Origin of the sequence: Mycobacterium sp. URHD0025, from assembly GCF_000426065.1 — a bacterium.
GTDB lineage: Bacteria > Actinomycetota > Actinomycetes > Mycobacteriales > Mycobacteriaceae > Mycobacterium.
In genome coordinates this window covers 703018-756939 of sequence record NZ_KE384491.1, presented here as the reverse complement: position 1 = coordinate 756939, position 53922 = coordinate 703018, and the positions used below count along the sequence as shown (strand labels likewise).

The 53922-nt window shown below is 65.9% G+C and carries 55 protein-coding genes; 21 read left to right on the top strand and 34 right to left on the bottom strand.

Features of this window, described 5'->3' with window-relative positions; all coding sequences use genetic code 11:
• The 6 genes from H977_RS34300 to fadD5 form a co-directional block, all read right to left on the bottom strand.
• Positions 1-1456, bottom strand: a 1456-nt coding sequence (locus H977_RS34300; RefSeq protein WP_036478010.1) for a virulence factor Mce family protein, incomplete at its 3' end; no start/stop codon positions are given.
• A complete protein-coding gene (locus H977_RS0132045) occupies positions 1453-2484 on the bottom strand; it encodes an MCE family protein (RefSeq protein ID WP_029111703.1) in 1032 nt (343 codons plus the stop codon). The genes H977_RS0132045 and H977_RS34300, both read right to left, overlap by 4 nt.
• An 82-nt stretch (positions 2485-2566) precedes the next feature.
• Positions 2567-3796, bottom strand: coding sequence for an MCE family protein (locus tag H977_RS0132040; protein ID WP_029111702.1), 1230 nt, complete (start codon positions 3794-3796; stop codon positions 2567-2569).
• Between the two features lie 4 nt (positions 3797-3800).
• A complete protein-coding gene (locus tag H977_RS0132035) occupies positions 3801-4670 on the bottom strand; it encodes an MlaE family ABC transporter permease (RefSeq protein ID WP_029111701.1) in 870 nt (289 codons plus the stop codon).
• A gap of 1 nt (position 4671) precedes the next feature.
• Positions 4672-5415, bottom strand: coding sequence for an MlaE family ABC transporter permease (locus H977_RS0132030; protein WP_196808370.1), 744 nt, complete (start codon positions 5413-5415; stop codon positions 4672-4674).
• 298 nt (positions 5416-5713) lie between these two features.
• Complete coding sequence (gene fadD5 / locus H977_RS0132025; RefSeq protein ID WP_029111699.1) at positions 5714-7321, bottom strand: fatty-acid--CoA ligase FadD5; 1608 nt, start codon at positions 7319-7321, stop codon at positions 5714-5716.
• A gap of 126 nt (positions 7322-7447) precedes the next feature.
• Here fadD5 and H977_RS0132020 point away from each other — a divergent pair, with 126 nt between their 5' ends.
• Positions 7448-8140, top strand: coding sequence for a GntR family transcriptional regulator (locus H977_RS0132020; RefSeq protein ID WP_029111698.1), 693 nt, complete (start codon positions 7448-7450; stop codon positions 8138-8140).
• Positions 8141-8155: 15 nt separating this feature from the next.
• On the opposite strand, the gene H977_RS0132015 is transcribed toward H977_RS0132020, so the two are convergent.
• Together H977_RS0132015 and H977_RS0132010 are read right to left on the bottom strand one after the other, a co-directional pair.
• On the bottom strand, positions 8156-8596 hold the full coding sequence (locus H977_RS0132015; protein ID WP_029111697.1) for an SRPBCC family protein: 441 nt from the start codon (positions 8594-8596) through the stop codon (positions 8156-8158).
• A complete protein-coding gene (locus H977_RS0132010; RefSeq protein WP_029111727.1) occupies positions 8565-9029 on the bottom strand; it encodes an acyl-CoA thioesterase in 465 nt (154 codons plus the stop codon). Before H977_RS0132010 ends, H977_RS0132015 begins: the two co-directional genes overlap by 32 nt.
• Before the next feature lie 26 nt (positions 9030-9055).
• Here H977_RS0132010 and H977_RS0132005 point away from each other — a divergent pair, with 26 nt between their 5' ends.
• Entirely contained in the window at positions 9056-10147 is a 1092-nt protein-coding gene (locus H977_RS0132005; protein ID WP_036477848.1) for an alcohol dehydrogenase catalytic domain-containing protein, read from the top strand.
• Here H977_RS0132005 and H977_RS0132000 read toward each other — a convergent pair.
• Both H977_RS0132000 and H977_RS0131995 read right to left on the bottom strand, forming a co-directional pair.
• The gene (locus H977_RS0132000; RefSeq protein WP_029111695.1) at positions 10144-11862 is read right to left on the bottom strand and encodes an acyl-CoA dehydrogenase; all 1719 of its coding nucleotides are present in this window, start codon (positions 11860-11862) and stop codon (positions 10144-10146) included. The two genes, H977_RS0132005 and H977_RS0132000, sit on opposite strands and share 4 nt — an antisense overlap.
• Positions 11863-11871: 9 nt before the next feature.
• Positions 11872-12753, bottom strand: a complete 882-nt coding sequence (locus H977_RS0131995; RefSeq protein WP_029111694.1) for a sigma-70 family RNA polymerase sigma factor — start codon at positions 12751-12753, stop codon at positions 11872-11874.
• An 80-nt stretch (positions 12754-12833) separates the two neighbouring features.
• Between H977_RS0131995 and H977_RS0131990 the strand changes: the two genes are divergently transcribed.
• Complete coding sequence (locus tag H977_RS0131990) at positions 12834-13214, top strand: DoxX family protein (RefSeq protein WP_029111693.1); 381 nt, start codon at positions 12834-12836, stop codon at positions 13212-13214.
• Here the strand turns inward: H977_RS0131990 and H977_RS0131985 are convergent.
• Together H977_RS0131985 and H977_RS0131980 are read right to left on the bottom strand one after the other, a co-directional pair.
• Positions 13207-13980, bottom strand: coding sequence for an SDR family oxidoreductase (locus H977_RS0131985; RefSeq protein WP_029111692.1), 774 nt, complete (start codon positions 13978-13980; stop codon positions 13207-13209). The genes H977_RS0131990 and H977_RS0131985 overlap by 8 nt on opposite strands.
• A 15-nt stretch (positions 13981-13995) precedes the next feature.
• Positions 13996-14673 carry a TetR/AcrR family transcriptional regulator gene (locus H977_RS0131980; RefSeq protein ID WP_029111691.1) on the bottom strand — a complete coding sequence of 226 codons (678 nt, stop codon included), beginning with the start codon at positions 14671-14673 and terminating at the stop codon, positions 13996-13998.
• A gap of 126 nt (positions 14674-14799) precedes the next feature.
• On the opposite strand from H977_RS0131980, the gene H977_RS35525 reads away from it, so the two are divergent.
• The gene (locus H977_RS35525; protein ID WP_003883225.1) at positions 14800-14910 is read left to right on the top strand and encodes a hypothetical protein; all 111 of its coding nucleotides are present in this window, start codon (positions 14800-14802) and stop codon (positions 14908-14910) included.
• On the opposite strand, the gene H977_RS0131970 is transcribed toward H977_RS35525, so the two are convergent.
• On the bottom strand, positions 14911-15438 hold the full coding sequence (locus H977_RS0131970; RefSeq protein ID WP_029111690.1) for a CGNR zinc finger domain-containing protein: 528 nt from the start codon (positions 15436-15438) through the stop codon (positions 14911-14913).
• Positions 15439-15523: 85 nt separating this feature from the next.
• Between H977_RS0131970 and H977_RS0131965 the strand changes: the two genes are divergently transcribed.
• On the top strand, positions 15524-16384 hold the full coding sequence (locus H977_RS0131965) for an alpha/beta fold hydrolase (RefSeq protein WP_029111689.1): 861 nt from the start codon (positions 15524-15526) through the stop codon (positions 16382-16384).
• Positions 16385-16463: 79 nt separating this feature from the next.
• On the opposite strand, the gene H977_RS0131960 is transcribed toward H977_RS0131965, so the two are convergent.
• The 5 genes from H977_RS0131960 to H977_RS0131940 form a co-directional block, all read right to left on the bottom strand.
• Positions 16464-17252: an ABC transporter ATP-binding protein gene (locus H977_RS0131960; RefSeq protein ID WP_029111688.1), complete on the bottom strand. Its 789-nt coding sequence runs from the start codon at positions 17250-17252 to the stop codon at positions 16464-16466.
• On the bottom strand, positions 17233-18264 hold the full coding sequence (locus tag H977_RS0131955; protein WP_029111687.1) for a taurine ABC transporter substrate-binding protein: 1032 nt from the start codon (positions 18262-18264) through the stop codon (positions 17233-17235). The genes H977_RS0131960 and H977_RS0131955 overlap by 20 nt, the downstream gene beginning before the upstream one ends.
• A 5-nt stretch (positions 18265-18269) precedes the next feature.
• On the bottom strand, positions 18270-19133 hold the full coding sequence (locus tag H977_RS0131950) for an ABC transporter permease (RefSeq protein ID WP_029111686.1): 864 nt from the start codon (positions 19131-19133) through the stop codon (positions 18270-18272).
• Positions 19134-19280: 147 nt separating this feature from the next.
• Complete coding sequence (locus H977_RS0131945) at positions 19281-19895, bottom strand: DUF3159 domain-containing protein (RefSeq protein WP_029111685.1); 615 nt, start codon at positions 19893-19895, stop codon at positions 19281-19283.
• Between the two features lie 55 nt (positions 19896-19950).
• The gene (locus H977_RS0131940; protein ID WP_029111684.1) at positions 19951-21264 is read right to left on the bottom strand and encodes a cytochrome P450; all 1314 of its coding nucleotides are present in this window, start codon (positions 21262-21264) and stop codon (positions 19951-19953) included.
• A 123-nt stretch (positions 21265-21387) separates the two neighbouring features.
• On the opposite strand from H977_RS0131940, the gene H977_RS0131935 reads away from it, so the two are divergent.
• Together H977_RS0131935 and H977_RS0131930 are read left to right on the top strand one after the other, a co-directional pair.
• On the top strand, positions 21388-22050 hold the full coding sequence (locus H977_RS0131935) for a TetR/AcrR family transcriptional regulator (RefSeq protein ID WP_029111683.1): 663 nt from the start codon (positions 21388-21390) through the stop codon (positions 22048-22050).
• Positions 22047-23066: a magnesium transporter CorA family protein gene (locus H977_RS0131930; RefSeq protein WP_029111682.1), complete on the top strand. Its 1020-nt coding sequence runs from the start codon at positions 22047-22049 to the stop codon at positions 23064-23066. The genes H977_RS0131935 and H977_RS0131930 overlap by 4 nt, the downstream gene beginning before the upstream one ends.
• A gap of 45 nt (positions 23067-23111) precedes the next feature.
• Here the strand turns inward: H977_RS0131930 and H977_RS0131925 are convergent, their stop codons facing one another.
• The 8 genes from H977_RS0131925 to H977_RS0131890 all read right to left on the bottom strand — a co-directional run bounded on the left by H977_RS0131925 (position 23112) and on the right by H977_RS0131890 (position 31531).
• Positions 23112-24134 carry a phosphotransferase family protein gene (locus tag H977_RS0131925; protein ID WP_029111681.1) on the bottom strand — a complete coding sequence of 341 codons (1023 nt, stop codon included), beginning with the start codon at positions 24132-24134 and terminating at the stop codon, positions 23112-23114.
• Positions 24131-24892, bottom strand: a complete 762-nt coding sequence (locus H977_RS0131920; RefSeq protein WP_029111680.1) for an SDR family oxidoreductase — start codon at positions 24890-24892, stop codon at positions 24131-24133. The genes H977_RS0131925 and H977_RS0131920 overlap by 4 nt, the downstream gene beginning before the upstream one ends.
• Positions 24889-26109 carry an acyl-CoA dehydrogenase family protein gene (locus H977_RS0131915; protein WP_029111679.1) on the bottom strand — a complete coding sequence of 407 codons (1221 nt, stop codon included), beginning with the start codon at positions 26107-26109 and terminating at the stop codon, positions 24889-24891. Before H977_RS0131915 ends, H977_RS0131920 begins: the two co-directional genes overlap by 4 nt.
• A 67-nt stretch (positions 26110-26176) precedes the next feature.
• Positions 26177-26887, bottom strand: coding sequence for a hypothetical protein (locus H977_RS0131910; protein ID WP_029111678.1), 711 nt, complete (start codon positions 26885-26887; stop codon positions 26177-26179).
• Between the two features lie 21 nt (positions 26888-26908).
• Positions 26909-28195: an NAD(P)/FAD-dependent oxidoreductase gene (locus H977_RS0131905; RefSeq protein WP_029111677.1), complete on the bottom strand. Its 1287-nt coding sequence runs from the start codon at positions 28193-28195 to the stop codon at positions 26909-26911.
• A complete protein-coding gene (locus H977_RS34295; RefSeq protein ID WP_036477842.1) occupies positions 28179-29495 on the bottom strand; it encodes a saccharopine dehydrogenase family protein in 1317 nt (438 codons plus the stop codon). Before H977_RS34295 ends, H977_RS0131905 begins: the two co-directional genes overlap by 17 nt.
• A gap of 2 nt (positions 29496-29497) precedes the next feature.
• Complete coding sequence (locus H977_RS34290) at positions 29498-30790, bottom strand: saccharopine dehydrogenase family protein (protein WP_051289266.1); 1293 nt, start codon at positions 30788-30790, stop codon at positions 29498-29500.
• A 102-nt stretch (positions 30791-30892) separates the two neighbouring features.
• Positions 30893-31531 carry a TetR/AcrR family transcriptional regulator gene (locus H977_RS0131890; protein WP_029111676.1) on the bottom strand — a complete coding sequence of 213 codons (639 nt, stop codon included), beginning with the start codon at positions 31529-31531 and terminating at the stop codon, positions 30893-30895.
• A gap of 93 nt (positions 31532-31624) precedes the next feature.
• Between H977_RS0131890 and H977_RS0131885 the strand changes: the two genes are divergently transcribed.
• The gene (locus H977_RS0131885) at positions 31625-33112 is read left to right on the top strand and encodes a flavin-containing monooxygenase (RefSeq protein WP_029111675.1); all 1488 of its coding nucleotides are present in this window, start codon (positions 31625-31627) and stop codon (positions 33110-33112) included.
• A gap of 16 nt (positions 33113-33128) precedes the next feature.
• Complete coding sequence (locus H977_RS0131880) at positions 33129-34043, top strand: alpha/beta hydrolase (RefSeq protein ID WP_029111674.1); 915 nt, start codon at positions 33129-33131, stop codon at positions 34041-34043.
• A 39-nt stretch (positions 34044-34082) separates the two neighbouring features.
• On the opposite strand, the gene H977_RS0131875 is transcribed toward H977_RS0131880, so the two are convergent.
• From H977_RS0131875 to H977_RS0131865, 3 genes are all read right to left on the bottom strand, one after another.
• Positions 34083-35618, bottom strand: coding sequence for a class I adenylate-forming enzyme family protein (locus tag H977_RS0131875; RefSeq protein WP_029111673.1), 1536 nt, complete (start codon positions 35616-35618; stop codon positions 34083-34085).
• 10 nt (positions 35619-35628) lie between these two features.
• The gene (locus H977_RS0131870; RefSeq protein ID WP_029111672.1) at positions 35629-36735 is read right to left on the bottom strand and encodes an NDMA-dependent alcohol dehydrogenase; all 1107 of its coding nucleotides are present in this window, start codon (positions 36733-36735) and stop codon (positions 35629-35631) included.
• Positions 36736-36871: 136 nt separating this feature from the next.
• Complete coding sequence (locus tag H977_RS0131865) at positions 36872-37522, bottom strand: TetR/AcrR family transcriptional regulator (protein ID WP_029111671.1); 651 nt, start codon at positions 37520-37522, stop codon at positions 36872-36874.
• Positions 37523-37651: 129 nt separating this feature from the next.
• Between H977_RS0131865 and H977_RS0131860 the strand changes: the two genes are divergently transcribed.
• From H977_RS0131860 to H977_RS0131840, 5 genes are all read left to right on the top strand, one after another.
• Positions 37652-38965 (top strand): flavin monoamine oxidase family protein, encoded by a 1314-nt coding sequence (locus H977_RS0131860; protein WP_029111670.1) that lies wholly within the window; start codon positions 37652-37654, stop codon positions 38963-38965.
• A 224-nt stretch (positions 38966-39189) separates the two neighbouring features.
• Positions 39190-40716, top strand: a complete 1527-nt coding sequence (locus tag H977_RS0131855) for a Re/Si-specific NAD(P)(+) transhydrogenase subunit alpha (protein ID WP_029111669.1) — start codon at positions 39190-39192, stop codon at positions 40714-40716.
• A 4-nt stretch (positions 40717-40720) separates the two neighbouring features.
• Positions 40721-42160: a Re/Si-specific NAD(P)(+) transhydrogenase subunit beta gene (gene pntB / locus H977_RS0131850; protein ID WP_029111668.1), complete on the top strand. Its 1440-nt coding sequence runs from the start codon at positions 40721-40723 to the stop codon at positions 42158-42160.
• Positions 42161-42282: 122 nt separating this feature from the next.
• The gene (locus H977_RS0131845) at positions 42283-42666 is read left to right on the top strand and encodes a RidA family protein (protein ID WP_029111667.1); all 384 of its coding nucleotides are present in this window, start codon (positions 42283-42285) and stop codon (positions 42664-42666) included.
• Between the two features lie 94 nt (positions 42667-42760).
• The gene (locus H977_RS0131840; protein ID WP_029111666.1) at positions 42761-43900 is read left to right on the top strand and encodes an acyl-CoA dehydrogenase family protein; all 1140 of its coding nucleotides are present in this window, start codon (positions 42761-42763) and stop codon (positions 43898-43900) included.
• On the opposite strand, the gene H977_RS0131835 is transcribed toward H977_RS0131840, so the two are convergent.
• Positions 43875-44789 (bottom strand): alpha/beta fold hydrolase, encoded by a 915-nt coding sequence (locus H977_RS0131835; RefSeq protein WP_029111665.1) that lies wholly within the window; start codon positions 44787-44789, stop codon positions 43875-43877. The genes H977_RS0131840 and H977_RS0131835 overlap by 26 nt on opposite strands.
• Before the next feature lie 92 nt (positions 44790-44881).
• Here H977_RS0131835 and H977_RS0131830 point away from each other — a divergent pair, with 92 nt between their 5' ends.
• Positions 44882-46504 carry an LCP family protein gene (locus H977_RS0131830; protein ID WP_036477840.1) on the top strand — a complete coding sequence of 541 codons (1623 nt, stop codon included), beginning with the start codon at positions 44882-44884 and terminating at the stop codon, positions 46502-46504.
• Positions 46505-46510: 6 nt separating this feature from the next.
• On the opposite strand, the gene H977_RS0131825 is transcribed toward H977_RS0131830, so the two are convergent.
• Positions 46511-47677 (bottom strand): sensor histidine kinase, encoded by a 1167-nt coding sequence (locus H977_RS0131825; protein WP_029111663.1) that lies wholly within the window; start codon positions 47675-47677, stop codon positions 46511-46513.
• Between the two features lie 2 nt (positions 47678-47679).
• Entirely contained in the window at positions 47680-48330 is a 651-nt protein-coding gene (locus H977_RS0131820) for a response regulator (protein ID WP_029111662.1), read from the bottom strand.
• 43 nt (positions 48331-48373) lie between these two features.
• Here H977_RS0131820 and H977_RS0131815 point away from each other — a divergent pair, with 43 nt between their 5' ends.
• Entirely contained in the window at positions 48374-49255 is an 882-nt protein-coding gene (locus tag H977_RS0131815) for a LysR family transcriptional regulator (protein WP_029111661.1), read from the top strand.
• Positions 49256-49301: 46 nt separating this feature from the next.
• On the top strand, positions 49302-50567 hold the full coding sequence (locus H977_RS0131810; RefSeq protein WP_231396108.1) for an MFS transporter: 1266 nt from the start codon (positions 49302-49304) through the stop codon (positions 50565-50567).
• On the opposite strand, the gene H977_RS0131805 is transcribed toward H977_RS0131810, so the two are convergent.
• Positions 50513-50974 (bottom strand): nuclear transport factor 2 family protein, encoded by a 462-nt coding sequence (locus H977_RS0131805; RefSeq protein WP_029111659.1) that lies wholly within the window; start codon positions 50972-50974, stop codon positions 50513-50515. The genes H977_RS0131810 and H977_RS0131805 overlap by 55 nt on opposite strands.
• Positions 50975-51017: 43 nt before the next feature.
• On the opposite strand from H977_RS0131805, the gene H977_RS0131800 reads away from it, so the two are divergent.
• Positions 51018-52280, top strand: a complete 1263-nt coding sequence (locus H977_RS0131800) for an acyl-CoA dehydrogenase family protein (protein ID WP_036477837.1) — start codon at positions 51018-51020, stop codon at positions 52278-52280.
• Positions 52277-53077 (top strand): tyrosine-protein phosphatase, encoded by an 801-nt coding sequence (locus H977_RS0131795; RefSeq protein WP_029111657.1) that lies wholly within the window; start codon positions 52277-52279, stop codon positions 53075-53077. Before H977_RS0131800 ends, H977_RS0131795 begins: the two co-directional genes overlap by 4 nt.
• 15 nt (positions 53078-53092) lie before the next feature.
• On the opposite strand, the gene H977_RS0131790 is transcribed toward H977_RS0131795, so the two are convergent.
• Positions 53093-53365 carry a hypothetical protein gene (locus tag H977_RS0131790; RefSeq protein ID WP_029111656.1) on the bottom strand — a complete coding sequence of 91 codons (273 nt, stop codon included), beginning with the start codon at positions 53363-53365 and terminating at the stop codon, positions 53093-53095.
• A 63-nt stretch (positions 53366-53428) separates the two neighbouring features.
• Here H977_RS0131790 and H977_RS36205 point away from each other — a divergent pair, with 63 nt between their 5' ends.
• Both H977_RS36205 and H977_RS36200 read left to right on the top strand, forming a co-directional pair.
• On the top strand, positions 53429-53557 hold the full coding sequence (locus tag H977_RS36205; RefSeq protein WP_353589769.1) for an Rv1535 domain-containing protein: 129 nt from the start codon (positions 53429-53431) through the stop codon (positions 53555-53557).
• 162 nt (positions 53558-53719) lie between these two features.
• A partial coding sequence (locus H977_RS36200) for a hypothetical protein (protein ID WP_353589767.1) occupies positions 53720-53922 on the top strand: 203 nt, incomplete at its 3' end.

Below are 53922 nucleotides of genomic sequence, written 5' to 3'. Positions count from 1 at the left end.
GAGGTGCGTAGCCGGGGATGTCGCCCGGCAGGGGTTGCGGAGCGATCGGAACCGTGCGGGCTCCGGGCGGGCCGGGGGCCAGCTCGACGGGGGCACCCGGCTGATCCGGCGGCAACTGGCCGGGGATTGCCGCGCTGGGCACGCCCGGCGAATGCGGAATGCCTTCAGGGTTCGGAGCCGAGGTCGCGACGTCCGGCGGGCCGTAGTTCGGGCCGTACGGGTTGTCACCGTACGGTCCCACGGTGGCTCCGGCGCACGGCAGCGGGTTGCCCGGCGACGGGATGCCGGCCGCGGTCGGCGTGTACGAGCACGGCGATCCGGGCGGGACGGCGGGTCCCGGATGCTCCGGGGTGCCTTCCAGCGGCGTCGGGGCCGGTGCGGGCGCACCGTTCTCGAAGCGCTTGCCGTTGGGATCCGGGAAACGGAACGCGGGCAGGCCGGCGTTACGCCAGAACTCCTCCGGATCGATCCCGCGCTTCTTGAACGCGGAGTCGACGAACGGCTGCAGGATCTGCGGCGGGATCAGGTTGACCAGCATCACCTTGAAGTACGGGCCGGACGCCAGCGCCTCGGCCAGTGAGGTGATGAACTTGCCCGCGACGGTGAGCGTGTCGGCCAGATCCTGCTTGCGCTCGACGAGCAGGTCGCTGACGGTACGCAGCTGCTCCAGCACATGGTTCAGGTTCGGGTTGTCATTGATCAGGCCCTCGACCTGATGCGACACCGACGACACCCGCTCCAGCAGCATGCTCACGGCCTGGCCCCGCTCGTTGACCGCGGCCAGCAGGGTCTGGGCATTCACCAGCAGCTGGTTGACCTGCGTGCTGCGGTCCCCGAGGATCGTGGCGACCTTGTTGGCGTTGGCCAGCAGCTTCTTGACGTCCTCATCGCGCTTGCCGATGGTCTCGGAGAACTTGGCCACGCCGTCCAGCGCGGCGCTCAGGTGCGGCGAGGTCTGATCGACCGTCTCCGACAACACATTGAGCGATTCCTTGACCGCATTCGTGTCCCAGCCCGACGCGTTGCGCGTGACGTCCAGGAACGCGTCGTAGATCTGGTACGGCGTCGTCGTCTGACCCAGCGGCAACATCCCGCGCGGGGACAGCGTCTGGCTGCCGCGTGGCTGGATCTCGATGTTCTTGCGACCCAGGATCGTGTCGGTACGGATCGCCGCACGGCTCTCGGTGCCGATCGTCTTGCCACCCAGGGTGTAGCCGATCTCGACCTTGTCGCCGTTGATGTCCATGCTCTTGACCGTGCCGACATCCATACCGGCGATGCGCACCTTGTCACCCACGTTCAGGCCACCGGTATCGGAGAACTGGCCGTAGTAGGTGGGGACCGCGAACAGCATCGGCACGCTCGTCAGCGTCGAGCCGACGCCGATGACCAGCGCCACCACCGCAACGCCCATGAGGCCTTTGCGGAAGCGATCGGAACCTTGCAGTGTCCTCATCTCGGCGTGCACCTACCCGACGGCTGTGAACTGAGTCTGACGGTCCGGACGGGGCCGCCCGGCTGCAACCCGTTGAGCTTCAACGAGAGGTCGCAGGCATAGAAGTTGAAGAAGTCACCGTAGATGCCACCGGCCCGGCCGATGATCTTCAACGCCTGGGGGAACTGCACGAGGATGTCGTTGAGCTGCTGCTTCTGGTCGATCAGCGGCTGCTGGATGACCTCGAGTTGACCGATGGTGTCCTTGAGCAGTGGACGGTTGTCGGACAGCAGATCCGCCAACGAACCGGCCGCATTGCTGATGTTGGCCACCGAGGCGCCGATCGGATCGGCACGGCCCTTCAGCCCGGTGATCAGCGTCTCGAAGTTCTTCAGGGTGTCGTTGAACTGCTGCTGATGCGCAACGGTGGTGTCCAGGACGATGTTCAGGTTCTTGACCACCTCGCCGATGGCCTGGTCCCGATCGGCGATGCTCTGGGTGAGCTGCGCGGTCTGATCCAGGATGTCGTTGATGGTGCCGCCCTGGCCCTGGAAGATCGTGATGATCGACTGGGAGATGGTGTTGACCTTCTCCGGGCTCAACGACTGGAACAGCGGGCGGAAGCCGCCGACGAGGGCGTCGAGGTCGAGCGCGGGCTCGGTGCGTTCCAGCGGAATGGTGCTGCCCGGCGCGATCTTCGTGTTGCTCTCACCGCGCTTGAGCTCGAGGTAGCGGTTACCGATGAGGTCCTGGTAACGGATGGCTGCCGTGGTCTGGTCGAACAACGGCAGCGCCTTCTCGACGTTGAACGTGACCTCCGCCTGCTGGCCGCCGTTGATCAACTTGACGCCGGAGACCTTGCCGACCTCCACACCGGAGGCACGGACGAACTGTCCCGTGCGCAGACCGCTGACGTTCTTGAAGATCGCCGAGTACTCGGCGGTCCGGTTGAACCGGATCTGACCGAAGACCACGAAGATGATCGCAGTGAAGGTGAGCAGCACCAGTGAGAAGATGCCGAGCTTGATAATCGTGCCCTTGATGCTCATGCGGCTCCCTCGCAGGCTCGGGTCCCGCATGCCATCTGATTAATTGCGCAAGCCTCACGCATCTGCTGTCTATTCGCTCCGCTCATGGGTTGATCGTGTTCTCCCCCACTTGGCGGCCCCACACATACTCGGCCACGAGCGGTTGACCCATCTCGAGGTGGTTGTACGGGGCGATCGATGCACCGGTATCCATCACCAGGTACGGCATGGGCCACAGGTCCCTGGTGATCGGCTGCCAGCAGCCGGGCCGACCCTCGGGCCCGCCCTTGGCGTTGATCCGGGGCAGGTTGTCGGGAAAGACGTACGGGTTGCCCACGCCGATCACCAACGAATGGGTCTGCAGCGAGTAGCCGTTACCACCAAGCGCGCCTGCGAGTTTCGGCCCGGCGTCGTGGTAATTGCGGATCGTGCAGTACAACGCCGGGCTGTACTTGTCGAGCAGCGCCGAGGTCGGCAACAGATCCTGCGCGCCGCGGACCAGGTACGGGCCGCCGCGCTCGAAGATGTCGCCGCCGGTGTTGCCGAAGCCGACCGCCGCGACCAAGGCCTGATCCAGATTGCCGCGCTGATCGTTGAGCGTGCGGGCGGTGGTGACCGCATTGGTCAGGCCGTCGAACAGGTCCGGGCCGGCATTGGCGTAGACCTCGCCCAGGTCGGCCAGTCCGGAGATGTCGCGGCGGATCTGGGGCATGCGCGGGTTGAGGTCCGCCAGGATGTCGTTGCCGTTGACGATCGACTGGCCGAACTTGTCGCCGAGGCCGTCGAGGGCCTGCGCGGTGGCCGTCAGCGTCTGGTTCAGCTTGATCGGGTCGATCTGTTCCGAGATCGCGGTGATGGTCTCGAACAGGGTGTTGAACTCCGTCGTGACGCCCTGGGCGCGGATCGGGGTCCCCGGGGTCAACCGGTTCGGAGACGGGTTGGACGGCGACAGGAACGAGATGTACTTGTTGCCGAACACCGTGGTGGCCCGCAACTCGGCGGTCACGTTCTCCGGGATCAGCTTCAGGTACTGGGGTTTGACGTCCAGCGTGAGCTTGGCTTCCGGGTTGTCGTCGACGGTGACGACGTCGACGGAAGCCAGGCGACCGATCGGCACACCGTTGAAGGTGACCTTCGAGCCCGGGTCCATCGACAGACCGGCCCGTCCGGACAACACGGTCAGCTGCGTCCTCTTCTCGAAGGATCCGCGGAACTGCATCCACGTCAGCGCGAGAACCATGGTGGTGACGAGCGCGAGCACCAGTCCGGCCAGCTTGTACGGCGGGATCTTGGGCTTGTTGAGAGGCGCGTGCGGGGATGAGGGCGTGGTCATGCCGCTACACCGTGAGGTTGAAGTTGGGGTCGGTGCCGTAGAGCGCCAACGATGCCAACAGGACCACCATCACGATTGCGATCAACGAGGTTCGCATCGACCTCCCTACTGCCTCACCCACACCGACAGCACCGCCACTGGCGTAATAGCCGAAGTAGCAGTGGTTCAACATGACCACGATCGACATGACGATGACCTGGAGGAAGGACCACATCACGTCGTCGACGCGCAGGAACGTATGGAAGTAGTGCTCATACGTACCCACCGACTGCGAGTAGAAGACTGTCGTGACGAACTGCGCAGACAGGAAGGACAGCAGGACCGCCCCGGCGTACAACGGGATGATGACGATCGACCCGGCGATGAGGCGCGTGGAGACCAGATACGAAATCGACCTGATCCCCATGACTTCCAGCGCGTCGATCTCTTCGCTGATGCGCATGGCGCCGAGTTCGGCGGTGGCGCCGGCACCGACCGTGGAGGCCAGGGCCTGCCCGGTGACGACCGGGGCAACGACGCGGATGTTTGCCAGGGCGGCGAAGAAGCCGGTGAAGGCCTCGACGCCGATATTGCCGAGGGACGCGAAGCCCTGGATGGCGATCAGGGAGCCTGCCGACAGCGTGACGAAACCGATGATGGCGACGGTGCCGCCGATGACGGCCATCGCGCCGGTACCCATGCCGATCTCGGCGACGAGTCGCAGAGCCTCACGACGGTAGTGCCGGAACGCGTGCGGGATGGAGCCGATGGCCTGGACGACGAACCACGCGACATGGCCCATGCTGTCGAGGAACCGGGCCGGAGTGCCCGCGATGTCTGAAGTGCGCGAGAACGCCCGGGGGAACCGGGACCGAAGGACTGTTGCGGTACTCATGTCAGTGCCCTGTTCCGAACCGCACACCGATGGTGGTGAGCACGACGTTGACTGCGAACAATGCCACCACGCACAACACCAGGGTCTCGTTCACCGCGGTGCCGACACCCTTGGAGCCACCGGCCACGGTCAGGCCGCGGTAGCAGCCGACGAGTCCGGCGATGAGGCCGAACAGCGTGGCCTTGATGACCGAGATCATCACCTCGGGGAATCCGGTCAGCAGGGTCAGCGTGGACACATAGGCACCGGCGGAGACGTTCTGGACATACACGCCGAAGAAGAAGCCGCCGACCAGACCGATGGTGATCACCGCGCCGTTGAGCATGAAGGCCACGAATGTCGAGGCGACCACGCGGGGAACGACGAGCCGCTCGATCGGGTCGATGCCGAGCACCTCCAACGCATCGATCTCTTCACGCACGGTGCGGGCTCCGAGGTCGGCGCAGATCGCGGTCGATCCGGCACCGGCAACCACGAGCACCGTCACCAGAGGGCCGAGCTGCGTGACCGCGCCGAGTGCGGCACCGGCGCCCGACACGTCAGCCGCACCGAACTCCGCCAACAGGATGTTGAGCGTGAAGATGATGAGGACGGTCAGTGGGATCGAGACCGCGAGTGTGGGCAGGAATGCCACCCGGATCAGGAACCAGCTCTGCAGCACGAACTCTTTCCACTGGAAAGGCCGTGTGAGAAAGGCCTTTCCGGTGAGCACAGTCATCTTGAAGAAGCCACCGACCATAGCCATCGGCTTCTCGAGTTGGCCACGTACGTAGCCGACGAGCCCGTCGGCCGGCGCCGTCACCGTTGCGCCCCCTGGACGTGTCGCACGCCCCCTCCTCGTCGCCTGTCAGCTTGTGTGATCCGTCTCTCCCTACTCACGAGTAGTAATTGAGACCACCGGACTGTACCCGATAAAAACCGGGGCGTGCACCGCATCGAGTGGATTGTGCCATCAACTGTTAGCGAGAGCGTGCAAAGACAGCAAACTTCGACCGCGACCTGCAGAAACCGTTGACGCTGAGTTACTTTCGCAACCGTCAACCCTATCGGGCGCTGATGGGCGAACCGAAGCGCTCCCTGAGTTCGGTCTTGAGCACCTTGCCCGCTGGGTTCCGGGGCAACGCATCGACGATTTCGAGCGCCTTCGGGTGTTTGTAGCGCGCCAGGCGTTCGGTGAGGAAGCCGTCGAGCTCGTCCAGGTTGAGAGACTGATCGCCGGCGCCACTGAGCGAAACGATGGCGACAGGAACCTCACCCCATTTGTCGTCATGCCTGCCGATCACCGCGACCTCGGTGATGGCGGGATGCGCGGCCAGCACGTTCTCCACTTCGGCGCAGTAGATGTTCTCGCCGCCGGAGATGATCATGTCCTTCTTGCGGTCGACAACCCAGATGTAGCCTTCCTCGTCCTGACGAACCAGATCGCCCGAGTGGAACCACCCGCCGGCGAAGGCCTCGGCCGTGGCCTTCGGGTTGTTCCAGTAGCCCGCCATCAAAGTCGGAGCGCGATAGACGATCTCGCCCACCTCGCCGACCGGTACGTCATTCATGTTCTCGTCCACGATCCGGGCCGAGACCGTGGGAATGACCTGCCCGACCGATCCGAGTTTGCGAATTGCGTCGTCCGCCAACAACATGCAGGTGACCGGCGACATCTCGGTCTGACCGAACGCTGCCAGGATCTGGCTGCCCGGGAACGTCTCGGCCATTGCCCGGAGCAAGGTGTCCGAGGCCGGCGCGGCGCCCCACGACAGTGCCCGCAGGCACAGATCGCGCGGATTGGCTTTCTGCTCAGCGCAAACCGCCTGCCACTGCGCGGGGACGAGGAAGATCGCGGTGACCTTCTCGGCCGCGAGCACGTCGAGCAGCGCGCCCGGGTCGAACGCGCCCAGCGGGTAGATCACCGTGGGCAGACCGAGCGTCAGCCCGGTGTTCACGTTCCCGGCGACGCCGGCGATGTGGAACAGCGGGACGCCGATGAAGCCGACGTCGTTGTTGATGTCGACTCCGGTGGTGAACAGGTTGGTCATGCCCTGCCCGACGAGGTTGGCGTGGGTCAGCACCGCCCCCTTGGGCCGGCCGGTGGTGCCCGAGGTGTACATGATCAGCGCCGGGGCGTCGTTCGGGATGTCAACCGGGGCCGCCGATTCGCCGTCTTCGGCGATCAGGCCCTCGTAGCCGAGGACCGTGTCGTCGACCGGGCCGTCGGTGCCGTCTCCGGCCACGATGACCGTCGACAGCGTGGCGTCGAGATCACGCACGGCCGTGGCGACGCCGGCCAGTACGGGCTCGGTGACGACGACGCGGGCCTCGCAGTCGCTGACCAGAAAGGCGATCTCCGGCGGGGTCATCCGGAAGTTCACCGGAACCGCGACGGCACCGAGTTTGTTGGCCGCGAGCGTCGCCTCGATGAACTCGGGACGGTTCAGCATCAGGATCAGGACGCGGTCTCCGAACCCGACGCCGCGCCGGCTCAGGGCGTCGGCCAACTTGGTCACCCGGTGGTCGAGCTCGCGCCACGTTGTGGTGCGGCCCAGGAACCGCAAGGCGGTCTTCTCGGGCTGCATCAGGGCATGCCGTGTGAGTTGGTTGGCCCAGTTCTGACGGCGGGCCAGGTACGGCTGCTCAGTGGGGAACGGCTCGGCAGTCAACGGATCTGTACTCCATCGGTATCGAGTTGCACGAATTTTATATTTGATCAAACATGGGGTTGCCCCGGTCACACTATGGCCTCGGCGCCTCGGCGACAAGCCCACCAGAAAGGCGACCGGATTCGCGTGAACGCACCTGCCAGAGCGGCCGTGCAACGTCGTCGCGGAGGACGGCGCGAGCAGCTTTCCGACGAGGTCGCCGCCCAGCTGCGGGCCGAGATCATGACCGGGGTGCTGCGCCCCGGGACGTTCATCCGGCTCGACGAGACCGCCGCGGCGCTCGGGGTCAGCATCACGCCCGTACGGGAGGCACTGCGCACACTGCGCGGCGAGGGCATGGTGCAGCTGGAACCGAACCGCGGACACGTCGTGGTGCCCCTGACCCGCGCCGACGTCGAAGACATCTTCTGGCTGCAGGCCACCATCGCGCGTGAGCTGGCCGCCACCGCCACCACCCTCATCACCTCGGCCCAGATCGACGAGCTCGAACAGCTCAACTCCGACCTCGCGACCGCCGTGGACGATCGCGATCCCCGGGCCATCTCGTCCGCCGAGTTCGCCTTCCACCGGGCCTTCAACCACGCCAGCGGCCGGATCAAACTGGCCTGGTTCCTGCTGCACGTCGCGCGGTACCTGCCCGCCCTGATCTATTCGACGGATCCGGAGTGGGGAACCGAGGCCGTGGAGAATCACCGGCTGCTGATCGACGCTCTGCGACGACGCGACACCGCGGCCGCGATCGAGCTGAACTCGAATCAGTTCACCGATGCCTCCCAGCGGCTCATCGCGCGGCTGAACCAGATCGGGATGTGGGACTGACGGCCTGACCGCGGCCTAAGCGGACAGCTGCTGGACCCTGGTGGTGAGCGCGTTGGCCAGGTGGTCCAGGGTGTCGCCGATGAGCTTCTTGACCATCATGGCCGGAATCGGCAGCTTGACCTCAACCTCCAGATCGACCTGAAGCAAGGTGTTGTTCGGTCCCAATGGGACGACCGAGAACCGCTGCTCCTGCTTGGTGAAGTGGTCACCTTGCTGCAGCACGGTGAAGATCTGGTTCTCCGCCGGGTAGTAGACCGCGTTGATGAAGACGCCGGACTGCCCCTGGATCTCGACGTCGAGACGCAGCTGGCTGGGGCGGCCGTCGTCGTAGCGGGCCAGGATCCAGCAACCCTTGATCTCGGGGTTCCACTGCGGATAGGCCTCGAAATCGGCGACGATCGCCAGGATCTTCTCGGAAGGGGCATCAACCTCGACGGTCTTGCTCACGAGTGGCATCCGGCGAGCATATCGACTGCAGCAGATCGCGGATCACGGCGGGAATCGGTACCGGACGGCGCGTGGTCCGGTCCACGTACACGTGCACCCAGTGGCCCACGGCCGCCACCGGACCGTCGGGCTCGAACAATCCGAGCCGGTAGGTGACGCTGCTGTTCCCCAGCCGGGCGACCGCCAGTCCGACGACCAACGGGTCGGGAAACTTCAACTCCGCGAAGTAACGGCAGCCCGACTCGGCGACCACGCCCAACCATGGCGCGTTGACGGGATCGACGTCACAGTTGGTGTTGATCCAGGCGTTGATCGCGGTGTCGAACAACTCGTAGTACACCGCGTTGTTGAGGTGGCCGAACATGTCGTTGTCGGTCCATCTGGTCAGCACCGGCCAGTGCAGCGGAAAATCCTCACGGTTCAACTGGGCTCCGTCGGTCATTCCTGGAGTCTGACAGGCTGATGGGTATGAAGATCCGCGGCGCCGTCCTCGAGCACATCGGACTCCCCCGCCCGTACGCCGAGTCACATCCGATCCGGGTGAGCGACCTCGAGCTCGCCGAACCCGGACCCGGCGAACTGCTGGTGCGCATCGAGGCCGCGGGGTTGTGCCACTCCGACCTCTCGGTGGTGGACGGCAATCGGGTGCGCCCCGTCCCGATGTTGTTGGGCCATGAAGCCGCCGGGATCGTCGAGGCCGGCGACACCGATCTGCCGGTGGGCCGGCGAGTGGTGATGACGTTCCTGCCGCGCTGCGGGCACTGCCCCGCCTGCGCCACCGACGGGCTCACCCCGTGCGGGCCGGGATCGACCGCCAACGGCGCAGGCACCTTGATGAACGGCGACATCCGGCTGACCCGTGACGGCCAACCGGTGTTCCACCACCTCGGCGTATCCGGTTTCGCCACCTACGCTGTCGTCGACCGCCGCTCGGTGGTGCCCGTCCCCGATGACGTCCCAGCAGTCGTCGCGTCCTTATTGGGGTGTGCGGTACTCACGGGCGGTGGGGCCGTGCTCAACGTCGGCACCCCGCGGCCGGGCCAAACCGTGGCGGTCGTCGGTCTGGGAGGCGTCGGCATGGCGGCTGCCATGACCGCGCTCGCGCATGACGACGTCCGGGTCGTCGGCGTGGACCAGCTGCCGGACAAACTCACGCGGGCCCGCGAGCTGGGCGTGCACGAGACCTACACCCCCGAGCAGGCCGCCGATCTCAAGGCCGACGTGGTGATCGAAGCCGCAGGCCACCCCGTCGCACTGGAAACCGCGATCGCGCTCACCGGCCCCGGCGGGCGCACCATCACCGTCGGCCTACCCCGGCCGGACGCACGAATCTCGGTGTCGCCCTTGGGTTTCGTCGCCGAAGGCCGATCGCTCATCGGAAGCTATCTGGGCTCGGCGGTCCCGGCACGCGACATCCCGCGATTCGTTGAGCTCTGGCGAGCCGGACGGCTACCCGTCGAGCAGCTGGTGTCCTCGACCATCACGCTCGATCAGATCAATACCGGCATGGATGAGCTGGCCGACGGACGGGCCGTCCGCCAGATCATCGAGTTCGGCTAGAACCAGCTGTCGCGCATCTCCAGCGTGGTCCGATCCAGGCTCTCCAGCAGATCCAATTGCGGTGCGGTCTTGGGTAATTCGTAACGGAAGAAGTACTGCGCGGCCTGCCGTTTGCCGTCATAGAAATCCCCGGCGCGGCCCTCGGCGGCCATCAACTGCTCCAGCCAGATCCACGCCACCACGATGTGGCCGAACGCCTCCAGATACACCGCGCTGTTGGCCATCGCGGTCTCGACGTCACCGGAGGCGAACATCGCGCCGGTCACCGCGACCATCCGCTGCCACGCGGCATCGAGTTGCGCGGCCAGCTCCGGCGCGACCGCCGCGGCAGCCGTTACGGTCGCCGCGACCCGCTCCCCCAGCGCCACCACGCTGGCTCCACCGTTCTGGGTCACCTTGCGGCCCAGAAGATCCAGGCTCTGGATGCCGTGGGTGCCCTCGTGGATCGGGTTGAGCCGGTTGTCGCGGTAGTGCTGCTCGACGTCGTACTCGCGGGTGTAGCCGTAGCCACCGTGGACCTGGATCGCCAGGCTGTTGGCCTCCACGCACCACTGCGACGGCCAGCTCTTGGCGACCGGGGTGAGAATGTCGAGGACGGCACTGTCACCGGTGGCGTCCCTGTCTATGAGGTTGGCGCAGTACAGCAGAAGGGCAAGCCCGCCTTCGACATAGGCCTTCTGCGCCAGCAACATTCGCTTGACATCGGCGTGCTCGATGATCGGCACCTGCGGGGTCGACGGATCCTTCACACCGAGAGGCCTGCCCTGCGGACGCTCGCGCGCGTACTCCAGTGACTTGAGATAGCCGGTGTAGCCGAGCGCCACGGCGCCCATCCCGACGCCCAGGCGGGCCTCGTTCATCATGTGGAACATGTAGACGATGCCGCGGTGCGGTTCGCCCACGAGATAGCCGGTGGCGCCGTCGAAGTTCAGCACCGTGTTGGTGATTCCGCGTTGCCCCATCTTGTGATTCAGTCCGGAGATTGCCACCCCGTTGCGGGTGCCGTCGGCCAGGAACTTGGGCACGATGAACAGCGAGATGCCCTTGGTGCCGGCCGGGCCACCGGGAATCTTGGCGAGCACGAGGTTGACGATGTTCTCGGTGAGGTCATGCTCGGCGCCCGAGATCCACATCTTGGAACCGAACAGCCGGTACGTGCCGTCGGGCTGCGGCTCGGCGCGGGTGGTGATGTCGGCCAGCGACGATCCGGCCTGGGTCTCCGACAACGCCATGGTGCCCGAGAACCGGCCGGCCAGCATCGGTTTGACGAAGGTCTCGATCTGCTCCGGAGTACCGAAGTGCGCCACCAGATTGGCGTTGGCGATCGTCAACATCACATAGCCCGACGTCGACACGTTGGCCGCGGCGATCCAGGCGAACGCGGCCTGCGCGACGGTGACCGGTAGCTGCGCGCCGCCGACCTCCGCGTCCATCCCCATCGCGATCAGATCGGCCGCCGCGAACGCGTCCCACGCTTCTTTGACGTCGGGGATCAGCGTGACGGTCTGCCCGTCGAACGTCGGCTCGTTCGCGTCGCTGAGTTTGTTGTGGGGCGCGAAGTAGCGGGTCGCGAGTTGTTCGCACAGATCCAGCACGCCGTCGAAGGTCTCGCGGGAGTGCTCGGTGAATCGGTCGAGTGCGGTGAGCTTTTCGACGTCCAACCACTCGTAGAGCAGGAAATCCAGGTCACGCCGCGAGAGGATCGTCGACTTCATGCGGCCAGGTTAATCGTCGGCGGGTGGCTCGGGCAGCGACATCCGCGCCAGCCGTCCTGGATCGACGATCGACACGATCCCGACCAGCCGGTCCCCCTCGACCACGCAGGCCATCACGCCGAGCGGACGGCCAGTCGGCCCCCACGCCAGAATTCCTGGCTCGCCGTTGACCGACACTCGCCGCGCCACGACACGGGTGCCCTGGCCGCGCCGGACCGCAGAGACGATGGCGTCCCGTCCGGCCCCGACGGTGACGCCGGCGGCCGTGTACCGCTGCCACGTGACGTCGGGATCCAGCACGCGCAACAGTGCCTCGAAGTCGCCGTCCCGCGCGGCGGCCAGGAAGGCGTCGACAACCTCACGCTGCTCCTGTTTGCGGCGGCGGCCGCCGGCGGGCGGCGGCACATCCTGCACCTTCCGGCGCGCCCGGCTGGCCATCATCTTGACGGCATCGCTCGACCTGTCGAGGATCTGCCCGATCTCGGCGAACGGCACGGCGAACATGTCGTGCAGGACGAAAGCGAGCCGTTCGTCCGGGCGCAGCGATCCCAGCACGACGAGCATCGCCAGCCCGACCGAGTCCGCGAGCACCGCGGCGTCCTCCGGTGTGTCGACGTCCTCGGTGACGACGAGTTCAGGTATGTCGACGGCGGACACTTCGGCGCGGCTGGTACGTGCTCGCAGCGTGTCGATACAGATGCGGCCCACCACCGTCGTCAGCCATCCGGCGACATTGTCGATGGTGTCCGCGTCCTGACGGGACAGCCGCACCCACGCTTCCTGGACGGCGTCCTCGGCGTCAGCCCGTGAACCGAGGACGCGGTGAGCCACGGCGAGCAGCCGCGGGCGCTGTTGCTCGAATGTCTCCGCCAGTGATGCGTCGGGCGTCATGCGTTACCTCTCCTCGTGCGGATCCGTCATAAGAGTGACGAGCCGGAACGGCTGGACGTAACCACGAAACGGAGCGCGCAATGAACATCACTCTCTGGATCATCACCATCATCGCCGGGGCGGCGTACGCGGCCGGCGGAACCACCATGCTGTTGGCGTCGCGGGAGAAGTACCGGTCGATGGGTAAGACCCAGCATTGGGTCGACGACTTCGGTGACGGTCACCTCAAGGCAATCGGGACCATCAAACTGGTCGGCGCAGTCGGCCTGGTGCTTCCCGTCGCGGTGGGCGTCGTACCGGTGCTGACACCGCTGGCCGCCTGCGGCCTGGCACTGTTCATGGCGGGCGCGGCCACGACCAGATTCCGTCGCAGCGAGTGGCTCTACATGGCCGGCGACGTCGTCTATCTCGGCGTGTTCGCCTTCTTGGCCTGGGGCTGGTTCACCCTGCCCGTCACCTGATGGTGCTCACGCCGCCGTCGACGGGGATGACGGCCCCGGTGATGTAGGCGCTGGCCCGGCTGGCCAGGAACACCGAGATGCCCGCGATGTCGTCGGGCTGCCCGATGCGACCGAGCGGCAGGGCCGATCCCACAGCATCGGATCCGGCGCGCAGCATCTCCTTGGTCATCCGGGATTCGAACAACCCCGGCGCGATGGCGTTGACCAGGATCCTCGGGGCCAGCTCGCCGGCCAGATGCTTGGTCAGCATGTGCACCGCGGCCTTGCTGGCGCTGTAGGAGAAGTTGTCGCGCCCCTTGCCGGGCGCGACGATGCCGTCGATGCTGCCGGTGTTGATGACGCGAGCCGGATCTTCTTCGGTGGCACCGGAATTCAGCAACGGGGTGAGCGCGCGGGTGAGCAGGAACACGCCTTTGACGTTGACGTCGTAGACCTTGTCGAAGCCGGACTCCGGGAACTGCTCGTAGGGCGCGCCCCAGGCCGCGCCCGCGTTGTTGAACAACGCGTGGATCGCGTCTTCGCGGCCCGTGACCGCCGCGGTCAACGCGGCAACCCCTTCGGCGGTCCCGAGGTCGGCCGGCACCGCGGAGATCCGGCCGAGCGGGGACAACGCGTCCACCGCCGCGGCCAGCTCGGCCTCCTTGCGGCTCGAGACGTACACCGACGCCCCAGCCTGCAACAGGCCCCGGGCCATCATCAGACCGATGCCACGGCCGCCCCCGGTGACGACGGCCACCTTGCCGTCCAGACGGAACAGATCAGTCATGGTCACCCCTGAGTCCTAGGACGTCTGGTTGACGTCGACACCGAGTGGGGAGTCGTTGCGCACGATTTCGTCGCGGATCAGCCCGCGCAGCAGCGCCGTGCTGAACTCCACGGCGATCTCCTTGGCGGTCCGTCTGCCGTGGGGGCGTAGCCAGCGGTATGAGCCCAGGGTCATCCCGATGTAGCCGAGCGCCAGGACGTGCGAATCGCAGTCGTAGAACTCGCCGCTGGCTATGCCCCGGTCGATCACGTCGCGAACATGCTCGTAGACCTGGGTCTCGGCGTGGCGGATGTAGGCCACCTGCTCCTCGGTGAACCACTCCGCGATGTAGGGGCCCTCCTGGAAGTACACGGCCGCGCGCTCCAGGTCGTTGGCGATACCGACCAGCAACCGCCGGGTGAAGTTGTAGATGGTTTCCCGCGCCGAGGCGGTGGGGTCGTCGTGCAGCGCTTCGACGGTGAAGTCCGCCGTGCTCTTGTAGATGTCGTAGAGGATCAGCGACTTGCTCGAGTAGTAGTGGTAGACCGTGGCCTTGTTGAGGCCGACAGCCTCGGCGACATCGTCCATCCGGGTGCCGTGATAGCCACGGGCAGCGAACAGCTTGGCCGCGACAGTCAGCAGTTCATCACGGCGGGATGTCCCGTTGGCTGCCGCGCCGCCGCGGCCCCGCCCGCCCTCTGCATCGGATGACATAGCACACTCACTATCAGCATCGCCCGGACCTTGCCCAGGAAATCAATCAACTAGATGGTTGAAGAGTGTAGGCAATTCCGCGCGCGACCCTGTTCCGGCCTTGCGTTCTACGACTAGACTCCGGGCATGGATCCGAATCCTGACTACGACCTCAGCGACGAGAGCGACTTCTTCTTCCCGTGGCTGGCCTGGGGTCTGCGTGGCGTTTACCCGCCGCCGGCCTACCCCCCGGTGTAATCAGGACTGTTCGTCAGTCTTCGTATTCCGGGCGCGCTGGTGATATCGGCGCGCCTTCATGCGGTTTCCGCAGGTAGCCATCGAACACCAGCGTGCGGTGTTCGGCTTGCTCCGATCGATCAGGAACAACCGGCAGTCCGGATTCCCACACGCGCGTAGTCGCCCCGGACTCGCGACCCGCAACGCGTCCCAGGCCAGGACGGCCCGCACGGCACCGCGCCGCGCGTCGTCGATGTCAAGATCCCATCTGACGCCACCTTCCGTGGCGCGCGCCCGCAGGGCCACCCCGTTGACGATCGGCTCCAACGCAGCCGCTGTCTCGTCCCCACGCACCACCGCCTGAAGCACGTTCCTGGCCGCGACGAGGTCGGTCAGTTCGGCTTCCGTCGCCGCGTGCTCACGCAGCCAGTCCCGCGCCGGCACGCGTTCCGCGAGGATGTCGCACTGCCTCCCATCGATCACCGGCGTCGTGTTGAGCAGATCCAGCAGTAGGGCCTCGTCCCCGAGACCCAACTCCAGAAGCTCCATACCTAACCTCCAAATTGCTATTGACAGGTTATTCGGTCCGACGTTGAATGTCACTAACCACCAAAACCAGTTAAGGGAGTTAGACATGACGGTTCACCATCGCTTCGCCGACGTCGACGGGCAGCGGCTGTTCTACCGTGAGGCCGGCGCACCGGACGCACCGGCCATCGTTCTGCTCCACGGCTTCCCGACGAGCTCGTACATGTTCCGCGACCTCATTCCCCGGTTGGCCGACCGCTACCACGTCATCGCACCCGATCACCTTGGCTACGGACACTCCGATGCACCGGCAGTCACCGAGTTCGACTACACCTTCGACGCCCTCGCCGACCTCACCGACAGCCTGCTGAACCAACTCGGGGTGTCCCGCTACGCGATCTACGTCCAGGACTACGGCGCCCCGATCGGCTGGCGACTCGCACTGCGGCATCCGGAAGCCATCACCGCGATCGTCAGCCAGAACGGCAACGGCTACGACGAAGGCTTCGTCGAGAGCTTCTGGACCGGCGTGTGGGCCTACCAGCGCGAGCAGAACCCGGAGACCGAGGCGGGAGTGCGGACCGCATTGAGCGTCGAGGGCATCCAATGGCAGTACCTGACCGAGGTTTCCGACGAAAGTCTGGTCAGCCCGGACACCTGGGTGCACGATGCGGCGATGGTGGGCCGCCCGGGCAATGATCTGGTGCAGCTCAAACTGTTCCGTGACTATGCCACCAACGCACCTCTGTACCCGGCGCTGCACGAATACCTGCGCAGCAGTGCGGTTCCCGTGCTCGCCGTGTGGGGCGAGGGTGATCCGATCTTCGGCCCCGACGGTGCCCGGGCGTTCGGCAAGGATGCTGTCGACGCCGAGATCCACTTGCTCGCCGGCGGGCACTTCCTGCTGGAGACGCATGTCGACGAGGTCGCCGCGTTGATCGACGATTTCCTGCAGCGGCGGGCCTGACGCGACGCCCGTCGAAAGTGACGCCATGGTCGTTGCCCACGCGGTTTTACGACCATGGCGTCACTTTCGGCGCACCCGGCTACGCCGCGGCTAGCTTCACGGCTTCACTCACATCCGTCCGCAATCTGAGGTACTCCGGTGAGCGCCGCAGTTCATGCGCATCGACGCCGCTGCGCGGCAGATCGACCGGCAGATCCAGCGCGATCTTGCCGGGCCGGCGCGTCAACACCACGATCCGGGAGCCCAGGAACGCCGCCTCGTCGGCGCTGTGTGTCACGAAAACCGTTGTGCGACCGGACTCCGCGCTCACCTGGCGGACATCCTCCTGCAACCGCTCGCGGGTCAGCGCGTCCAGTGCCGCGAACGGCTCGTCCAACAGGAACAGCGGCGTCTCGGCGGCCAGCGCCCGCGCGATCGCCACCCGCTGCTGTTGCCCGCCGCTGATCTCCCAGATCTTGCGATTGGCTGTGCCTTCCAGCCCGACGCGTTCGAGTATCTCCGCTCGACGCTCGGGCCGTGACTCACGCGGCACGTTGGCGTACTTGAGCGCCAGGTCCACGTTGCCGCCGACGGTGCGCCACGGGAACAGCCGCGGCTGCTGAAACACCACGCCCGAAGTGACCCCGGGCGTCGGGCGCCCGCCCGAGACCTGGACCTCGCCCTCCGACGGCGTCTCGAAACCGGCGATCAGGCGCAGCAGCGTGCTCTTGCCGCACCCCGAAGCACCGACCAGGACCAGGAACGAGCCGGGTTCGACGTCGAGATCCACCGGGCCGAGCGCGGTGACCTCGTCCGAGCCGCGCCCGTAGCGGTGTGCGACGTTCTTGATCGACAGGCCGCCGGAGGTGTCACTGCTTGGTGATGACATCCGGCAATCCCTTCGTGTAGACGGCGTCCTTGAACCTCTGCAGTGGCGCGGCGGCCGGGATCTGTTTCTGATCGGCCAGGAACTGCGACGCGCTCTGCAGATTGGCCGCGATGTTCCCGGGCGCACCCTCGGTGCCCAGCCACTCAGGTGAGGCCACCTGCGCCGGGGTCAGATAGGCACCCTGCTTGAGTTGTCCGGCAACGTCTTCCGGGCTGAGCCCGACCTCGGCGGCGATCGCCTTTGCCGCGGCCTGCGGGTCGTTCTTGATGACGTTGAGGGCGCGGGCCTGCTGCTGACGCCAGACGTCGACGACCTCGGGATGAGCGGTGGAGAACTCGTCGGACACGGCGGCCAGATCCAGTGTCGGCTTGCCGTCCTTGGCCAACTGCCGGCTGGTGATCAGGTCCTTGCCGGACTTGCGCAACTGGTCGAGCGTGGGCAGCCAGCTGTAGGCCGCCGCGATGTCGCCCCGGTCCCACGCCGCCAAGATGGCCTGAGGCTGCAGGTCGATCAACTGAACATCGTTGGCCGACAAGCCGTTCTGCGCCAACGCAGCCAGCAGACTGTAATGCGCGGTGGATGCGAACGGGGTGGCGACGCGCTTGCCCCGCAGGTCGGCGATCGAGTTGACGCCTGCGCCGTCACGGGCCACCAGGGCCTCGTTGTCACCGGCGACGTCGAGCACGAAGGCCACCTTGTACGGAATGTTCAGCGGGGCCGACAACCCGCGCGCCACGGGACTCGAGCCCAGTGCACCGAAGTCCAGTTCCTTGGCGATGAACGCGGTGTTCACATCGGCCCCGGAGTCGAACTTCGTCCATTTGATGTTGTAATCGGGCAGTGCCTCTTCGAGCCACCTGTTGTTCTTGACGATCAGGTCCCCACTCGGAAAGGACTGGTAGCCAAGGCGAATGGTGGGCTTCTGGGCGTCCTGCCCGGAGTGGTCGACCGCGCAGCCGGACAGCGCCAGGGCCGATGCGACGGCTGCCACCATCAAGGCTTTGAATTTCATATCTTTCAGACCTTTCCGATCCAAGGGACGCTACGTCGCTCAACGGCCCGCAAACCTCCGTCGATCACCAGACCCGAGATCCCGATGGCGAAGATCCCGACCAGTACGACCGGTGTGTTGTTGTAATTGCTTGCGTCCTTGACCAATCCGCCGATTCCGGGGATGCCGTTGAACAGTTCTGCGGCCACCACCGACGAGTACGCCATGCCGACGGCCAGCCGGATCCCGGTGAAGGTTTCGGGTAGCGCCGAGGGCACCACGACGTCACGGATCACCTGTGACCGGGTGGCGCCCAACGCCCGCGCCGCCTCTTGCAGCCCGACCGGTGCGGCGACCACGGCCGCCGTGGTGGCCACCGCGGCGGGCGGCAGCGCTGCGAGTGCCAGCAGAGTGATCTTGGGTGCCTCGTCGATACCGAGCCAGATCACCAGCAGGAAGAAATAGGCCAGCGGTGGCAGAGCTCGCAGGAAGGTGAGCCACGGCTCGAGCACACTGCGCAGCCATCCGACCGAGCCCATCAGCAGTCCCAGAAGGACACCGATGACCACTCCCAAGACGACGCCGGCGAATACGCGACGCAACGTCATGTAGAGGTGTTCGTAGAGCAGATATCCCGCGTAGCCGCGGGCCCCGTCATGGGTGGTCGAGACGTCGACGAAGGCACGCCAGACCGTCGAGGGGTAGGGCACGAACGTCTGGTTCCAGATCCCGGCCCACGCGACGGCCTGCCATACCGCGAAGAACACCACGACCGACAACAGCGGCAATGCCGAGCGGGTGAGCCGGGCGCGCCACCGGTTGGAGGACGGAGTGGGGCGCGGCGAGCCGGTTTCGGCCTCGCCGGGAACGATGTCGACGAACACTGACACTGTGGGCAGCTTTCTGTTGCTGAAGCAGGATGTGGCGATTGGCTTCAGCGACGACAGCAACCAGGCAGCGTTCCGTTCACCCCGGTATTGCTACAGACGTCAGCCCGGTGCGAAAAGGGCTGAAATCGTGGTGAGTTTATTGGCCGGTCAGGTTGCCGAGCGTGGCAACGCCCGGATCGCATACCGGGCGCTGAGCAGAACCAGCGTGGTGGTCACGACGAACAGGGGCCAGCCCATCGCCAGCCGCGCCACCGCGAGCAGCCCATCCTGACCCGTGTCGTAGAGGTAGTTCTGCACCAGGAACCGCGACCAGGACACCGTCGCCAGGACCGCGGTGACGACGTTGAAGACCAGCCGCACCCCGGGCACCTGGCGCCAAGTGTTGTCGCGGCCCGTGGCCCAGGCCCAGATGACCCCGACGAGTGGACGCCTGACCAGGATCGAGACGGTCATCGCGATGGCCGAGGCCAGCGACATCCAGATGCCCGGGAGATAGAAGTCCTTGGCCTGCCCGGTCACCAGGGCCAGCAGCGCACAGGCCGCCACACCGACGAATCCCCACAGCGCGGGCCTTACCGATTCGCGGCGCAGCAGTTGCCAACCGAGCACGACGGCCGCGGTCGCCAGCGCGGCGATGATCGCGGGCACCCGCCCCGAGAGTGCCGAGACCGTCGCATACACGGTCACGGGCAACGCCGAGTAGACCATGCCGCTGACACCGCCGACGCGCGCCATCAGTCCGTCGAGTGGGGAATCCGTCATGTGGGTGTGGGCCTCGCGTTCAAGATCTGGCAGGTCCCCACCGAGAGTACCCAGTTCAGCAGACCAGTCCGGCGGGCTCAGCGCGCCTGGTTCCCAGCAGGGCCGGCAACTTCGCGTACCCGTGCAGATTGACCAGCCCTCGCGGGCGGGGAGTCTCGGTCAGCCGCAGGTCGGGATAGGCCTCGAACAGCGCACGTAAGGCGGTGGCACCTTCGATGCGGGCCAGCGCCGCGCCCAGGCAGACGTGGATGCCCGATGCGAAGGCCAGGTGGTCACGGGCGTTGGGGCGGGTGATGTCGAAGCGAGTCGGCTCGGCGAACACCCGCGGATCGCGGTTGGCGCCACCCAACAGAACCGCGACCATGGTTCCGGCCGGCAGCCGCTGCCCGCCGATCTCGACGTCGCATTGCGCGGTACGCGCGGTCATCTGCACCGGGCTTTCGATGCGCAGGATCTCCTCCACCGCCGCGGGCCACAGGTCCGGATTCTCGCGCAGCAGAGCGAGTTTATCGGGGTGCCGCTGCAACAACACGATCCCGTTGCCGATGAGGTTGACGGTGGTTTCGAACCCGGCGCCGATCAGAAGCGCTGCGTTGGAGGCGAGTTCGTGGTCGGTCAGCGTGTGGTCGGCGGCCATCTTGGTGAACGGGTTGTCCTCCGCAGCTCCGGCGCGGACCTTGTCGAAGAGCTCAGCGAGGAAACCGTCGAGCTCGCGCATCCCGTCGATACCGCGCCGGTAGGTCCGCCATGGGATCCCGATATCGAGCAGTGGCGCCCCGTCATGGCCCCACCCGAGCAGTTGCGCATGGGATTCGCCTGCCAGGCCGAGGATCTCGGCGATCATGGCGACCGGAAGGACGGCGGCGAAGTCCGCGATCAGATCGGGCCGGGACGTGCCGGCGAGCCGGTCGATGAGTTCCGTGGTCACCTCGGCCACCCTGGCGTCGAGCTTGTCGATGGCGCGCGGGGTGAAACTCTGTGCCACCAGCTGCCGGTACTGCGTGTGTGCCGGCGGATCGACGATGACCATCGCCGGCGGCTCAACCGGGTTGGCCACTTTCGGATCGGTCCGGTCCAGCAGCTGCTGGACCGGTTTCGGCATCCCCATTCCTGTGGGCGGGGTGACGCCGAACTGCTTGTCCCGCAGGATCTCCCGAGCGATCTCGTGGTCGACGGTGACCCAGACGAACGGGGTCTTCACCAGTGGGCCACGTCGGCGGATCTGCTCCATCAGCGGATATGGATCGATGCCCTTGCCGTGACTGGAGATCAACGCGCCCATCGGGTTGCCCACCCGGCCTTGAAACGACATGAATGCCTTCGGTATGGCGTGCAGTGCCATCCATCGCGTCCACAACTTGATGTCCATATGCGCCCCGTCGCTCGGATCGATCTTTAGAATGAGACGTGTGAGACATATAGACACTCATCGTCTCTCTCGTCTCGATGGTTAGGCTACGACGATCGGCGCATGCAGGCAAGGAGTGGTTCGGTGACATCGACGCGAACAGCGGACTTCGTGCGGCGCCTCGCCGAACCGGATCCCGCCATGCTGGCCCGCGTGCGCGAACCGGATCCGATCAGCACCCGGATCCTCTCCGCAACGCTGGAACAGGCGGAACTCGTCGGAATCCGGCGCACGACGATGGAGGATGTGGCCCGCCGCAGCGGTGTCGGCCGCGCCACGCTCTACCGGCGGTTTCCCACCAAAGACGCCCTCATCGACGCACTGGTGCTGTCCGAGGCGCGGCGCTATCTCGACGGCAGCGCCCAGGCCCGGGCACATGCCGACAACCTGGAGGACCGCCTGGTCTACGGCACCGTCTTCACGGTGACCTTCCTACGGGATCACGCCTTGCTCAAGAAGCTGCTGCGTACCGAACCCGAGACGATCCTGCCCAGCCTCACCGTCGACGCCGGGGCCATCATCGACTTCGCGACGGATTACTCGGCCGCACAGTTGCGCACCGATCTCTACGGGACCACCCCGACCACTGCCGCACAGGAGCGTCACCTCCGCACCGTCGCGGAGCTACACACCCGACTTACGTTGTCGTTCATCGTGACTCCGCATACCGGCATCAAACTGACGAGCCTGGACGACACGCGCGACTACGTGCGCACGTACCTGCTGCCGATGGTGGCGACCGCATGAAGAACGTGCAGGGACGCATCTGGCGATCCGGAGAACCGGTCGACGGTTTCACATTCTCGGGCATTTCGGATTGCCTGGCCGAGCAGGACGCCCTGGTGTGGGCCGACATCTACGACCCCGACCATGAGGCGCTCCGCGAACTGGCCGGTGAACTCGGGCTCAACATATGGGCTGTGGAAGACGCCGTCGCACCCAAGGAACGCACCAAAACCTCGGTGTACCAATCACATACGTTCTTCACGGTGTACGCGATCGACGCCCGGACGCCCGATGAGGACGCGGCGCAGGACACCTCGATGCTGGTCAAACACCGCATCTCGGCATTCGTGCTGCCGCGCGGCCTGATCACCGTCCGGCTGCCCAGCATCAACGGTGCGGCCGAATTCGACATCAGCGAGGTGTCTCGGCGCTTCGACGATCTCGGAGGCCAGCGGTACGGCGTCGGCGCCCTGGTGCACGGTCTGCTCGATGTCGTGGTGGACGGGCACTTCGAAGCCGTCGAGGCGCTGGACGACGCCATCGAATCACTCGAGGATGAGCTGTTCGCCGACGGCGGTCCACAGCGCGGCCTGCAACGGCGGACCTTCCAGCTCCGCAAGGATCTGGTCGACCTGCGCCGGGTGGTACTTCCCATGCGCGAAGTGGTGAGCACCATCCAGCACCGCAGGCTCGACGCCGGGTCTTCCACGACCGCCCCTGAACTGGACCCGCTTTACGCCGACCTCTACGACCACGTATTGCGGGCCTCGGAGTGGACCGAATCCCTGCGCGACATGGTCACCACGGTGTTCGAGACCAACCTGTCCCTACAGGACGCGCGGCTCAACACCGTGATGAAGAAACTCAGCGGCTGGGCGGCCATCATCGCCGTACCAACCGCGATCACGGGCTTCTACGGCCAGAACGTCGAGTACCCGGGAATCAACACCGTCGTCGGGTTCATCGCCAGCAGCATTTTGATCGTTGTGCTGGTCATCCTGTTGTATGTGATGTTCAAACGCCGTGACTGGCTGTAGCAGCGCCGCCTCACCCCGTCACCCTGAACCGTGATCCCGGTTGACTCACCGGGAAAGTCCTGCCGCATCGGCGATCTCGCGGGCTTTCTCGACGATCGAGTCGATCCGCGTCACAGTGGGGGTGCCCGCGACCGCCTTGTTCTCTGGCTCGTCCATCGCCCGGCGCATGACGCCCTCGGCGATGATCGCCAGCTTCCACAGCCCGAGCACATGCCAGTACTGCAGGGCCGCCGGATCGCGCCCGGTCTCATCCAGGTAGAGCCGGGCCATCTCGGCACGGCTGGGAAACCCCTGCAGCGTCGACGGCGCGAAGTCCGCCCCGGTCGTTTCACCGGGCTCGGGCCAGTAGGTGAGCAGCGTACCCATGTCGGCGATCGGATCCCCCAGAGTGGACAGCTCCCAGTCAAGCGTTGCCACCACCGCGCCGGTGTCGCGGTCGGTGATCAGATTGCGCAGGTGAAAGTCGCCGTGCACCAGGCTGATTTCCCGCTGCTCGGGAATCGCGGCATTGAGGCGACGCGTGAGGTCGTCCAGTGCAGGCAGATCCCGGGTCTTGGACTGCTCCCATTGCGCCGACCACCGTTTGAGTTGACGCTGCGCGTACGGCTTGTGGCTGGCAAGATCCGCCAGCCCCGTCTGCTCGAGATCGACCCCATGGATCCTGCCCAAGGTGCTCGGCATGAATTCGGCGATCTCGCGGCGACGCTGCGGGGTCAGCGCCTCGGCGACGGTCATGGTGTCGACGACCAACCCGTCAACGAACTCCATCAACACCAACGGAACGTCGGAGTCCGTTGTGACACCCAGGATCCGGGGCACCGGAACGTCGGTGTCTGCCAGCGCGGCGATGATGCGCGCCTCCCGCACGACATCGTGCGCCGAGGCCAGTAGGTGTCCCAGCGGGGGCCTGCGCAACACCCAGGAGCGGTCACTCGCGTCGGTGACGCGGTAGGTGAGATTCGACTGTCCGAGGCCGATCCGCTGGAACCTCAGCGGAGCTGCATACTCGACGCCCAGGTCCGCGAGCCAACGGGCCACAGCGACGGCATCGACGCCGGTGGGTGTCACCGGAACGCCCGGGCGTCGCCGAGGTGTTGCCCACCGTCGATGACGAATGTCTCGCCGGTCACCCAGCCTGCCGCATCCGAAACCAGGAATGCGATGGCCGACCCGACATCGTCCGGTTCACCGATCCGCCCGAGCGGGGTGGCCGAATTCAGTTGACTCTCATGCTCTTTCCACAGTGCTTCGGCGAGCTTTGTGCGCACCACCCCGGGTGCCACCGCATTGACCCGCACGTTCGGCGACAGTTCCAGCGCCAGCTGCTTGGTGAGGTGGATCAGCGCCGCCTTAGACGCGTTGTACAGCCCGAGGTTGGCCTCGAATCCCAGGCCGCCGATAGAGGCGGTGTTGACCACCGCACCACCGTGTTCGCCCATCCATGCCCGGGTGGCCAGCGACGTCCACAGGATCGGCGCCCACAGGTTGACGTCGAAGGTCTTGGCGAAGCGGCCGTGGTCCTGGTCTATGACGGGGCCGAAGGACGGATTGGTCCCAGCGTTGTTGACCAAGATGTCGATGCTGCCGAACCGGTCCAGTGCCAGGTCGATGCAATGTTTCGCGGCATCCTCATCGACGGCGTGTGCCGCGACGCCGAGCGCGGTGCCGCCCACCTCGGCCGCCGCGGCGTCGGCGGATTCCTGCTGTCGCGAGGTCAGCACCACGTTGCCGCCGGCCGCGGCGATCGCCTGCGCCGCAGCCAAACCGATACCTCGCGAGGAGCCCGTGACGATCGCGGTACGACCGGTGAGGTCGAGTCCTGTCATGCCTGTGTTCCCTTCCGGTACTTGCCCAGTTCCTGGCGGGCGATCGCACGCTTGTGCACTTCGTCGGGACCGTCGGCGAGCCGCAGCGTACGCAGGTGGGCCCAGGCCATGGCAAGCGGGAAGTCCTCGGTGACCCCGCCCCCGCCGTGCACTTGGATGGCCCGGTCGACGATCTTCAACGCGATGTTGGGTGCGGCCACCTTGATCGCGGCGATCTCGGTGCGGGCCGCCTTGTTGCCAACGGTGTCCATGAGGTAAGCAGCCTTGAGGGTCAGGAGCCGGATCATCTCGATGTCGATGCGGGACTCGGCGATCCAGTCCTGGATGTTGGCGTTCTCGCTGATCGGCTTGCCGAACGTGACGCGGGACTGCGCCCGCGTGCACAGCAATTCCAGAGCCCGCTCGGCCATCCCGATGGCCCGCATGCAGTGGTGGATGCGGCCCGGGCCCAATCGGGCCTGGCTGATCGCAAAACCTTCGCCCTCGCCCTTGAGCACATCGTTGGCAGGCACCCGGACATCGTCGAAGTCGATCTCGGCATGCCCTTCACGATCCTGATAGCCGAAGACGCCCAGGTTGCGGCGCACCGTGAGGCCGGGTGCGTCCATCGGCACCACCATCATCGACTGCTGGCGGTGTACCGCAGCGGCCGGATCGGTCTTGCCCATCACGATCAGCACCTTGCAGTTGTGGTGCATACCGTTGGACGCGAACCACTTTCGCCCGTTGAGCACATACTCGTCACCGTCGCGGACCATCGACATCTGCACGTTCGTGGCATCCGAGCTGGCCACCGCGGGCTCGGTCATCGCGAAGGCCGAGCGGATCGTGCCGTCCAGCAACGGCTTGAGGTAGCGCTCCTTGTGCTCGTCGGTACCGAACAGCGTGAGCACTTCCATGTTGCCGGTGTCCGGGGCACTGCAGTTGCACGCCTCCGAGGCAATGTGGCTGCGGCCCATGATCTCGGCCAGTGGGGCGTACTCCAGGTTGGTCAGGCCAGGACCCCATTCGGGATGAGGGTGAAAAAGGTTCCACAGGCCGCGCTTTCGCGCCTCGGCTTTGAGCTCCTCCAGCACCGGAGGATGAAAATGTGGGTCGCGGGCCGCGGCCATCTGCTCGTCGTAGATCGGCTCGGCCGGATAGACGCGGTCATCCATGAACTCGAGCAGATCGGACTGGTATCGCTGCGCACGTTCGGGCACATCGAACAGGGACATGAGTACACCTCTGACTGTTGAACTGACCACGCTTGTCACCCCATGGTGGGGCCGACGCAACCGCGCTTCAGGCGATTTGTCGATCTCGCTGCGGATGGCCGGCACTCTGAATGTGATTGTTCAATGCGCGATAGCCGTAGTAGTAGACGATCAGCTGGACCCCCCAGGTGGTCAGGGCCGCGGTGTAGAACATCGTCCGGTTCACGTCGTCGCCGGGTACCTGATAGAAGTCGTACGTCGCTGCGATGACGGCTCCCATTGCCGTGACAACGATGACCGCCGCCGCGTGGCCCCGCTCGCCGACACGCCACAACCGGCCGGCGAAATAGAGCAGGAAGACACTGGTGAGCACATTCACCGCGACCAGGAACACGGCGCCGGCCAGCCCGATGTGGTGCGTCTCGGGCGATGCCGTCCGCAATGCGTAGAACGTCAGACCCAAACCCACCACCCCGGCGAGCGCGAAGACGCCGATATCGACTGCACGAGAAGGCTTGTACCCGTGGGTGACGGCCATCAGTCCCAACACCAGGATCAGGGTGATCCCGACCGACCTGGAGAATGCGTCGAAGAAGATCGCGACGTGAAAACTCGTGCTGTCCTGGCTCAGTCGCAGCATCCCGTAGATGAGGAAGTTGACCCCGGAGGTGGCGACGATGATCCATTCGAGTCCGAGCAGATAATTCTTGTAGTTCCGGATGAACTTCCACCCGTAGGCGAACCCGGCGAAGATCATGAGGAGATCCGCGAGTGCGAACAAGGCACCTTTGACGTCCATGGCTACTCCCTATGGTGGCGGTTATGCGCGGGCGAGGCGATCGAGAACCCGGTCGGCGAACCAGCCGAGGTTCAGGGCCGGCTGGTTGACAAAGCTGGGCCAAAATCTGCCGGTGTGCCAGATGGTTCGCAGGTCCTCGGCCATGGGTTCGCCGGCCAACCGCCCGGCCAGCAGGTGCCCCACGTATTGAGCCTGGGCAAAGCCGTGGCCGTTGCAGGCCAACGAATACAGCACGTTGGACGAGGCCTGTCCAGCCACGGGCAGCCAGGTCGAGCTCATGCCGATCCAGCCGCCCCAGGCCTGTTGCGGTCGGACGTCACTCAGCCCTGGGAAGCGTTCCCGGAATCCGCGGACCAGGTCGTCGACGACAGGTACCGACGGGGTCCGTGCGGCCAGCGGTCCGTTTGTCGTCTCCAGGCGCCGGGTACCGAAGACGACGGTGTTGCGCGGGGTGACCCGGTAGCTCTCCAGAATCATGTGCGAGGTCACCATCGGTGCCCGACTGGTCCAGCCGATGGCCTCCAGACGTTCGGGGGACACGGGCTCGGTTTCGACCAGGGAGGTCCACACCGGGGAGACCAGGCGGCGGGGAGTGATCGCGAGATCCTTGCCGTAGGCATTGGTGGTGAGCAGCGCCTGGTTGGCGTGTACCCGGCCGCGACCGGTTGCGATGGTCACCTCGGAGCCACTGTCAGTGACGTCCTGCACTCGGGTGTGCTCGAAAACCCTTGCCCCCGAAGCCAGGACAACGTCACGCAGCCCCAGGACATAGCGTCCTGGATTCAAGGTGCCGCCGATACCTTCCCGTATACCGCCGAGGAAGCCTTCCGGTAGGCCTGCGTCCGGGCCCTCGACGAACTCGGCCGACGATCCCGCTTCCGCCATGATCTTGGCGTTACGCCGAGCCTTACGTAGCTGGCCCTTCGACACCGCGGCCACCACGATGCCCACCTTCTCGAATTCGCAGGCGATAGCCCGGTTCTCGATGACGTCCTGGGTGAATTCCACGGCCGCCTCGGCGTAGTGAAGCAGCGCGCGCACCTTGTCACGGGACAGCAGTAGCGCCAGCAGTCCCGGATCGGCGGCGACCGAGTTGGTCACGTAACCGGCGTTGCGTGAGCTTGCGCCCCAGCCGCAGGTTTGGGCTTCCAGCAGGACGACATCGGCTCCGGACTCGGCCAGCCTCAGCGCCGCTGACATGCCACCGACCCCACCGCCGATCACTGCCACATCGCAGCGGATGTCCTCGGCCAGCGCGGGCTCGGCAGCAGGTGATTGAGCCCACCCGGTTTCAGTGAGAAGCTTCACCGGACAAGACCTTTCGCTGCGTCACGGCCGAGCTCGGGGTGACCAAGGCCTGGACCACCTCGTGCAGCGGCGACCCGCCGGTCGCTGCCAGAGCGCTGTAGAAGGACTCCGGGTCGGCCCAGTCCTCCGGAGCCAGAACGCCGGCCAGATCACCTAGTTCGTTGACGGCCAACAACATGAACGCCGCGGTAGCCGAGCCAGTGAGCGACGCCATGGTGGTCCATGCGGTACCCGGCCCACAGACCGGGGTCCGACGCACCGACTCGACATGCGCCCCGTCGCGCGTGCCCGTCACCTTCACGTAGTTGATGCCGCGGAACGGTGGGTGCTTGCGGACGGCCGACATCGCCACGAACTTCAGCACCTCCACCGCACTGATCTCACCGCGACGAACCGTGCCCCACAATCCCGACAGGGCGTGCCGCCAGACCTTGGCCGATCCGTTGTTGTCGGTCATGATCTCGTTGATGAAGTCGATGGCCTCGTCCATCGAGATATTGCCCTCCTGCACGGCGACCGCGACGCCGCGCATGATGCCGTTGGTCGGTGCCGGATGGAGACCGCCCAGCACCCGGATCCGGTCCGCCTCCGGCCAACGCCTGGGCAGCGTCACCGATTCCGGATGCGCGCATTCGTAGAGTCGGTAGTCGCCCATCGCATTGCCCAGCGCCATCACATCGTTCGCCACGAACGTCTGGTGTTGAACGGCGCGACCGTTCTCCCAGGTCCAACACGGCCCGGCGAAACCGCGGATCGCGTGGTCCAGCACTGCGCGGCCAAGCGGTACCGGTCCTTCGTCGCCGGTCGCCCAGCACACGTCAATGCGTTCGACGGTGTCCACATCGCGGGCCGCGTCGGCGGCCATCACATTGGTCAGGCCCGGGGAGGCGCCGCAGCAGATCAGAATCGCTACGCCGGCCTCTTTCGCCTGAGTGTCCAACTTCAAGGCCGCTCGGGTGCTGGCTTCGTCGTCGTCGAGATCGAGGTAGGGCACCCGCTTTTCGATGCAGGCCTCCATCACCGGCTCCGCGGTGCGGTTGTACGGACCCGCGCCGAGCACGACGAGGGCCGCGCCGTCGATTGCCTCACGCAGTGCGGCCCCGTCGAACAGATCGAACGACCCGACCGTCGCCGATCCGACGGGAAATTTCCTGACGAAGTCCTGCAGGGTTTCGGGTCGGATGTCGTACAACTCCAACTTCCAGTCCCCGTAACCGGCGGCCTTCGTGAAACGCTCGATCGCGACGCGGCACATGTCACCGGCTGCGCCGATGAAGACGATTCTCTTTGTCGTAGTCATGGCTACGCTCCTCCGCTGTTCTGATGGACGAATCGGGTACCGTATCCGTCGAGAATCTCCTCGCGCGGAGTGCCGACACGTTCGAGCGCCTGGTAGAACCGCTCCGGTTCTGTCCATTCTTCGGGTGTGAAAACCCCTGCACGAACTGCTGATTCGTTGTCGAGGGCGACAACCATGAACGCCGCGCACGCGGTGCCCGTCGCCGCGGCCATGTCGGTGAAGAGATAGGTTCCGGGACCGCTCACGGGAGTGCGCCGACTGGCCACCATTGGCAGACCGTTGCGTAGGCCGGTCACCTCGACTTTGAGGCCGGACTTGTAGGGAAAGGTACGGCCCATCGCCGACAGTGCGAGGAATTTCAGCAGTTCAGCGCGCGTCGACTCGCCGGTGCGTGCCAGGTTGTGCATTCCGGACAAGGCGTGCCGCCAGCCCTTCAGGCTGCCGAGCTTGCCGGTCAGCAGGGCCTCCAGAAAGTCGATCGCCTCTTCTACCGGCATCTGTCCTCTCTGCACAGCCAGGCCGACGCCGCGAATCAGCCCGTTGTACGGCGCCGGGTCCAGTCCTCCGAAGCACCGAATATTCTTCGCGTCTGGGTACCTTCGCGGCAAGGTCACCGGCTCGGGATGTGCGGTTTCGTGCACCATGGTCAGTCCGAGCCCGGCACCCAGCTCCGTCCAGCGGGTCTCCAGCCAGGACTGGTGCATCACCGGTCCGCCGTTCTGCCATGTCATGCACGGGCCCGCGGCGACGCGCAGCATGTGGTCGAGAACCGCGCGACCGATCGAACCGCGCTCGTCGCCGACCACCCAGTACACGTCGATGTTCTCGACACTGTCCAGTTCGGCGGCCGCATCGGCAACCATCACGTTGGTGATGCCGGGCGATGCACCGCAACCGATGTACATCGGCACCCCGGCCGCTTGAGCGGCGTCATTCAGAGTCAATGCGTGCAGGGTGCTCTCGATATCGTCATCGAAGTCGAGATAGGGCACCTTGGCCGACAGGCACGCGTCCATCACCGGCCCGGCGGTGCGGTTGTACGGCCCCGCACCGAGTACGACGAGCGCGGCGCCGTCGATGGCGTTGTGCAGGCCCTCACGGTCATACAGGTCAAGCCGGGCGGCGGTGGCCAGCCCGGCGGGCAGCCGGCGCAACAGCTGATCGAGGAGTTCGGGGCGAATGTCGTAGAGCGCCAGCTCCCAGTCACCGGCGGCCACCGCAAACCGCTCGATCGCAAGGCGGCACATCTCGCCTGCGGCGCCGATGAAGACGACCCGTCGCCGGCTCTGGCCCATGGCTTTCTCCTCTGTCGGTGTCACCCTCGGGGGCTGACCATATCCGAACCCGATTCGAGATCGACTTTAAAGTCGCCGCTACCGCGCTGTCAATACCCGGAGTCAGACGCAGTGCGAAACACCCGGCGCGTAGCTCTCGAGGTACGCCGTGAGCATGCGACGCGCCTCCTCGATGGTGGCGTCGTCGCCCCTCGGGGACCGCTGGAACGCGACATCGAATGGGCGGTGCCCCATCTCGAACACGAACTGGACCACGTACTCCGGGGTCTCCTCGCTCAGCAGCTTCCGTTCGATGAGGAAGTGCCACAGCCGCTCAGCCCACCCCGCGTGAAGCTCGCCGGCCATGTCGGTCAGTGCCGACGAGCGCCCGACGAACCACAACTGAACGAAGCCGGGATGCGCCCGGAAGTACGCGAGCAGCATGTCGATCAGCGCGTCGACACTGCGGCGCAAGGTGGCCGGACCGGGATACGCGAGCGCCGCGGTGAAGTGCGTGTCGAGGGCACAGATGTGGCGTCGAGCCAACTCGGCATCGACCTCGCCGCGGTCTGCGAAGTAGTGATAGAGCGAAGCGGTGGGGATCTCGGCGTACTCCCCGATCGCCTTGAGCGTGGCTGCGGCGTAGCCCTGGTCGGCAAGCAACGCTTCGGCGGAATCGAGGATGGCCTGCATTCGCTCGAGCCCCCGGCGCTGAAGCGCGGCGGAGCGAGCCACCGGGTATGCAGGTTCTTTTTCGAACACGATTCGAGATCGTACCGTTGACGTCGACCGTGCGGCTGGTTAAAGTCGATTTCGACTCGACTTTGAGTTAGTCGCTGCCAGGGAGACAAGCCCATGACCACACCGCCCAAAACGGACTTCGACGTCTTGATCGTCGGTGCCGGCATTTCAGGCATCGGCGCCGCGTATCACCTCAAGACCTTCCGGCCGGGCACGACTTTCGCCCTACTGGAGGGGCGGGATTCGATCGGCGGAACCTGGAGCCTGCACCAGTACCCGGGCATTCGCTCCGACTCGGACATGCCCACGTTCGGATACGGGTTCAAGCCATGGACGCACCGCAAGGCGATCGCCGACGGGCACATCATCCTGGACTACCTACAGCAGACAATCGACGAGTTCGCCCTGGGAGAGCACATCCGGTTCGGCCACAAGGTTCACAACGCGAATTTCGATACCGCGCACGGACGTTGGACACTGACCAGCACACATCCGACGACCGGCCAGACCACCACCTTCACCTCCAGATTCCTGTTTCTGGGCACCGGGTATTACGACTACGACAATCCCTTCATCCCAGAGTTCGCCGGCCGGGAAGACTTCGACGGTCAGGTCGTCCACCCGCAGCATTGGCCGGTGGATCTGGATTACACCGGCAAGCGTGTCGTCGTGATCGGCAGCGGCGCGACGGCAGTCACCCTGATCCCGTCGATGGCCGACAAAACGGCCCACATCACGATGCTTCAGCGCTCACCCAGCTACGTCTTCTCGATTCCGGCGTCCGATCCGATCGCCAATGTGCTCAACCGGATGCTGGGCCACAAGCGGGCGTCCAAGATCATCCGCAAAAAGAACGTGGCCCTCGGCCGCGGGCTCTTCAAGGCCTGCGAACGGTGGCCCAAGCTGATGCGCAAGCTGCTGATCGGGTATGTGCGCATGCAGCTGCCCAAGCACTTTGACGTCGACACCCACTTCACCCCGCGTTACAACCCCTGGGAGCAACGGCTTGCCATGGTGCCCAACGGGGACCTGTTCAAGACGATCTCCGCGGGGAAGGCCTCCGTTGTCACCGACCGGATCGACCGATTCACCAAGACCGGCATCCTGCTGGAATCCGGCCAGGAGCTGGCCGCCGACATCATCGTCACCGCGACCGGGCTGAACATGTCACCGTTCGGCAAGATCCAGCTCAATGTCGACGGCCGGGCAGTCAATCTTCCCGATACGACCGCCTACAAGGCGATGATGCTCTCCGGCGTTCCCAACTTCGCGTATGCCGTCGGGTACACGAACATCGCCTGGACCCTCAAGGTGGACCTGGTCTGCGAGCACTTCTGCCGCCTACTGGACTACATGGATGCACATGGCCATGGAACTTTTGTCCCGGTGCTGGACCAGCCGGCCATGGATCGCGTGCCGATGATGGACATGACCTCGGGCTACGTGCAGCGGGCGATCGCGAAGTTTCCGCGGGCGGGCACCAGTGGCCCCTGGACGCTAAAGCATGCCTACGAGATCGATGTCGAGCGGCTGCGCCACGGGCCGGTCGAAGACGACTCGCTCAAGTTCACCCCGAAAAAGCCGGCACTCGTGGTGTCCTGAGCGGAAAGCGACTGCAATGCCCAACGACCTGTATTTCACGAGCCACGGTGTCCGCTGTGCGGCCACGCACATCACTGCGCAGAGCAATACCCTGACCGGGCGATCAGGCCGGCCGTGCGTGGTCATGGCGCACGGCTTCGGTGGCACCCGTGACTCCGGACTGCTCTCCTACGCAGAGAACTTCGCTGCAGCCGGCATCGATGCCTTTTTCTTCGACTACCGCGGCTTCGGCGGCTCGGAGGGCAGCCCGCGCCAAAACATCGCAGTGCGGCGTCAGCGCGAGGACTACCATGCCGCCATCGCGGCCGCCCGGCACCTGCCCGGTGTCGACTCAGATCGAATTGCGTTGTGGGGCTATTCGTATGCCGGTGGCCATGTCGTCGCGGTCGCTGCTCAGGATCCGCGTGTTGCAGCGATCGTTTCGCTCAATCCGGCCACGGACGGCCGCGCCACGCTGGCCCATATCGCGCGCGGTCGCGGCGGCGTCATGCAACTCGCTCGGCTGACCGCGCACGGAGTGTTCGACGCATCACGGGCCCGACTCGGCCGCGGGCCGCACTACCTGCCGATCGTCGGAGAACCCGGAACGACGGCGTTGGTGACCAGTCCCGGTGCCGCGGCGGCCTTCGCGTCCGTTGCCGGACCGACCTGGCGCAACGAGGTCGCCGCCCGCACGGCACTTGAGGTCGGATTGAACCGCCCCATCACGTTCGCCGCGCGCCTCACCTGCCCGATGCTGATGCAAGTGGGCACAAACGACGACATCGCCCCACCTGCCGCGGCGCGCCGCACCGCCAAGAAGGCCGGCTACCTGGCGCAATTGTGCGAGTACCCCATCGGCCACGTCGAGGCTTTCGACGGTGGTCCGTGGCAACAGCAGGTGCGCGACGACCAGCTGGTGTATCTGACGCGCGTCCTCGATCCGTGGTGAAACTGCCCTGGTGAATCTCCGCAGCGGTAGCTGTCCGCGCTAGCGCAATGGCTCGCCCCACTGCACCTGCCGACGCAGCTGGTTCTTGAGCAGCTTGCCGCTTGGGTTGCGTGGCAAGGGCTCGCCGAGCACGGCTGCGTACTGCGGCACCTTGAAGTCCGCCAGGTGCCTTCGGCAATGATCCAGCACCTCATCGACGTCGATCGGGGTCTCACCCCCGAACATGACCGCGCCGACCTTCTCACCCATGACGTCGTCGGGCACGGCGACGACCGCGGCGTCGGCAACTCCGGGAGCGGCGAGCAGGACGGCTTCGACTTCGACGCTGGAAATCTTCTCGCCGCCGCGGTTGATGAGGTCTTTCATCCGATCGCTGACGTGCACGCGCCCGGCATCATCGATCCGCACGACGTCCCCGGTATGCAACCAGCCATCGATTACGGTGTCCGCGTCAGCATCTGGCCGATTCCAGTAGCCGCTGGTCACGTTGGCGCCGCGGACCACGAGTTCACCTTCGTTGGGATCGTCGCCACTGGGCACAACGCCGAGGTCGACGGATGGCACCGCATACCCGACGGAGTCCGCATGCGCCACTGCGTCTCGGTCCGGCAGGACGGTGAGTAGGGATGCGGTCTCGGTCATGCCGTAACCGTTCATCAGCTTCGCCGAGGGAAATGCCGCGTGCAGTTGTTCGACGAGTGACGGCGCGATCGGGGCCCCGCCGTATGCGAGCCGGCGCACCGTGGATACGTCACACCCGGCGAAGTCCGGATGGCGCAGCAGCAGGGAGTACACCGCCGGTACCGTCACCAGGAATGAGATCTGCTCTGCTGAAAGGGTTTCCACCAAGGTCGATACCTGGAGTGCCGGCAGGATCACCGCGGTGCCACCGACGTAGGCAGCCACCAGGAACTGCGAGTTGCACCCCGTCACATGGAACAGTGGAACGCTGATCAGCGTGCGCAACTGTGATCCGAAGTCTCGCGGCACACCGAGGCATCGGATCATGTTCTCGGCGTTGGTGATGAATGCCGAATGAGTGGTCGGCACACCTTTCGGGCGCCCGGTGGTACCTGAGGTGTAGAACAAGGCGGCCACGTGGTCGGCGGCGATGCCCTCCGCCACGTAGGGATCGCCGTCAGGCAGCGGAGTGCCGGCTGTCAGATCCACTTCGACGCCGGCATCGGCGAGTACGAAGTCGACCTCAGGCTGCGCCGACCGCGTGTTGACCGCCACCGCGATCCCGCCCGCGAGCACCGTGCCCCAGAACGCCAGAACCCAGTCCATACCGGCCGGGTAGCGCACTGACACCCGGTCCCCACGTTCGACGCCCAGGGTTCGCAGCCCTCCGGCCACGCGTGAAGCTCGCTCCCACAGTTGTGCATACGTCAACCGGCCACCACCCACTTCGACAACCGCCTCGGCGTCCGGTCGCGAGTCGACGTGGGCGCGGAGCATCGCACCCAGCGTTGTAGGTACGTCCGCGTAGTACGCCACTCCGGCGTCGTCGCGAACGATGCCGGAGCGCGGGAACGGATTGTGCCCGCGCGGAACTTCGATGACAGCCTTGGTCACGAGCGGCCTCTCAATGAACGATGATTCCGCGGATGTTCTTGCCGTCGCGCAGATCCTGGTAGCCCTGATTGACATCCTCGAGGCGGTATCTGGTGGTGATGAGCTCGTCGAGCTTGAGCTGGCCGGCGTCGTAGAGCCGCAGCAGTCGCACGATGTCGTACTGGGGATTGGCGGAACCGAACAGCGTGCCCTTGATGGTCTTCTCGTTGAGGGTCAGGTCCAGGCCGGATACGTGGACGGTCAACTTGTCGGGGGCGGCCATACCGGTGACGACCAGAGTGCCGCCCTTTCCGACGACGGCGAACGCAGCCGAGATCACTTCTTCGTCAACCGTGCCGACGGTGACGATGGCCTGGTCCGCACCCTGACCCCACGAAAGTTCATTGATTTTCCCCGCGGCCTCGGCCGCGTCACTGAACACATGCGTGGCACCGAATTTCAGTGCAGTCTCGCGTTTGAACTCGATGGGATCGACCGCGATGACGTACTTGGCACCTGCGAGCGCAGCACCCTGTACGGCATTGATACCGATGCCGCCGACGCCGTACACGACGGCGATGTCGCCAGGACGCACCCCGCCGGCATAGTTGGCACTGCCCCACCCGGTAGGCACCCCGCAGCCGACCAGGACCGCGGTTTCCAGTGGTAGCCATTCGTCGACCTTGACCACCGAGTTCTGCGATATGGTGGCCCGCTCGGAGAAGGTCCCCAGCATGCACATCGCGCCGAATTCCTCGCCGCCGTAGTGGAATCGGAAGGAACCATCGGGCATACAGCCCTCCAGGATGGTGGCGCCCATGTCACACAGGCTCTGCCTCCCGGTCGAACAGTAGCGACAGTGGCCGCAACTCGGGATGAAGCTGCACACCACGTGATCACCCGGCTTGACCTTGGTGACGCCAGGACCGACCTCTTCGATGATGCCGGCGCCCTCGTGGCCGCCCACGATCGGAAATCGCGGAGGCAGGTCGCCGTCGGTGAGATGCAGGTCGGAGTGACACAGGCCCGCAGCGGTGTACCTGATCAGGACTTCGCCGGTGCGCGGACCGTCGAGGTCCAACTCCACGATCTCGAACGGCCTGCCCGGCTCGAACAGGACCGCGGCGGTTGTCTTCATCGTGACTCCTCCATCGATATCGATTCGAGATCGAGTTTTGCCGAGCGTACGCAGCACCGCGACGACTGTCAACGATCGATCAGGAGATCTGCGAAATCACAAAGGGGACAACGTGAGTAAAGTGAGGAAGGCTTGGTTACTTGACCTTGGCCTGCCGCGTGGACTTCGGTGCGTAACCCTGGAGATATGCGGTGAGAATTCGCCGAGTCTCGTCAAGCGTTGCATCGTCACCGGACGACGAACGCTGGAACGCAACGTCGAAGAGCCGATCTCCCGCCTCGAAGACCAGCTCAACCGCGAGCAGCGGAGTGTTGGCGCGGATGAGTTTGCGCTCGACGAGATGCTTCCGGAGTCGCTCGGCCCACGATGTGTGCATACCCCTGGCGATGTCGGTGAGGGTCGAGTTACGGCCGACGAACCACAACTGGACGAAGCTCGGATTGTCCCGGAAATAGCTAGCGATGCGTGCGATCACCGCGTCGATGGCGCCGGGCAGAGTTTTCGCCTTCGGGTCGTCCAATCCTGCGGCGAACTGCTCGTCGAGTGCGGCGGCATGACGGTTCACCAGTTCGGTGTCGACCTGCCCACGATCGGCGAAGTAGTGGTAGAGGGATGCGGTCGGAATGCCCGTGCGCTCACCGATGGCCTTGAGAGTGGCGGCCGCGTAGCCCTGCTCGGCGAGCAGGGTCTCGGCCGCATCGAGGATCGCCTGCACACGCTCAACACCTCGGCGCTGCACCACCGGTGCACGGCCGGCTTCACGCCGCGTTGGCTTGGTGTCGAACACGATTCCACATCGTATCAGCCTGCGATTGCCGTCACGTCCGGTCGCGAACCGTTGACGACCTTGCTCGGTGCGGTTTAGAGTCGATCTCGATTCGAGTTTGATTTTGTTATTACCGACACAAGGGGACCCATGTCCACCGACAACTACGACGTCGTCGTCATCGGCGCAGGATTCGCCGGAGTCATTGCGGCAAGGGACCTGAGCGTGCAGGGCTACTCAGTGCTACTCGTCGAGGCCCGCGACCGGATCGGTGGGCGCACCTGGACGGCGGACGGACTCGGCCGTCAACTCGAGTATGGCGGCACCTATGTGCACTGGACCCAGCCGAACATGTGGCAGGAACTCCAGCGTCACGACATTCCACTACAGATCCCCACCGTGCCCACAACGATGTACTGGATCGCGCAGGGCACCACGCATTCCGCGTCACCCGAAGAGTACGGAGCGGCCCTAGAGCCCCTCATGAGCCGGTTTTTTGCCGACGCACGTGCGGTGTTCCCGCAGCCGTTCGACATCAGCCTGGTCGATACCAGCGCGGTCGAGAAGGAAACCATCGCCGACCGGTTCGCCGCGCTGGACCTGCCCCCGTACGAACACGATCTGCTCGACGGCGCGATGGCCGGGCTCGTGACCGCCTACAAGGATCACGGTGTCGCCCAGTTCCTCTCGTGCGTCGCCACCTACTTCGGCAGTTGGGCGGCGTTCTTCGAGACCGCGGGCACGTGGCCGATCGAGGGCGGCACAAAGCGACTGCTCGATGCCATCATGGCTGAGTCGAAAGCCGCGGTGCGGCTGTCCACCCCGATCGCCGCGGTCGAGGACGACGGCTCGGCCGTCACCGTGACGACAAGAGACGGTGAGCAGATCCGCGCTCGCAGCGTCGTCGTCGCGGTACCCCTGAACACGTTGGGCGACATCACCTTCACGCCGGACGTCCCAGCGGCGTCGCGCGTCATGATCGACGAGAAGAACCCGATCATGGGCTCCAAGATTTGGGTGCGAGCCAAGGGCGTACTCGAGCCCTTCCAAGCCGTGGCACCCCTCGGACAGAATCCGATCAACGCCGCGCGCGTGGAGTACCACGCCGAGGGGGACACCTTCATCATGTGCCTGTGTTCCAACAGCGCAGACATTGATGCCACCGACCCAGCCGCGGTGCAGCGCGGGCTGCGGCACTTCATTCCCGATATCGAGGTGTCGGAGACCGCCTGCCACGACTGGTCCACCGACGAGTTCGCCAAGGGCGGCTTCATGGTGCACCGGCCTGGCCACTTCACCAACGGCGCCGTGCAGCTGCGTGAGGCGCACGGGCGGATCCACTTCGCAGGAAGCGATATCGCCGGGGTCGAGGCCGGTGCGATCGAAGGTGCCATGGACACCGGCGCGCACGCCGCGCGCAAGATCGCAGCGAACCTTCAGCCTGGGCACGTGCGCCCGCGGTAACGTACCTGCACGAGCAGGCCCTCTTCGGGTTCATCGCCAGCGGCATTTTGATCGTTGTGCTGGTCATCCTGTTGTATGTGATGTTCAAACGCCGTGACTGGCTGTAGCAAAAACTGCGCCTCGGGTCACATCCCCCAAAAGGGGCATGGGCGTTATCTGAACACAAATGCGACACTCTTTCGGGCTGAACCAGTACGCCCAACGAACAGAACGGAGCGGATTCGATGCTCATCGGGATCCCGCGCGAGTCTCTACCTGGGGAAACGCGCGTCGCCGCCACGCCGCAGACTGTCGGGCAGATCATCAAGCTCGGTTACGCGGTAGTCGTAGAGTCCGGCGCCGGTGTTGCCTCGAGCTTCTCCGACGCCGCCTACGTCGACGCGGGTGCCGAAATCGGTCAGGCGTGGGACGCCGACGTCGTGCTGAAGGTGAACGCACCTGATGATGCCGAGATCGCCAAGCTGCGCGACGGAGCAACGCTGGTGAGCTTGATCTCACCCGCGCTCAAGCCCGAGCTGGTCGAGACGCTGTCCACCCGCCCGATCACCGTGCTGGCCATGGACGCGGTGCCGCGCATCTCGCGGGCCCAGTCACTGGACGTCTTGTCTTCGATGGCCAACATCGCCGGCTACCGCGCCGTGGTCGAGGCCGCCCACGCTTTCGGCCGGTTCTTCACCGGTCAGGTCACCGCGGCGGGCAAGGTGCCCCCGGCCAAGGTGCTCGTCGTGGGCGCCGGTGTGGCCGGCTTGGCCGCCATCGGCGCCGCGGGCAGCCTCGGTGCGATCGTGCGGGCCACCGACCCGCGCCCCGAGGTCGCCGACCAGGTCGCCTCTCTCGGTGGCGAGTACCTGTCGGTCGATCCGGCGGCTGCCGAGGTGTCGGCCACGGGCTATGCCAAGGAGATGGACGACGACTACAAGGCGCGCGAGGCGGCGCTGTACGCCGAGCAGTGCAAGGACGTCGACATCATCGTCACGACCGCGCTGATCCCCGGCAGGCCCGCACCGCGCATCATCACCGCCGAGATGGTGGCCTCGATGAAGGCCGGCAGCGTGATCGTCGACATGGCCGCGGCCAACGGCGGCAACGTCGAAGGCACCGTCAAGGACCAGGCCATCGTCACCGACAACGGCGTGACGATCATCGGCTACACCGACCTGGCCGGCCGCCTGCCAGCCCAGGCCTCCCAGCTGTACGGCACCAACCTGGTCAACCTGCTCAAACTGCTGACCCCGGAGAAAGACGGCAAGGTCGTCCTCGACTGGGACGACGTGGTGCAGCGCTCGATGACCGTGGTGCGCGACGGCGAGACCACCTGGCCGCCGCCACCGGTGCAGGTCTCCGCGGCGCCGGCAGCCCAGCCCGCTGCGGCCGCCGCACCCGTCAAGCCGGAGAAGCGTCCGATGTCGACCGCGCGCCGGCTCGGGGTCACCTTCGGCGCAGCCGCCGCGATCTTCGCCCTCATCGCGATCTCCCCGGCAGCGCTTCAGGTCCACCTGACGGTGTTCGCGCTGGCGATCGTGATCGGCTACTACGTGATCGGCAACGTGCACCACGCGCTGCACACCCCGCTGATGTCGGTGACCAACGCGATTTCGGGAATCATCGTGGTGGGTGCCCTGCTGCAGATCGGCCACGGCAATGCACTGGTGACCGCGATCGCGACCTGCGCCATCCTGCTCGCCAGTATCAACGTCTTCGGCGGCTTCGCGGTGACGCGTCGCATGCTCGCCATGTTCTCGAGGAGCTAGAGGAATGTTCACCCTAGAAAACGTTGCCTCGGCGGCCTACGTCGTCGCGGCTCTGCTGTTCATCCTCGCCCTGGCCGGCCTCTCCAAGCACGAGACCTCAAGGGCCGGAAACACCTTCGGCATGGTCGGCATGGCGGTGGCCCTGATCGCCACGATCGCCCTCGCCGTCGAACGCAAGATCGAACCGCTGGGCCTGGCCCTGCTGATCGGCGCCATGATCGTCGGCGCCGCGATCGGCCTGTGGCGCGCCAAGGTGGTCGAGATGACCGGCATGCCCGAACTGATCGCACTGCTGCACAGCTTCGTCGGTCTGGCCGCGGTGCTGGTCGGCTGGAACGGCTACCTGCACGTCGAAGGTGACACGGCCGGCGCCGAAGCCACCAAGCTGGCCGGCGAAGGCATGCTCGGCATCCACTCGGCAGAGGTGTTCATCGGCGTGTTCATCGGTGCGGTCACCTTCACCGGCTCCATCGTCGCCAACCTCAAGCTGTCGGCCCGCATCAAATCCGCACCGCTGATGCTGCCCGGCAAGAACTTCCTCAACATCGGCGCACTGGTCGCCTTCTTCGCCCTGACCGTGTGGTTCGTCATCGAGCCGCACCTGTGGCTGCTCATCGTGGTCACCGTGCTCGCATTGCTGCTGGGCTGGCACCTGGTGGCCTCCATCGGCGGTGGCGACATGCCTGTCGTGGTGTCGATGCTCAACAGCTACTCGGGCTGGGCGGCAGCCGCATCGGGCTTCCTGCTCGGCAACGACCTGCTGATCATCACGGGCGCCCTCGTCGGCTCCTCCGGTGCCTACCTGTCCTACATCATGTGCAAGGCCATGAACCGGTCGTTCATCTCCGTGATCGCCGGTGGTTTCGGCATCGAAGCCGGGCCCGCGGAGGACAAGGATTACGGCGAGCACCGCGAGATCAATGCCGAAGGTGCGGCCGAACTGCTCAGCCACGCCGACTCGGTCATCATCACGCCGGGCTACGGCATGGCCGTGGCCCAGGCCCAGTACGGTGTGGCCGATCTGACCCGCAAGCTGCGGGAGCGCGGCGTCAACGTCCGGTTCGGCATCCACCCCGTCGCCGGCCGCCTGCCGGGCCACATGAACGTGCTGCTGGCCGAGGCCAAGGTGCCCTACGACATCGTGCTCGAGATGGACGAGATCAACGACGACTTCGACGGCACCTCCGTCGTGCTGGTCATCGGCGCCAACGACACCGTGAACCCGGCCGCGGCCGAGGATCCCAACAGCCCCATCGCGGGTATGCCGGTGCTCACCGTGTGGAACGCCGACCATGTCATCGTGTTCAAGCGCTCCATGGCCTCGGGTTACGCCGGCGTGCAGAACCCGTTGTTCTTCCGCGAGAACACCCAGATGCTCTTCGGCGACGCCCGCGACCGCGTCAACGACATCCTCGCCGCCCTGCCGGTGGCGGAGCACGTGTAGTCCCTCTGCCGGATTTCTCCGGCGAGCAGACACAAACCTGCCCCTTTTCGCGTGAAAAGGGGCAGGTTTGTGTCTGTTCACGGTCAGAACACGACGTGAGTGCACTCAACGAGGAGCAATGTATGAAAATTGTTGTGCCCGAGTGGATGCGGCCCATGTACGACGCCCACCACTTCGCGCCCGCGGTGATCGACGGCGAGCACCTGCGTTGTTCGGGGATGATCGGCATCCGGCCGGACATGAGCGTGGCCGAGGATCCCCGAGCCCAGTTCACGCAGGCGTTCGAGAACCTCCGTGGCCTGCTGGCAGAGGCCGGGCTGACCTTCGCCGACGTCACCGACATCACGAGCTACCACGTCGGCCTGCAACAGCACGCGCAGGTGTTCAGCGAGGTCAAGGACGAGTTCGTTGCCGCACCGTATCCGGCCTGGACCGCGGTCGGTGTCACCGAACTGGCCGTCCCGGGCGCGCTGGTCGAGATCCAGATCATCGCCCGGATGCGTTGAACCGGCACCTAGATGTCGGCCCGATCCCCGACCGCTGTAGCTCAGGATCGGGTACCTGCGCGTCCGCGCACGCGAAAAACTAGGATCTGCAAGTATGCCTGTTGACCGCCTACTCCCCTCTGACGAGGCGCGCGAGCTGATCGAGCTCACCCGCGATATCGCCGACAAGGTGCTCGATCCGATCGTCGACGAGCATGAGAAAGCCGAGACCTACCCCGAGGGCGTCTTCGCCCAACTCGGCGCGGCCGGGCTGCTGAGCCTCCCTCAGCCCGAGGAGTGGGGTGGCGGCGGCCAACCCTATGAGGTCTACCTGCAGGTCCTCGAGGAGATCGCCGCGCGGTGGGCCGCGATCGGCGTGGCAGTCAGCGTGCACAGCCTGTCGTCGCACCCACTGCTCGCCTACGGCACCGATGAGCAGAAGGCGCGGTGGCTGCCCGGCATGCTGTCCGGCGAGCAGATCGGCGCCTACAGCCTGTCCGAACCGCAGGCCGGATCCGATGCCGCGGCACTGAACTGCAAGGCAACCCAGGACGCCGGCGGCTTCATACTCAACGGTTCGAAGGCCTGGATCACCCACGGCGGCAAGGCCGATTTCTACACACTGTTCGCTCGCACCGGTGAAGGGTCGAAGGGCATCTCCTGCTTCCTGGTCCCGGGCGATCTCGACGGGCTGAGCTTCGGCAAGCCCGAAGAGAAGATGGGCCTGCACGCGGTGCCCACCACCTCGGCCTTCTACGACAACGCCCGTATCGACGCCGAGCGGCTGATCGGTCAAGAGGGACAAGGGCTTTCGATCGCCTTCTCGGCACTGGACTCCGGCCGGCTCGGCATCGCCGCCATCGCGGTCGGTATCGCCCAGGCCGCCCTGGACGAGGCCGTCCGGTACGCCAACGAGCGAACCACGTTCGGCCGCAAGATCGTCGACCACCAGGGTCTCGGATTCCTGCTCGCCGACATGGCCGCAGCGGTGGTCAGCGCGCGGGCCACCTATCTCGATGCCGCACGCCGTCGGGACCTCGGCCTGCCCTACTCGACCCAGGCCAGCGTCGCGAAGCTGATCGCCACCGATGCCGCCATGAAGGTCACCACGGACGCCGTGCAGGTGTTCGGCGGTGTCGGCTACACCCGCGATTTCCGGGTGGAGCGGTTCATGCGCGAAGCGAAGATCACCCAGATCTTCGAGGGCACCAATCAGATTCAGCGCCTGGTCATCTCGCGGGGGCTGGGTTCCTGACGAAGTCCGCCACCGCGGCCAGAAACTGATCTGGCTTCTCGACCATCGGGCTGTGCCCGGAGCCCTTGATGATCACCGGGGGAAGCCCGGCCGCGGTGTAGCGCTCGACGTTGGGCGCCGTCGGCGTCAGCACATCCTGGTCACCCCACACCACCAGCACCGGCTTGTGCAGTGCGGCAAGCGTTTCCACAACCGGGTGCGAGCCCTCTGTGGAGTCGCACACGCCGGCATACGTGAGGCGCTCCAACGAGCGGTGCGCGTACGCGGGTACCGGGTAGTCCGCGGCGAATCCGGTCTGCAGAGAACTCTCGGTGATGGCATCCACGCTGCGGAACCGATCCAGGAAGGGTCCGATCACCGGCCAGCACACCATCTTTCCCAGCAGCGGCATGGAGGCGAGGTCGTCGGCCCCCGGGGTATCGGACACCACGACGCGCTCGACGAGGTCCGGATACTGCCGGGCCAGTTCGGCCGAAACCGAACCGCCCATCGAATGCCCGATCAGCACCGCGTGGCGCACACCGAGTTGCAGCAGCGCGCTGTGCACCGCCTTGGCCTGCTCCGCCGAGCCGTACGCGGTGCCGTCGCTGGGTGCCTCCGAGCCACCGTGGCCCACCAGATCGATCGCGATCACCCGCTGATCGCGGGCGAGTTCCTGGACCACCCGATCCCACCACTCGATCGAGGCCGAGTAACCGTGTAGCAACACCACGGCACGGTCACCCGGGTGCCCGTACTCGCGCACGTTGAGATCGGGGCCGTCCAGCTCCAGCACGTGCCCACCTGCGAACGGCTCGGCCGGGCGAACCCTCTTGGTCACCACCAGTTCGTTCAGCAGCAACGCCACGACGGCCAACAGCAGCACGCCCACGGCGATGCGCAATTTCATGCTGGGCACGGTAGTGCCGAGGCGCCGGTGTTGACCAGCGTTTTTCCCCGGTGGGTGCACGCTCAGCGAACGGCCCCATAATGACAGGTGCCATGAACACACCCGCCCACACCGCCGGCACCCCCCGGCACCGCATGCCGCGCCGTGGCGTACGGGCCGCCCGCCGCGCCGCCGTGGGCCTGGTGGCGGCGTCCGTGCTGGCCGGAACCGGTACCGGCTGGGTGTCCTACCACGGCGCCTTGGACGGCATCACCACGTCGAACGCTCTCGAGGGCGGCCCGGTCTCCTCCGGGGACACCGAGAACATCCTCATCATGGGGCTGGACAGCAGGCTGGATCAGCACGGCAACCCGCTGCCCCAGGACATCTACGAGGCATTGCACGCCGGGGACGAGACCGTCGGCGGCTACAACGCCAACGTGCTGATCGTGGTGCACCTGCCCGGCAACGGCGGCCCACCGACGGCCTTCTCCATCCCGCGCGACGACTATGTCGAGTTGGCCGGCTGCGACGTCAACCCGTGCAAGGGCAAGGTCAAGCAGGCCTACGGCTGGGCCTATCAGCGCGAGATGGAGACGCTGGAGTCCTCGTCAGAGAATTCGTCGACGAATGAACAGCAGGCCCGCGAGGCCGGCCGCAAGGCTCAGATCGCCACGGTGCGCAATCTGCTCGGCATTCCCATCGACCATTTCGTCGAGGTCACGCTCGGCGCGTTCTTCCAGATCGCCAAGGCTGTGGCACCGATCACGGTGTGCCTCAACGCCGACACCGCTGATCCGTTCTCCGGCGCCGACTTCCGTAGGGGTGTGCAGCAGATCGACGCGGCACAGGCGATGGCCTTCGTGCGACAGCGCCGCGACGTCAACGACGAGAACTTCACCGACCTCGACCGCACCCGGCGCCAACAGGCCTTCATCGCCGCATTGGTATCGGCACTCGGTAAGAGCGGCGCGTTGTCCAGCCCGACGATGCTGCGGGATCTGCTCAACGTCACCAAGCAGAATGTCGCACTTGATTCAGGTTTCGACCTGGCCAACTTCGCGAGCCGGGCCTCGGCCCTGACCGGCGCTCCGCCCACGCTCTACACGTTGCCCATCAAGGAGTTCGGCCAGAATTCGATGGGCGAGGACATCAACATCGTCGACATCCCCACCATCCGGGCCATCGTGCGCGATCTGGTCGCCCAACCCGGCGGCGCTCCCAGCGCGCCGGCAGCGCCCGCCCATGTCCTCCAGGGCCACGGCGCGGTGCTCGACGTGGTCAATGCCTCCACCTACTCCGGCCTGGCCGCGCAGCTCGAAACCACCTTCTCCGCAAACGGTTTCACTCCTGGTCAGATCGGCGACGCCGAATCGCTGGCCGCGGTCACGACGATCGACTACGGCACCGGCGCCGAGGCTGCCGCCCAGTCGCTGGCCGATGAGCTGGATGTGATCGCCAACCCGTCCTCAGAGGTGAGCCCCGGGACGGTACAACTGACGCTCGGCACCGATTTTCCCGGCGACCAGTACCTGACCGGATCGAGTGAATCGTCCTCGGCGAATTCGTCGGAGTCAGGTTCCGATTCGACGTGGGACTCTTCCGGCGAGACGACGGAGGAATCCACACCCAGCACACCGGTGACCACCGTTGCCGCGACAGCGTCCGGCACCAAGTCCGCGGCGCCCACCGATCTGAGCCAGATGAAGGTCTCCGGTATCCCCTGCGTGAAATAGTCGCGGTTACAACGTGACCCGGACCTGAGTACCGAATCCGGGCTCCGAACTGATCGCCATCGAGCCACCCATCGCCTCGACGCGGACCTGCAGCGAGGCCAGCCCGATGTGCCCTTCGGCCACGGATCCGACCACCGTCGACGGGTCGAAACCCTTTCCGTCGTCGGCAACGGTCAGCACCACACGGTCGCCCGAGCGGTACAGGCCGACGGTAATGGTGCTTGCGTCCGCATGCTTGTTGACGTTGGAGAGCAGTTCGCGGGCCGCGCGGTACAGCAGCGCCTGACCTTCCGGACGGCCGATCTCCCCCAGGTCCGCCCGCACCGTGATATCTGGCCGAGTCTCGTACTGACGCAACAATTCCCGCACCGCCGGCGTGAGCCCCAGTTGCGCCAGCACCTGGGGATGCAGCGCCGTGACCGTGGAGCGCAGTCCCACCGCGGTCTCGTGGAGGGCCGCGCGCACCCGGTCCAGCCCCGCGTCCGGAATGCGTTCCCGGATCTCATCGAGGTCCAGACGAGCGGCCAGCAGGATCTGCAGCGGCCCGTCGTGAAGACGTTCGGCCAGTTCGGCATTGCGCAGGTCGTCGGCCCGGGTGTACTCCGACACGAGCTGGCGCCGTACCTCCATCAGTGTCCGGACCCGCGCCGAACGGCGCGCGAGCACAAAGGACAACGCAGCGGACGCGACCGCCAGCCAGGCCAAGAATCCCACGTGCATGTAGACGACGTCGGGCAACCCGACATTGTCGTCACGCTTGGAATAGAGGATCCAGACCGCGAGATAGCCCAGTGCGGTGCTGGCACCGAGCAGCGCCGTCAGCCACGGGCGATCCTGGAACGCAACAGATATCGGCAACAGGAAGAAGACCGGAAGCAGCGCCGCGGTGGCACCACCCGAGACCGCGCACAGGGCGACCAGCACCAGCACATCGACCGCGGTGGAGGCCCACTCGGCCCACGCCGGCATGGGCCCGCGGAACACCACGACCAGCCAGAGCACGGCCACGGCGGCATACCCGCTCAGGATCACCGCGTACAGGACGGGCAACCAGTGGTCGACATCCCACACCGAGACCAGCACCACGATGAGGCCGATCAGCGGCAGCCGCAACAGCGCCGAGACCCGGACCGGTTGAGTGCTGAAGAATTCGACGACGCCCCCGCTGGCCATGGTCAATCCAGCAGCCGGCGGCGCATCGCCTCCGCAACCACCGCACCCCGATCGCTCACGCCCAACTTCTCGTACAGCCGTTGCACATGGGTCTTCACCGTCGACGGCGCCAGGAACAGCTCCTTGGCCATCGCCGGGATGGAGCGGCCCTCGGCGATCAGGGTGAGCACCTCACGTTCGCGCGGGCTCAGCGTCGGCACATCGGGTTCGTTGCGGCGACGGATCTCACCGGCCAGCCCGGCGGCCAGATTCGGGTCCAGCACGTCGCGGCCCTTGGCACACGACAGCACGGCGTTCACCAGCTCGCTGCGGGTGGACTCCTTGGACAGGAATCCCGCCGCCCCCTGCTGCAGTGCGGTGTAGACGATGGCGGATTCGTCGTGAGCAGAGACCAGCAACACCCGCGTAGGCAGGTCGTCGCGGCTCACCGCGGCGGCCACCTGGGCCCCGTCGAGCTGCGGCATCCGGTAGTCCAGCAGGGCCACCTGCGGCAGATGGGTCCGGATCAATTCCAGTGCGTCTGCGCCGTTGTCGGCCTCGGCCACCACATCGATCTCACCGCTGGAGGTCAGGGCGCGCACCACGCCTTCGCGGAACATCGGATGGTCATCGCCAACCACCACCCGAACCTTTTCGGCCATGCGCCACAGCATGGCACAGCGCGTGTCGGTGATCAGCGCGTTTAGAGTCGGCGGTATGCATCTGGACGAGCTGCAGTGGTTCGTGGTGCTCGCCGAAACCGAGCATGTCACCGACGCCGCAGCCGAACTCGGCATCAGCCAGCCCACCCTGTCGCGTGCTCTGGCCCGCATCGAGGACCAGGTGGGCGTGCCGCTGTTCGATCGGGTCAATCGGCGCCTGAGACTCAACGCCTACGGCCACATCCTTTTGGAGCACGCGCGCCGCAGTATCGCCGAAATGCGTTCGGCCACCGAGAGAATCGCCGAGTTGCGCGATCCGGAGACCGGGATGGTACGGCTGGCGTTCCTGCATTCGCAGGCCGGCTGGTTCGTACCGGATCTCCTGCGACGGTTCCGCGCGGAGGCTCCGTTGGTGCGCTTCGAGCTGTTCCAGGGCGCTGCCCACCACATCGTCGAACGCCTGGCCAACGGTGAGGCCGACCTCGCGATCACGTCACCACGTCCGGACGGCTTCCGCTGGCGCGGCCTCTATATGGAAAGGCTGTGCCTGGCGGTGCCCCGCGAACACCGTTTCGCCCGACGCTCCCGCATCCGGCTGGCCGACGCGGCCGCCGAACCCTTCGTCGCCCTCGCGCCCGATTTCGGGTTGCGCCAGCTCACCGACGAATTGTGGGCCGAGGCCGGGATCGCACCTCCTGTGGTTTTCGAGGCCATGGAGATCCCCACCATGGAAGGCCTGGTGGCGGCCGGTTTCGGGGTGGCCGTCGTGCCCGTGCCACGGCCCGAGCGCGCCGAACCGGGCGCCGCGTATGTGCCGCTGTCGGAGAGTTCGGCCAAACGTCAGATCGGACTGACCTGGAACGCCGACCGTGAACTGCCGCCTGCGGCGGCACGCCTGGCGGAGTTTGTCATACGCAATTCGCATGAGTTTGAGTAAACTCATGCATTGGACACATCTTTGTCGGCGTTCTAACGTCGGTTGAGTGTCCACTTCCCTGACCTCCGTTGACTGGCAGGGGCATTCACGTGGCTCGAGCGAATACCGACGCCTGCTGGCCGCGTTGTTCTGCGCCGGCGTCGCGACCTTTGCCCAGCTGTACTCGCCCCAGGCCGTCCTCCCGCTGATCGCCCGAGACATGGGCACCGGCGCCGCCCATGCCGCACTGACGATTTCGGCGGCCACGGTGGGCCTGGCACTGGGCGTGATCCCGTGGTCGGCGCTGGCCGATCGCATCGGCCGCGTTCAGGCGATGACGATATCCATCACCGCGGCAACGGTTCTCGGGCTCATCGTGCCGTTGGCCCCCAATGTGACGCTGCTCCTGTCCGGCAGGCTGGTCGAGGGTTTGATGCTGGGCGGAGTGCCCGCGGTGGCGATCGCGTACCTCACCGAGGAGATCGAGGCCGGACATGCCGCCCGCGCGGCAGGCACCTACGTGGCGGGGACCACGATCGGCGGACTGGCCGGGCGCCTGGTCACCGGACCCGTCGCCGAGTTCGCCGGGTGGCGCGTCGGCGTGCTCGTGGTCGCGGTCTTGTGCGGTCTATCGGCGTTCGCGTTCGTCAAGCTCGCCCCACCCGCACGGGGCTTCACCCCGACCCGCAGCCACCAGCTCGCCCGGCGGCTGGCACGGAACCTGCGCTCACCGCGTCAGCTCGTCCTCTACAGCCAGGGCTTCCTGCTGATGGGCGGATTCGTGGCGATGTACAACTTCCTCGGATTCCGGCTGATGGCCACCCCGTTCAACCTGCCGCAGACGCTGGTGAGCCTGGTCTTTTTGGCCTACCTGTCGGGCACCTGGGCCTCGGCCCGGGCCGGTGCCGAGGCCACGCGCTTCGGCCGCAAGACCGTGCTGCTCGGCTCGATCGCCACGATGATCGCCGGGGTGGCGATCACCATGGCCGGCAACGTCATCGTGGTACTCGCCGGCCTGGTGATCGCGACCGCAGGGTTCTTCGGCGCCCACGCGATCGCGTCAGGCTGGGTCGGCGCCGACGCCGGTGACAGCAAGGCCCAGGCCTCGTCGCTGTACAACCTCTTCTACTACGCGGGATCCAGCGTCATCGGCTGGGCCGGTGGGCTGGCGTTCGACGCCGCGGGTTGGCCGGCCGTGGCGGGCACCGTGATGGCCCTGGCGGTGGTGGCCGGTGTGCTGGCCTGCACGCTGGGTACGGCGAAACGGGGGCCGGCCGACTACCAGAGCTCGATGTCCCGGCCGTACTCCGATTCCGGGCGCGGGCCGAAGTAGCGGCGCTGGGACTCCTCGATGAGGACATCGTTGATGCTCGCCTCGCGCCGGGACATCAAGCCCTCGGGCGTGAACTGCCACAGTTCGTTTCCGTAACTGCGGTACCACTGCCCTGCCGCGTCATGCCACTCGTACTGGAACCGCACCGCCATCCGATTCTCCCGGAATCCCCACAAACTCTTGCGCAGCACGTAATCCAGCTCGCGCTCCCATTTCGCGGTCAGGAACTCCACGATCTGGTCGCGTCCGACGATGTGCAGATCGCGATTGCGCCACTGTGAGTCGGGTGTGTAGGCGTGGCTGACCCGCTCCGGGTCGCGGGTGTTCCAGGCATCTTCGGCGGCTTGGACCTTCTGGACGGCTGTTTCGAGCGTGAAGGGCGGCAACGGCGGGCGGGTTCCAGACATGCCACCTTTCTACCTGTCTAACCATGTGGCTATCGTGGCTGACATGGACTTCGCACTCTCGGCCAAGGCGAGTGACTACCACTCCCGGCTCACCGACTTCATGACCGAGCATGTGCTGCCGGCTGAGGTCGCCTATCACGCCTACCGCGAAGAGAAGGGCCCGAAGGACCACACGGTGCCGCCGGTGGTCGAGGAACTCAAGGGCAAGGCGAAGGCCGCCGGGTTGTGGAACCTGTTTTTGCCCTCGGAGTCCGGCCTGACCAACCTCGAGTACGCGCCGCTGGCCGAGCTGAGCGGGTGGAGCATGGAGATCGCCCCCGAGGCGCTCAACTGCGCGGCACCGGACACCGGCAACATGGAGACCTTGCACCTGTTCGCCGACGAGGCCCAGCGCAAGCAATGGCTGGAGCCCCTGCTGGCCGGTGAGATCCGCAGCGCGTTCGCGATGACCGAGCCCGCGGTGGCGTCGTCGGATGCCCGCAACATCGAGACCACCATGCTGCGCGACGGTGCCGACTACGTCATCAACGGGCGTAAGTGGTGGATCACCGGGGCGGCCGATCCGCGCTGCAAGATCCTGATCGTGATGGGCCGGACCAATCCCGACGCGGCGTCGCATCAGCAGCAGTCGATGATCCTGGTCCCGGTCGATACCCCCGGGGTCGACATCCAGCGCTCGCTTCCGGTGTTCGGCTGGCAGGACCAGCACGGCCACTGCGAGATCGTGTTCGACAACGTGCGCGTGCCGGTCGAGAACCTGCTCCACGAGGAGGGCAGCGGTTTCGCGATCGCTCAGGCTCGCCTCGGCCCGGGCCGCATCCACCACTGCATGCGGGCCCTCGGTGCTGCCGAGCGGGCGCTGGCGTTGATGGTCGACCGGGTGCAGACGCGGGTGGCGTTCGGTAAGCCGCTGGCCGAGCAGGGTGTGGTGCGTGAGTCGATCGCCAAGTCGCGCAACGAGATCGACCAAGCCCGGCTGCTGTGCGAAAAGGCCGCCTGGATGATCGACCAGGAGGGCAACAAGGCCGCCCACGTTCTGGTGTCCCAGATCAAGTCGGTCGCGCCGCAGGTCGCCTGCGACGTCATCGACCGCGCCATCCAGGTGCACGGTGCGGCGGGGATCAGCGACGACTTCCCGTTGGCCCGGCTCTACGCCTGGCACCGCGCCATGCGGCTGTTCGACGGACCCGACGAGGTGCACATGCGCACCATCGCCCGCGCGGAGTTGGGGCGGGAGAAATCGCCTCTGGCCACGGCGAGCCGCCAATCAGGAACCGCGGCGGGTTCCGTGGTGGCTGCACAGTGACCGTCGAACTGGGAGAACTGGCCGGGGCGTGGAACTTTCGGGATGTCGCCGACATCACCGGAGTCCGGCCGGGCCTGCTCTACCGCTCCAGTCAGCTCAGCCAGCTCTCCGATGCGGGCCGCGCCGTGTTCCGCAGCCTCGGCATCACCGACGTCGCGGATCTGCGCTCGCACCAGGAGGTGCAACGGCAAGGCGCCGGGCAGGTTCCCGACGGCGTTGCAGTCCACCTACTGCCGTTTCATCCCGATGACACGTCGAATCAGGATGCACCGCACGAGAACACCTTTCAGCGAGTGATGTCCGAATCCGCCGAGGGTGAAGACGTCGCGACCGCGGCCCGGCGGTACATGACCGAGGTGTATGAGGAATTCCCGACTCTGCCGGGCGCGCATGCCGCGGTGCGAGAGGTGATTTCCCTTCTGGCACAAGAACGTCCGGTGATCGCTCATTGCTTCGCCGGCAAGGACCGTACCGGGTTCACCGTTGCCACCGTGCTGGAAACCGTCGGTGTCGAACGGGAGCGCATCATTGCCGACTTCCTGGCCAGTAACGGCGCGATACCGGCTCTGCGGAACCGGATCATGGAATCGGTACGGGCCAGGACTCAGAACGAACCCGAGCTGGCCACCTACGCCGAGGCCCGGCTCACCGATGAAGTGCTGGGTGTCCGCGAGGAGTACCTCCTGGCGGCGTGGGACCGGCTGGTGCAGGACTATGGGTCGATAGGCAGCTTCGTCGAAGCGGCCGGGGTACCGCCCGAGACCGTCGCCACCTTGCGAGCGAAACTGCTCGGTTGACTCCAGCCGGCGCGGTCAGGCGTCCTCCAGTGCCTCACCGACCTGCTGGGCCACCCGATTGTGCTCGTTCTGCATCAACACGTGCCCCGCACCGAGCAGCAGGGCAACCGGCCAATCGATGATCTCCACCGCCGCGAGTACGCCGAGTGCGCCGTAATAGGCCAGCTGCTCAGGGTGCGGCACCTTGACCCGGCCCACGACCGGCAGTGTCATGGCGAATCCGCGGGCGTCGCGGACGGTGTCCACCGCGTGGCGGTGCCCTCTGGGCTGCGCAGTTTTTTCAGCCATTGGTCACCTCTCTGTCACGTCATCTTCGACTCTTGGAGATCTCGACTTCGGACCGTGAAGGGGATGAGAACTTCCGCCTCCGGCACACCGTCTGATCCATTGACCGACGCTGTGTCCCGCGTCCTGGTTCTGCCGTTGCGGGAGCTGTATGCGGTGCTGTGGCGCTGCGGCGTGCTCGACGTCGACGACTGAGTCGAAGACGACTGAATCGAAGCGCGAGGCATCGGGGCGAACCTGAGTAGCAGCCTCGGAGCAACGGCGGCGACACCTGTGGCCACACCGGCCGCTGCGAGCGCGTGCGCCCATCCGAGCGGATCGAGCGGTGTGCATCCCAGCATCTGACTGACCCCGGGGGTGCTGATCAGTGCCCCCAGACATACCAGGGATCCGGCTGCGGTACCGACCACCAGCGGACTGTGCGAGTCGATCAGGGTCTGGGCCAGCTGGGTGGAGACCAGTGCCACCAGAGCCAGCGTGGAGGCGCGCCTGGGTGCCAGCGGGAAGCCCGCAGTCACCCAGGCCCCCGTGGCCGCGCCCGCTGTCGCTGCACCGCGGAT

What these genes read in the sequence shown, in the direction of transcription:
- H977_RS0132045 (WP_029111703.1), bottom strand. Translation starts at nt 2,484, where the DNA reads ATGAGCATCAAGGGCACGATTATCAAGCTCGGCATCTTCTCACTGGTG.
- H977_RS0132040 (WP_029111702.1), bottom strand. Translation starts at nt 3,796, where the DNA reads ATGACCACGCCCTCATCCCCGCACGCGCCTCTCAACAAGCCCAAGATC.
- H977_RS0132035 (WP_029111701.1), bottom strand. Translation starts at nt 4,670, where the DNA reads ATGAGTACCGCAACAGTCCTTCGGTCCCGGTTCCCCCGGGCGTTCTCG.
- H977_RS0132030 (WP_196808370.1), bottom strand. Translation starts at nt 5,415, where the DNA reads ATGGCTATGGTCGGTGGCTTCTTCAAGATGACTGTGCTCACCGGAAAG.
- H977_RS0132015 (WP_029111697.1), bottom strand. Translation starts at nt 8,596, where the DNA reads ATGCCACTCGTGAGCAAGACCGTCGAGGTTGATGCCCCTTCCGAGAAG.
- H977_RS0132010 (WP_029111727.1), bottom strand. Translation starts at nt 9,029, where the DNA reads ATGACCGACGGAGCCCAGTTGAACCGTGAGGATTTTCCGCTGCACTGG.
- H977_RS0132005 (WP_036477848.1), top strand. Translation starts at nt 9,056, where the DNA reads ATGAAGATCCGCGGCGCCGTCCTCGAGCACATCGGACTCCCCCGCCCG.
- H977_RS0132000 (WP_029111695.1), bottom strand. Translation starts at nt 11,862, where the DNA reads ATGAAGTCGACGATCCTCTCGCGGCGTGACCTGGATTTCCTGCTCTAC.
- H977_RS0131995 (WP_029111694.1), bottom strand. Translation starts at nt 12,753, where the DNA reads ATGACGCCCGACGCATCACTGGCGGAGACATTCGAGCAACAGCGCCCG.
- H977_RS0131990 (WP_029111693.1), top strand. Translation starts at nt 12,834, where the DNA reads ATGAACATCACTCTCTGGATCATCACCATCATCGCCGGGGCGGCGTAC.
- H977_RS0131985 (WP_029111692.1), bottom strand. Translation starts at nt 13,980, where the DNA reads ATGACTGATCTGTTCCGTCTGGACGGCAAGGTGGCCGTCGTCACCGGG.
- H977_RS0131980 (WP_029111691.1), bottom strand. Translation starts at nt 14,673, where the DNA reads ATGTCATCCGATGCAGAGGGCGGGCGGGGCCGCGGCGGCGCGGCAGCC.
- H977_RS35525 (WP_003883225.1), top strand. Translation starts at nt 14,800, where the DNA reads ATGGATCCGAATCCTGACTACGACCTCAGCGACGAGAGCGACTTCTTC.
- H977_RS0131970 (WP_029111690.1), bottom strand. Translation starts at nt 15,438, where the DNA reads ATGGAGCTTCTGGAGTTGGGTCTCGGGGACGAGGCCCTACTGCTGGAT.
- H977_RS0131965 (WP_029111689.1), top strand. Translation starts at nt 15,524, where the DNA reads ATGACGGTTCACCATCGCTTCGCCGACGTCGACGGGCAGCGGCTGTTC.
- H977_RS0131960 (WP_029111688.1), bottom strand. Translation starts at nt 17,252, where the DNA reads ATGTCATCACCAAGCAGTGACACCTCCGGCGGCCTGTCGATCAAGAAC.
- H977_RS0131955 (WP_029111687.1), bottom strand. Translation starts at nt 18,264, where the DNA reads ATGAAATTCAAAGCCTTGATGGTGGCAGCCGTCGCATCGGCCCTGGCG.
- H977_RS0131945 (WP_029111685.1), bottom strand. Translation starts at nt 19,895, where the DNA reads ATGACGGATTCCCCACTCGACGGACTGATGGCGCGCGTCGGCGGTGTC.
- H977_RS0131940 (WP_029111684.1), bottom strand. Translation starts at nt 21,264, where the DNA reads ATGGACATCAAGTTGTGGACGCGATGGATGGCACTGCACGCCATACCG.
- H977_RS0131930 (WP_029111682.1), top strand. Translation starts at nt 22,047, where the DNA reads ATGAAGAACGTGCAGGGACGCATCTGGCGATCCGGAGAACCGGTCGAC.
- H977_RS0131920 (WP_029111680.1), bottom strand. Translation starts at nt 24,892, where the DNA reads ATGACAGGACTCGACCTCACCGGTCGTACCGCGATCGTCACGGGCTCC.
- H977_RS0131915 (WP_029111679.1), bottom strand. Translation starts at nt 26,109, where the DNA reads ATGTCCCTGTTCGATGTGCCCGAACGTGCGCAGCGATACCAGTCCGAT.
- H977_RS0131910 (WP_029111678.1), bottom strand. Translation starts at nt 26,887, where the DNA reads ATGGACGTCAAAGGTGCCTTGTTCGCACTCGCGGATCTCCTCATGATC.
- H977_RS34295 (WP_036477842.1), bottom strand. Translation starts at nt 29,495, where the DNA reads ATGACTACGACAAAGAGAATCGTCTTCATCGGCGCAGCCGGTGACATG.
- H977_RS34290 (WP_051289266.1), bottom strand. Translation starts at nt 30,790, where the DNA reads ATGGGCCAGAGCCGGCGACGGGTCGTCTTCATCGGCGCCGCAGGCGAG.
- H977_RS0131885 (WP_029111675.1), top strand. Translation starts at nt 31,625, where the DNA reads ATGACCACACCGCCCAAAACGGACTTCGACGTCTTGATCGTCGGTGCC.
- H977_RS0131880 (WP_029111674.1), top strand. Translation starts at nt 33,129, where the DNA reads ATGCCCAACGACCTGTATTTCACGAGCCACGGTGTCCGCTGTGCGGCC.
- H977_RS0131870 (WP_029111672.1), bottom strand. Translation starts at nt 36,735, where the DNA reads ATGAAGACAACCGCCGCGGTCCTGTTCGAGCCGGGCAGGCCGTTCGAG.
- H977_RS0131860 (WP_029111670.1), top strand. Translation starts at nt 37,652, where the DNA reads ATGTCCACCGACAACTACGACGTCGTCGTCATCGGCGCAGGATTCGCC.
- H977_RS0131855 (WP_029111669.1), top strand. Translation starts at nt 39,190, where the DNA reads ATGCTCATCGGGATCCCGCGCGAGTCTCTACCTGGGGAAACGCGCGTC.
- pntB (WP_029111668.1), top strand. Translation starts at nt 40,721, where the DNA reads ATGTTCACCCTAGAAAACGTTGCCTCGGCGGCCTACGTCGTCGCGGCT.
- H977_RS0131845 (WP_029111667.1), top strand. Translation starts at nt 42,283, where the DNA reads ATGAAAATTGTTGTGCCCGAGTGGATGCGGCCCATGTACGACGCCCAC.
- H977_RS0131840 (WP_029111666.1), top strand. Translation starts at nt 42,761, where the DNA reads ATGCCTGTTGACCGCCTACTCCCCTCTGACGAGGCGCGCGAGCTGATC.
- H977_RS0131835 (WP_029111665.1), bottom strand. Translation starts at nt 44,789, where the DNA reads ATGAAATTGCGCATCGCCGTGGGCGTGCTGCTGTTGGCCGTCGTGGCG.
- H977_RS0131830 (WP_036477840.1), top strand. Translation starts at nt 44,882, where the DNA reads ATGAACACACCCGCCCACACCGCCGGCACCCCCCGGCACCGCATGCCG.
- H977_RS0131825 (WP_029111663.1), bottom strand. Translation starts at nt 47,677, where the DNA reads ATGGCCAGCGGGGGCGTCGTCGAATTCTTCAGCACTCAACCGGTCCGG.
- H977_RS0131820 (WP_029111662.1), bottom strand. Translation starts at nt 48,330, where the DNA reads ATGCTGTGGCGCATGGCCGAAAAGGTTCGGGTGGTGGTTGGCGATGAC.
- H977_RS0131815 (WP_029111661.1), top strand. Translation starts at nt 48,374, where the DNA reads ATGCATCTGGACGAGCTGCAGTGGTTCGTGGTGCTCGCCGAAACCGAG.
- H977_RS0131805 (WP_029111659.1), bottom strand. Translation starts at nt 50,974, where the DNA reads ATGTCTGGAACCCGCCCGCCGTTGCCGCCCTTCACGCTCGAAACAGCC.
- H977_RS0131800 (WP_036477837.1), top strand. Translation starts at nt 51,018, where the DNA reads ATGGACTTCGCACTCTCGGCCAAGGCGAGTGACTACCACTCCCGGCTC.
- H977_RS0131790 (WP_029111656.1), bottom strand. Translation starts at nt 53,365, where the DNA reads ATGGCTGAAAAAACTGCGCAGCCCAGAGGGCACCGCCACGCGGTGGAC.
- H977_RS36205 (WP_353589769.1), top strand. Translation starts at nt 53,429, where the DNA reads ATGAGAACTTCCGCCTCCGGCACACCGTCTGATCCATTGACCGACGCT.